We start from the raw sequence: 57,245 nt of genomic DNA, 5'->3' as shown, positions 1-57,245 counted from the left end.
CCGACTGGACGCTGGAAGGGGCGTTTTCCCCGACCCGCGACAAAGCACTGCCGGTGTGCGCGGCCTACCGGATGCCCTATGTGGATTCGCTGGCGAACCTTGCCGCGCGCTGCGATGCGGTATTTGTCCACAGCGCGACCAGTAGCCACTATGCGGTGGTGAGCGAGCTGCTTAACGCCGGGGTGCACGTCTGCGTCGATAAGCCGCTGGCCGAGAACCTGGCGGATGCTGAACGGCTGGTGGAGCTGGCAGCAAAGCGCCGGCTGACGCTGATGGTTGGCTTCAACCGTCGCTTCGCCCCGCGCTATCAGGCACTGAAAGCGGCGCTGGGCGATGCAGCATCCATTCGCATGGACAAACACCGCAGCGACAGCGTCGGGCCACACGACCTGCGTTTCACGCTGCTGGATGATTATCTGCACGTGGTGGACACCGCGCTGTGGCTGGCGGGCGGCGACGCAGCGCTGGCCAGCGGGACGCTGCTCACCAATGAGCAGGGGCAGATGCTCTACGCCGAGCACCATTTTGCCCGTGACGCGCTACAGATCACCACCAGTATGCACCGTCGCGCCGGCAGCCAGCGTGAATGGGTACAGGCGGTGACGGACGGCGGCCTGTTTGAGGTCACCGATATGCGTGAATGGCGCGAAGAGCGCGGTGCCGGGGTGGTGACACAGCCGGTGCCCGGCTGGCAAAGCACGCTGGAGCAGCGCGGTTTCGCCGGCTGCGCCCGGCACTTCATCGACTGCGTCACAAATCAGACGGTTCCGCAAACCGCAGGCGAACAGGCGCTGCTGGCGCAACGGGTAGTGGAAAAGCTCTGGCGCGAGGCGATGAGCGAATAAGGCAAGTAGTAATTCCGCCTTAACTGAGTAGACTAAGCGCTTCGCTGATACCGACGCCTGTAAACGCAGGCGTCTGCCCGCATTCTTCCGTCGATACGTCCCGCGCAGCGTGCCTGTGCGGTGATGGCTGGCCGGGAATGACGGGCGTTTGTGTTTATGGATCCCGACACTAATGAACCTGTTAAAATCGCTGGCCGCCGTCAGCTCGATGACCATGTTTTCCCGCGTGCTTGGCTTTGCTCGCGATGCTATTGTGGCGCGCGTGTTTGGCGCCGGGGTCGCGACCGACGCCTTCTTTGTGGCGTTCAAGCTGCCCAACCTGCTGCGGCGCATCTTTGCCGAGGGGGCGTTCTCTCAGGCGTTTGTCCCCATCCTTGCCGAGTACAAAAACAAGCAGGGCGAAGACGCCACCCGGGTGTTTGTGGCCTACGTGTCCGGGCTGCTGACGCTGGCGCTGGCGGTGGTCACGGTACTCGGTATGCTCGCGGCACCCTGGGTGATTCTGGTTACCGCGCCGGGCTTTGCCGATACGCCGGATAAATTCACGCTCACTTCCCAGCTGCTGCGCATCACCTTCCCCTATATTTTGCTGATCTCGCTGGCGTCGCTGGCCGGGGCGATCCTCAATACCTGGAACCGCTTCTCGGTCCCGGCGTTTGCCCCTACCTTCCTGAACGTCAGCATGATCGGCTTTGCGCTGTTCGCCGCACCTTACTTTGACCCGCCGGTGCTGGCGCTGGCCTGGGCGGTGACGGTTGGCGGGGTGCTGCAGCTGGTGTATCAGCTTCCGCACCTGAAGAAAATTGGCATGCTGGTGCTGCCGCGCATCAACCTGCGCGATGCCGGGGCGATGCGGGTGGTGAAGCAGATGGGGCCGGCGATCCTCGGCGTCTCCGTCGGGCAGATCTCGCTCATCATCAATACCATTTTTGCCTCCTTCCTCGCCTCCGGCTCGGTATCGTGGATGTACTATGCCGACCGCCTGATGGAGTTCCCCTCCGGCGTGCTGGGCGTGGCGCTGGGCACCATTCTGCTGCCGTCGCTGGCGAAAACCGTCTCCAGCGGCAATCAGGACGAGTACTGCCGCCTGATGGACTGGGGGCTGCGCCTGTGCTTTTTACTGGCGCTGCCGTGCGCCGTCGCGCTGGCAATCCTCGCGAAACCGCTCACGGTGTCGCTGTTCCAGTACGGCAAATTCACCGCGTTTGACGCTGCCATGACCCAGCGGGCGCTAATGGCCTATTGCGTGGGGCTTATCGGCATCATTCTGGTGAAGGTGCTGGCACCGGGCTTCTATGCGCGCCAGGACATTAAAACCCCGGTGCGCATCGCTATCGTCACGCTGATCATGACCCAACTGATGAACCTCGCGTTTATCGGTCCGCTGAAGCACGCGGGCCTGTCGCTGTCGATTGGTCTGGCGGCCTGTCTCAATGCCAGCCTGCTTTACTGGCAGCTGCGCAAGCGCAATATCTTTACCCCGCTGCCGGGCTGGCGCGCTTTCCTGCTGCGTCTGATTGCTGCGGTACTGGTGATGGCGGGCGTGCTGTTCGGCGTGCTGCACCTGATGCCGGCCTGGGAGGAGGGCACCATGCTCTGGCGTCTGCTGCGTCTGATGGGCGTGGTGGTTATCGGGGCAGGCAGCTACTTCGCAACGCTGGCGCTGCTCGGTTTCAGGCCGCGGGACTTTGCCCGCCGTACCGTCTAGCGCCGCAGAGCGCCCATAAAAAAAGCCCGGATTAACCGGGCTTTTTTGTATTCCTGCACCATGAGGATTAAATCGAAATCTTCTTGCCGCCGCGGCTCAGGGTCGAGGCGTGACCGTCTGCACCATAGAGACCTGGCTCCTGGTGCGGCTTGAGCACTTCAAGGGCGCGCTGATTAAGCGCAATCTGCCCTTCAAGCAGCCAGCCGTTGTGTTGGTTCAGCTCGCGCAGGTGCTGAGTTTTGCGCGTGATCATCTGCCAGCGCTGCGCGACGTCTTCATCCGCGTTACGCGTCGCTGTTTGCTCAGCGCGACGCTGTTGTTCCAGATAATCAAGGGTCGCCAGCAGCGAACTTTTTTCTTCGGTGATTCGTTGTAGCGTGCTGCTGTTGATCTGTCCGGCGGATAAATGTAGCTGCTCGGCATCCATCACCTCTTTCAGCGAGTTGAGGATGGTGGTCATTTGGTCCAACACTTCTGACAGACGGCTCATACCATTATTTATCCTGCAGGAAACTCTGGGCGTCGGAAATCAGGGCGTCTGCAATTTTACCGGTATCCATTTTCAGCTCGCCGTTACGGATAGCGGTTTTTAACGCCTCAACTTTTTCCATGTTGATATCGTTGGTGCCTGGCTGCATCAGTGTCGCCTGGGCATCGCTCAGGGTCACGTTGGCGCTGCTGGCAGTGAGCGCTTTTTCAAGACGCGTTTTCTGCGGCAGGGCTTCGTTCGGTTCACGGGACTGCACAGTGCTAACCGGTTTTAACGGCGAGGTACGATCAATGCTCATTCTTTAGTCCTCATTGAGGGGGCTCAGGGGGCAGCAGAGCCAGTCATCATCAGTAGTTGATTATCTCTATCGGCAGCATTCTGGAAATCTTTAAACCATTACAGATTTATAAGAATATTCCCATCAGGATTGACGGTTCCGCTCACGACCTGACCCGACGCCATGCGGACCCGGGCGTTTTGCGCCACCGCCGCATTGTTCAGCGCCTGGCCTTCGCTGTTCACGCTAAACCCGTCGCCGCTGGCGACCACCATCACCCGCTGGCCCGCTTTTACACGCCATGCCTGGCGCACCATCGACAGCATAACCGTTTGTCCCGGCGCGAGGTCGCGCAATGTTACCGCATCCTGCGCCTGGTTGATATCCAGCATGGCACGCGGTGGCAGCTGGTCAAGGCGACCGCGCTTAAGCGTCACGCTGCCGGCACTCAGGGACGTGCCGCGCGGGATAGCCTGAGTGGCGACAACGTAATTGCCCGTCGCCTGCACCGTGACCTGAATGTAGCGCTTCTCGCCGGGGCAGCGCGCCACGACGTTCAGGTTGCCCCACAGGCGCGCGTTACCCGGCATGCTCAGCTCCGGCTGCTCGCAGCCAGGCAATAAATTATCGGGAGTACGCACCGTGACATTAATTTCATCGCTGATACCGGAGAGGCGGGTGGCAAAAAACTGCGTAAGTTGCGGCTCAAGCGCGGACGAAAAGGCCACCTGACTTAACAGGATAAAGGTTGCGGCAGTAAGGCGGAGCAGGTTTTTCATGGTGGTCCTCCGGTAAAGGAATGGCCATGAGTGTACAAGGTTGGTCAAACCTTCAACGCAATAAATAGCGACGCATTTTGCGTTTATTCCGTCGATAACGCGCGCGAAAGGCGAATTAAGCTGTCGGCCATATCTTTGCAATCAGCGGAGGAACCATGATCGACAAACTCGACGCCACGCTGCGTTTTGAACAAGAAGCGCTCAACCTGCGTGCCCAGCGTCAGGAGATCCTGTCAGCCAATATCGCGAACGCGGATACCCCCGGGTATCAGGCGCGCGATATTGATTTTTCCAGCGAGCTCAAAAAAGTAATGGAGCGTGGACGGGCAGACGGCAGTGGTGTGGCGCTGTCGATGACCTCCGCGCGCCATATTCCTGCCCAGACCCATGCTGCCCCGGCGCTTGATCTGAAGTACCGCATTCCCGATCAGCCTTCGATGGATGGTAACACCGTCGATATGGACCGTGAGCGTACCCAGTTTGCCGATAACAGCCTGAAGTACCAGTCGGACCTCCAGTTCCTCGGTGGGCAGATCAAAAGCATGATGTCCGTACTTTCGAATGGTGGCTAACCGATGGCTTTACTGAACATTTTTGACATTGCCGGCTCTGCGATGACCGCACAGTCCAAGCGTATGAACGTGGCGGCGAGTAACCTCGCTAACGCCGACAGCGTCACCGGCCCGGACGGACAGCCGTACCGCGCCAAACAGGTGGTGTTTGAAGTTGATGCGCCGACCGGTGCGGCAACCGGCGGCGTAAAGGTTTCCGGGGTAGTAGAAAGCCAGGCGCCGGACAAGCTGGTGTATGAGCCGGGCAACCCGCTCGCTGATGCCAATGGTTATGTGCGCATGCCTAACGTTGATGTCGTTGGGGAGATGGTGAACTCCATGTCCGCGTCCCGCAGCTATCAGGCGAACGTGGAAGTGTTGAACACCGTAAAAAGCATGATGCTTAAAACGCTGACCATTGGTCAATAAAGGAGAGCGGTATGGCAATTGATCCAACCATGAGCAGCACGTCTGGCGTTTCCAGTACCAGTACGTCCTCAACCGGCGCGGCGGCCAGTAACAGTGCTGCTGACCTGCAGAACAGCTTCCTGACGCTGCTGGTGGCCCAGTTGAAAAACCAGGACCCCACCAACCCGATGGAAAACAACGAACTGACCACCCAGCTGGCGCAGATCAACACCGTGAGCGGGATTGAGAAGCTGAACACCACGCTCGGATCTATTTCCGGTCAGATCGATAACACCCAGTCGCTGGCGGCCAGCGCCCTCATCGGCCACGGCGTGATGATCCCGGGCTCGACCATTCTGGCTGGCAACAAAACCACGACGCCGTTTGGCGTGGAGCTGGTGCAGGCAGCCGATAAAGTCACCGCCACCGTTACCGATAAGAGCGGTGCCGTGGTACGTACCATTGATATCGGTGCCCTGAGCGCCGGGGTTCATACCTTTAGCTGGGACGGCACGCTGGCAGACGGCAGCGCCGCCCCGGATGGTTCTTACAATGTTTCGATCAGTGCCAGCAGCAGTGGTACTCAGCTGGTCGCGCAGCCGCTTCACTTTGCAATGGTGAACGGCATTACCCGCAGTAACGGTCAGAGCTTACTGGATCTGGGTACCTACGGGACGAAAACCTTAGACGACGTTCGTCAAATTATTTAAGCCTTTAATCTTATCGGGAGTAAGACATGGCCTTTTCACAAGCGGTCAGCGGCCTGAATGCTGCGAGCACCAACCTCGACGTAATTGGTAACAACATTGCCAACTCCGCCACCTATGGCTTTAAATCCGGTTCCGTTTCTTTTGCCGACATGTTTGCCGGTTCGAAAGCGGGTCTGGGCGTTAAGGTTGCCGGTATCACTCAGGACTTCGGCGACGGCGTGACCACCAACACCGGTCGTAAGCTGGACGTTGCGATTAGCCAGAACGGTTTCTTCCGTCTGGTTGATAGCAACGGCGGCGTGTTCTACAGCCGTAACGGTCAGTTTAAAGTTGACCAGAACAGCAACCTGGTGAACATGCAGGGCATGTCCGTGACCGGTTATCCGGCTGCCGGCACCCCGCCGACCATCCAGCAGGGTGCTGACCCGATTGCCCTGACTATCCCGACCGGTCAGATGCCTGCCAGCGCCACCAACAGCGCGCAGCTGGTAATGAACCTGAACTCGTCTGACGATCCTATCACGTTGACTGCCGCGTCGCCTTTCGATCCCGCTAACTCCGATACCTATAACAAAAGCGTGCCGTTGACCGTATACGACAGCCTGGGTAACGATCACAACGTGAAGCTGTACTACGTGAAAACCGGCGCCAACACCTGGGATGTCTACAACATGGACACCAGCGTGACCACCACGGCACCGACCGCGCCGCTGACTACCCTGACCTTCACACCGAGTGGAGCACTGGAATCCGTGGGCGGTGTTGCAGGCGCAACCCAGGCGACCATTAACATGGCCAGCCTGAACGGTTCCGCTGCCGGTAACTTCACCCTGAGCTTCGCCGGGTCTACCCAGCAGAACACCGGTGCCAACACCCTGTTGAGCTCCAACCAGAACGGCTACAAGCCGGGCGACCTGGTGGGCTATGACATCAACGACGACGGCACCATCGTGGGTAACTACTCCAACGATCAGAAACAGCTGCTGGGTCAGATCGTACTGGCTGGCTTCGCGAACCCGGAAGGCCTGACCTCTCAGGGCGACAACGTCTGGGCTGCTACCACTGCCTCCGGCGTTGAGCTGCTGGGTTCTGCCGGTACCGGCAACCTCGGTAAGCTGACCAGCGGTGCGCTGGAAGCCTCGAACGTGGATCTGAGTAAAGAACTGGTGAATATGATCGTCGCGCAGCGTAACTATCAGTCGAACGCGCAGACCATCAAAACCCAGGACTCGATCCTCAACACCCTGGTTAACCTGCGCTAAGCGACTAACGGGACGGCTTAATGGATCACGCAATATATACCGCCATGGGCGCGGCCAGTCAGACCCTGAATCAACAGGCGGTGACGGCCAGCAACCTGGCCAACGCCTCCACCCCGGGTTTCCGTGCGCAGCTCAATGCGCTGCGCGCGGTACCGGTCGAAGGGCTGTCGCTGCCAACCCGCACGCTGGTCACCGCCTCAACGCCTGGGGCGAACATGACTCCGGGCGATCTGGATTACACCACGCGTCCGCTGGACGTGGCGCTGCAACAGGACGGTTGGCTGGCCGTGCAGGGCGCAGACGGTGCGGAAGCTTACACCCGCAACGGTAACATCCAGGTGAGCGCCACCGGCCAGTTGACCATTCAGGGTCGTCCGGTAATGGGCGACGGCGGTCCGATCGTCGTGCCGGAAGGCGCGCAGGTCACTATCGCAGCCGACGGTACTATCTCGTCCCTCAACCCGGGCGATGCGCCAAACACGGTAGCACCGGTAGGGCGTCTGAAGCTGGTGAAGGCGGAAGCCAATGAGGTGGTGCGCGGTGACGACGGTCTGTTCCGTCTTAACGCGCAGGCCCAGCAGGCGCGTGGTGCGGTGCTCCAGCCGGACCCGACTATTCGCGTAATGGCCGGCGTGCTTGAGGGCAGCAACGTTAAGCCCGTCGAAGCGATGACCGACATGATTGCCAACGCGCGCCGCTTTGAGATGCAGATGAAAATCATCTCCAGCGTCGATGACAACGAACAGCGAGCGAATCAGCTCCTGTCGATGAGCTAATAAACAGGACTTTCTATGATCAGTTCATTATGGATCGCTAAAACCGGTCTGGACGCGCAGCAAACCAATATGGATGTCATCGCCAACAACCTGGCGAACGTGAGCACCAATGGTTTCAAGCGCCAGCGCGCGGTATTTGAAGATCTGCTGTACCAAACCATCCGTCAGCCGGGGGCGCAGTCCTCCGAGCAGACCACGCTGCCGTCCGGTCTGCAGATCGGTACCGGTGTGCGTCCGGTGGCGACTGAGCGTCTGCACAGCCAGGGCAACCTCGCGCAGACCAACAACAGTAAAGACGTGGCGATCAAAGGCCAGGGCTTCTTCCAGATCCTGCTGCCGGACGGCACTTCCGCGTATACCCGCGACGGTTCCTTCCAGGTTGATCAGAACGGTCAGCTGGTGACCGCCGGTGGTTTCCAGGTTCAGCCTGCGATCACCATCCCGGCGAACTCCCTCAGCATCACCGTCGGTCGTGACGGCGTGGTGAGCGTCACCCAACAGGGCGCCGCGGCACCGGTGCAGGTCGGCCAGATTAACCTGACCACCTTCATGAACGACAGCGGTCTGGAAAGTATTGGTGAAAACCTCTACACCGAGACCCTGGCCTCCGGCGCGCCGAACGAGAGCACGCCGGGCCTGAACGGTTCCGGTCTGCTGTATCAGGGGTATGTGGAAACCTCTAACGTCAACGTCGCTGAAGAGCTGGTGAACATGATCCAGGTTCAGCGCGCTTACGAAATCAACAGTAAAGCGGTCTCCACCACAGACCAGATGCTGCAAAAACTGACGCAACTCTAAGGCCGGGTTCGGCGTGATGGGTTTCGTCACGCCGACCGCCTAAACTGAAGATGAAAGCAATGCAAAAAACCGGTGCGCAATTCAGCCCTTTAGTGATGACTCTGACGCTCGCCCTGACAGGCTGCGCATGGGTGCCTTCTACACCACTGGTCCAGGGGGCGACGACCGCTCAGCCCGTACCCGCGCCCGCGCCGGTCGTTAACGGATCTATTTTCCAGTCGGTACAACCGATCAACTACGGCTACCAGCCGCTGTTTGAGGATCGTCGTCCGCGTAACGTCGGCGATACCCTGACCATTCAGCTGCAGGAAAACGTCAGCGCGAGCAAAAGCTCCTCCGCTAACGCCAGCCGCACCAGCTCCAGTAAATTCGGCTTCGACGCCGTGCCGCGCTATCTCGAAGGCCTGTTTGGCAACGCGCGCGCTGACATGAGCGCGTCCGGGGATAACGGCTTTAACGGCAAAGGCGGCGCTAACGCCAACAACACCTTCAGCGGCACGCTGACCGTGACCGTCGATCAGGTGCTGGCGAACGGCAACCTGCACGTGGTGGGTGAAAAGCAGATCGCCATCAATCAGGGCACAGAATTTATCCGCTTCTCGGGCGTGGTTAACCCGCGCACCATCAGCGGTACCAATACGGTTCCTTCCACCCAGGTGGCGGATGCCCGTATCGAATATGTCGGCAACGGCTATATCAACGAAGCGCAGAACATGGGTTGGCTGCAGCGCTTCTTCCTCAATTTATCGCCGATGTAAGCGGGGTGACACATGGTTAAATCACTGCTCGGAATGGTTCTGCTGCTGGTCGCTACGGTGTCCCAGGCAGAGCGCATTCGCGATCTCACCAGCGTACAGGGCGTGCGCCAGAACTCCCTTATCGGCTACGGCCTGGTGGTGGGTCTGGACGGCACGGGTGACCAGACCACCCAGACGCCATTTACCACCCAGACGCTGAACAACATGCTGTCCCAGCTCGGGATCACCGTCCCGACCGGCACTAACATGCAGCTGAAGAACGTGGCTGCGGTTATGGTCACGGCTAACTTCCCGGCGTTCGGTCGCCAGGGGCAGGCCATTGACGTCGTAGTCTCGTCGATGGGTAACGCCAAAAGCCTGCGCGGCGGTACGCTGCTGATGACCCCGCTGAAAGGCGTGGACAACCAGGTTTATGCCCTGGCCCAGGGTAACATCCTCGTTGGCGGTGCCGGCGCGGCGGCCGGTGGCAGCAGCGTACAGGTTAACCAGCTCAACGGTGGACGTATCACCGGCGGGGCGATGATTGAGCGCGAGCTGCCGAGCCAGTTTGGGTCGGGCAATACCATCAATCTTCAGCTGAATAACGAAGACTTCACCCTGGCGCAGCAGATCACTGACACCATCAACCGCGCGCGCGGCTACGGCAGCGCCACCGCGCTGGATGCCCGCACCGTGCAGATCCGCGTGCCGGGCGGCAACAGCTCCCAGGTGCGTATGCTGGCGGACATCCAGAACCTGCAGGTGAACGTGGCGGTGCAGGATGCGAAGATCATTATCAACTCCCGTACCGGCTCGGTGGTAATGAACCGCGAAGTCTCCCTGGACAGCTGTGCTGTGGCGCAGGGTAACCTGTCGGTGACGGTGAATCAGAACCTGAACGTCAACCAGCCGGATACGCCGTTTGGCGGCGGTCAGACCGTGGTGACCCCGCAGACCCAGATCGATCTGCGTCAGGAAGGCGGTTCGCTGCAGAGCGTACGCGCCAGCGCCAACCTCAACAGCGTCGTCCGCGCTCTGAATGCGCTGGGTGCCACGCCGATGGAGCTGATGTCGGTGATCCAGGCGATGGAAAGCGCAGGCTGCCTGCGTGCAAAAGTGGAAATCATCTGATGCTGACAGATAGCAAATTGCTGGCCAGCGCGGCGTTTGACGCCCGCTCGCTCAACGACCTGAAAGCCGAGGCCGGGAAAGACCCACAGGGCAACCTCAAGCAGGTTGCCCGCCAGGTGGAAGGGATGTTTGTCCAGATGATGCTGAAAAGCATGCGTGAAGCGCTGCCGAAAGACGGCATGTTCAGCAGCGAGCAGACGCGGCTTTATACCAGCATGTATGACCAGCAGATTGCGCAGCACATGACGGCGGGCAAGGGACTTGGTCTTGCGGAGCAGATGGTGAAGCAGATGAGCGGCCAGCCGCTGATGCCAGCCGACGAGGCGCCGCAGGTACCGATGAAGTTCCCGCTGGAAACGGTGACCAGTTATCAAAATCAGACCCTGACCCAGCTGGTGCGCAGCGCCGTGCCGAAGCCGCCGAGCAATGACGAACCGCTGAGCGGCGACAGCAAGGACTTCCTGGCGCAGCTCTCGCTGCCGGCGCGTCTCGCCAGCCAGCAGAGCGGCATTCCGCACCACCTGATTCTGGCCCAGGCGGCGCTGGAGTCGGGCTGGGGCCAGCGTCAGATCAAGACCGAAAGCGGCGAACCAAGCTTCAACCTGTTCGGCGTGAAGGCGAGCGGCAGCTGGAAGGGGCCGGTCACCGAGATCACCACCACCGAATTCGAGAACGGCGAAGCGAAGAAAGTGAAGGCGAAGTTCCGCGTTTACGGCTCCTATCTGGAAGCGCTCTCCGATTACGTCGGACTGCTGACCCGCAATCCGCGCTACGCGGCGGTGACCACCGCGGCTACGCCGGAGCAGGGGGCGCAGGCGCTGCAGAGCGCCGGTTACGCGACCGATCCGAACTACGCGCGCAAGCTCAACACCATGATTCAGCAGCTGAAAGCGATGAGCGACAAGGTCAGCAAAACCTACAGCAACGATCTGTCGAATCTGTTCTGAAATTTCTCAAGTTTGCGCTGGTCCTGCCGATAAATTTCATCAGGACTACTGTCTTGATTGTTCATAAGGAACCTCCATGTCTAGCTTGATTAATAGTGCGATGAGTGGGCTGGGTGCGGCTCAAAACGCACTGAATACGGTGAGTAATAACATCTCTAACTATAACGTTGCCGGTTATACCCGTCAGACCACGGTTCTGGGGCAAACAAACAGCACCCTGAGTTCCGGCGGCTGGATCGGTAACGGTGTATACGTGTCCGGCGTGCAGCGCGAATACGATACCTTCGTCACCAACCAGCTGCGTGCAGCGGAAAACCAGAGCAGCGGCCTGACGTCGCGCTATCAGCAGATGTCAAAAATCAACGACATGCTCTCTGGCACCACCAATAACCTCTCCACCACCATGCAGGATTTCTTCAAATCCATGCAGACCCTGGTGAGCAACGCCGAAGATCCGGCCGCGCGTCAGACCCTGCTCGGCAAAGCCGACGGCGTGGTCAGCCAGTTCAAGGTGGTGGATAACTACCTGCGCGAGCAGGAGAAACAGGTGAATACCGCGATTTCTTCAAGCGTTGAGCAGATCAACAACTACTCCACGCAGATCGCCAACCTGAACAACCAGATCACCCGCATGACCGCGATGGGCAGCGGCCAGACGCCGAACGACCTGCTGGATCAGCGCGATCAGCTGATTACCGAGCTGAACCGCGTCGTGGGCGTGGACGTTTCTGTCCAGGACGGCGGCACCGTCAACCTGACGATGGCGAACGGCTATACCCTGGTGCAGGGCACCACCGCGAACCAGCTGGCGGCCGTGCCGTCCAACGCCGATCCTTCACGTATGGCGGTGGCCTACGTGGATAAAATCGCCGGCAACATCGAAATTCCTGAGAAGCTGATCACCACCGGTTCACTCGGCGGCCTGATGACCTTCCGTTCCCAGGACCTGGACCAGGCGCGTAACAGCCTCGGCCAGCTGGCAGTCTCCTTTGCCGATTCGTTCAACAAGCAGCACGAACTGGGCTTTGATGCGGAAGGCAACCCGGGTAAAGCATTCTTCAACTTCGGCGGCTCGACCACGCTGGCCAATGCGCGCAACACCGGCTCGGCAGCGCTGACCACCAGCATGACCGACAGCGGCGCGATGAAAGCCACCGACTACAAGCTCTCTTTCAACGGCACTGACTGGACGGTAACCCGTCTGTCGGACAACACCACCGCGACCGCGACCGTTACTGATGACGGCGCAGGCAATATCACCGGTCTGGAGTTCGATGGCCTGAAGGTGGATATCACCGGTGCGGCGGCCAACAAAGACAGCTTTATCGTTAAGCCTTACGACGGGACGGTCATTGAAATGGACGTCAACGTTACCGAAGAGAGCGAAATCGCCATGGCCGCCGATCCGGCAGCGGGCGAAAGCGACAACCGTAACGGCCAGGCGCTGCTCGATCTGCAGAACAGCAAAAAAGTGGGTGGCAACAAAACCTTCAACGATGCGTATGCGGCAATGGTCAGCACCGTGGGTAACACCACCAACACCCTGAAAACCTCCAGCACCACGCAGGGCAATGTGGTTACCCAGCTGACGAACCAGCAGCAATCCGTCTCCGGGGTTAACCTAGATGAAGAGTACGGCAACCTGCAGCGCTATCAGCAGTACTACCTGGCGAACGCACAGGTTCTGCAAACCGCATCAGCTCTGTTTGATGCCATTCTCCAGATCCGTTAACAGGGAACAGCACGATGCGTATCAGTACCCAAATGATGTATCAGCAGAGCATGCGCGGTATCAGCGACGCGCAGACCACCTGGCTGAACTACGGTGAGCAAATGTCCACCGGTAAACGCGTTAACCGTCCGTCTGACGATCCGATTGCCGCGGCGCAGGCCGTGGTGCTCTCTCAGGCCCAGGCGCAGAACAGCCAGTACGCGGTAGCGCGTGACTTCGCCAACCAGAAAGTCTCCCTGGAGACCAACGTGCTGAGTCAGGCGACCACCGTAATTACGTCCGCGTCGGAAAAAATCGTCTATGCGGCGAACGGCACCCTGAGCGATGACGACCGTGCCTCGCTGGGCACCGAGCTGCAGGGGCTGCGCGATCAGCTGCTGAACCTCGCGAACAGCACTGACGGTAACGGCCGCTACATCTTCGCCGGTTACCAGACCCAGAGCGCGCCGTTTACCGGTGCGGCGGGCAGCGTAACCTACGGCGGCGGCACCGAGAACATTACCCAGAACGTGGACAGCTCGCGCACCATGGTTATCGGCCATATCGGCAGCGACGTGTTCGACCGTATCACCAGCAACGCCATTCCTGAGCCGGACGGTACGCCGAGCGAAACCAACGTGTTCAACATGCTGGATACCGCGATTGCCGCCCTGAACACCCCGCGTGAAGGGCTGAGTGATGCCGATCAGCAGGCTCTGATGGACGCGGTAGCGAAAACCTCGCGCGGCCTGAAGAACTCCCTGAACAACGTCTCTACCGTTCAGGCTGAGCTGGGTACGCAGCTTAATGAGCTTGATAACCTCGACTCGCTGGGTGAAGACCGCAAACTGATCCAGACCGCGCAGATGAGCGCGCTGGTAGACGTTGACTGGAACGAAACCATCTCGAACTACACCATGCAGCAGGCTGCGCTTCAGGCTTCCTATAAGTCTTTCAGCGATATGCAAGGGATGTCTCTTTTCCAGTTAAACCGATAATTACAACGAATTTAAACATGTCTTGAAACTGGGCATGTTTTTTACGCCCGCTCCCTTCACCCCGGAGCGGGCTTTTTTTTAGCGTTGACTGGCGCAGAGGCGGGCAGTGCGTGACACGCGCGCCGCGTCCATCAGGCGAATCGCCAGCGCTATTGCCGCCATCAGCGCGGCAAGTCCCACCACCGCGTTCCAGCCCGCCATCTCCCAGGCCCGGGCACCCAGCACCGAACCCAGCGCCATACCGACAAACACCACGGTAAACAGGAGGGCGTTCAGACGGCCACGTGCAGCCGGCTCCAGGCTGTAGACCAGCGTCTGGTGTGACACCAGCGACGCCTGCAGGCCGAAGTCAAAACCAACGGCGCTGACGGCAATAATCACCAGCTGCCAGTGCGGTGAGAGCAGGGGCAGGGTGAACATCAGTGCAAAGGAGACGATAACCAGCGCCGAGCCTAACTGGGTTACGCGTGCCGGGCCGGTACGGTCAGCCAGTGCACCCGCCAGCGGTGCGGCCAGGGCGCCTGCCGCACCGGCGATACCGAAGCCACCGGCAACGGCACTTCCGAGGTGATAGTTTTCCAGCAGCATCAGCGCCAGCGTGGACCAGAACGCGCTGAAGGCAACAGAGAGAAACCCCTGGGCCAGCGCGGCGCTGCGCAGTTCCGGATAGCGCAGCCACAGGTGCGCCATTGATTTCATCAGCGCCGGGTAGCTCAGCGTCGAATGGGCGTGGAAGCGCGGCAGTACCGCCCACAGCAGCACGCCGACAAAGGCAATGCTCGCGGCGGCAAGCTGATACATTACGCGCCAGCCGAATCCTTCACCGATCAAACCGCTCACGGTGCGCGACAGCAGGATACCCAGCAGCAGCCCTGTCATCACGGTGCCGACGGTTTTCCCCTGTTTCCCTTCCGGGGCCAGCATGGCGGCGGCGGGAACAATGTCCTGCGCCATGGTCGCCATCATGCCGATGAGCAGGCTGATCACCAGCAGCGCATTCAGGCCGCCGGCGAAACTGCACAGGGCCAGCATGCCAGCCAGCGCGCCGCTTTTTATCAGGATCAGCGTGCGGCGGTCGTGGCGGTCACCGAGCGGCAGCAGAAACAGAATGCCGAGGGCGTAACCGACCTGGGTCAGGGTCGGGATCAGCCCCATGCCGTTGACGCTCAGATGCAGGGCGTTACCCATCAGCGGCAGGATCGGCTGCGCGTAATAGATGGAGGCAACGCTCAGCCCTGCCGCCAGGGCAAGGATAAAAATAACCAGCGAAGCGCCGGGGGCAGTGCGGGTTGTACTCATGGTCTTATTCCTCATCAGGTCTGTGGCGGCATTTTTACCTGTTAACGGATAGCCTGGTAGCCGGGGCGGTGGTAAAACAGTTATACGTCTGGCGTATGAATGAAGGTTTTATGAAACGACAAGAGCGTATAGACCGGCTGGAGCTGATGATGACCTTTGCGCGCATCGTCGAGAGTGGTTCGCTCTCTGCTGCCGCTGGGCTGCTGGGGACCACTCAGGCTACGGTCAGTCGGCGATTGCAGACTCTGGAGACGCTGCTCGGTGCGAAGCTGCTGCTGCGTTCCACCCATGCCATGAAGCTTACCGACGACGGCGAGCGCTGCTACCACCACGGTCAGATCCTGCTGGCCGGGTGGCAGGCGATGGAGGATGAGCTGAAACATGCTGACGAAGAGCCGGTGGGGGTATTGCGGGTGCGCGCGCCCCATGCGTTTGGCCAGGAGCAACTGCTGGTGCCGCTGACGCAGTTTTTGCTGGAGCACAGCAAGCTGTCGGTGGAGTGGATGCTCAATGATAAGAGCGTGGATTTTCTGGCGGAAAACATCGACTGCGCGATTCAGGTTGGCGTCGAGAGCGATCCCGCTAACGTGGCGGTGCTGCTGGCCGAAGTGCCGCGCATTGTGATTGCTTCCCCGGAACTGCTGGCCCGCTCGCCAGCGGTTGAGGAGATAAACGATCTGGCGCGGCTACCCTGGGTGGCCCTCAACACCTTTTACCGCCATGAAGTGACGCTGACCCATGCCGATACAGGCGAGGCAGTTCAGGTGCCAATGAGTCCGCGCCTTAGCTCAGACAGCCTGTATGCGATAAAAGGGGCGGCGCTGGCCGGGCTGGGGGCCGCGGTGGTCTCTGCCTGGGTGGTCCAGGAGGAGCTGGCGCAGGGCAGACTGGTGAATCTGCTGCCGGCGTGGCAGGCCGCGATGCTGCCGGTACGGCTGGTCTATCCCCATGCCCGCTACCAGCCCGCGCGGCTGTGCCGGTTTCTGGCGCTGATGCGCGAGGTGATGCCGGGGTTATCCGGGATGCAGGCACCAAAAAAAAGCCGACCCTGAGGTCGGCTTTTTAAGCGGCTGAGGATTACTCCACTGCCGGTGGGCGTGTCGCCGGGGCGGTAGCCTGGTGAGTCGCGCTATGACCACCCGCAGAGCCTTTACCCTCGAAGTCAAACGCCGGACGAACCCAGTCGCTGTGACGCGGCGCTTCCGGAACATATTCCGGTGCCGGCGCGCGGGTCATTGGGGCCGTGGCGTGACGCGTGACCGCTGGCGCATTTTTCGGCAGTACCGGAGAGGTGGCTACCGGCGCAACCGGCGCTTGCTCAGCAACAACCGGTGCTGCAGCGGCAGGCGCGTCGGCCTTAACCTCTTCCTGCGGTGCTGCCGCTTCCTGAGGCGCTACTGCTTCCTGAGTTGCTTCGGCGTCCTGCGGTGCTTCTACGGTCGCGTCTTCGATAGCAGGTGCAATCTGCGCGATTTCAGCAGCGATCTCGTCGCGACGGTCGGTTTCGCTTTCCGCCGGTTTCGCCTCTTCTGCTACCGTGCGGGCAACCGCCTGGTCTTCGTCAGCCACAATCTGCGGCTGCTCGTCTACCGGTGCGGCAATCACTTCCGGATGCGTGGTTTCAACGACCGGCGCTTCAGGCTGTGCAACCGGTGCTTCTGGCTCCACGGTCAGTGCCTGTGCGGCCACGGCAATGGTGTTTTCTACCGGCTCGGCCACGATGGTTTCCATCTCGCCGAAACCTTCAGAGGCTTGCTCTGGCAGGCTGGCAACCGGATAGCGGATCCACACTTTACCCGAGGCCATTTCCGGCGAGGCGCAGGCGACGGTCAGCGGCATCGGCGACTGGGTCGGGTAACGCTCGTCACGGTAACGACGACGACGCTGACCACTGACGCGCAGGTGACGCGGAGAGCGACGTGAGCGACGCGGCATGCCAGCGGCATCGGTACGCGCTTCACCGTTTTCATCCTGCTCGACGGCGCTGTCGACAGCCACCGGCAGCGGACGCGTTGCCACTTCGGTGCTGGTCTCGGCAACCGGCTCCTGCTGGGTTTCAACAGCGGCGTTATCGGCTTCAGAGGTGATACGCACTTTCTGGCTCAGCTGACGCGGCTTGCGGCGCGGCAGCGTCTGAACGCGATCGTCCTGCTCGGTTTCCACCTCTGGCTGCGGCTGCTCGTCGCGCTGCAGGGCTTTAACTTCCTGCTGGGCCTGACGCTTATCATCGGAGCGACGACGGTTGCGTTCACGACGCGGCTGCTCGTCACGCCCTTTCGGCTTGTCACCTTCTTCAGCGACCGGCTGCTGGCGGGCATCACGCGTCTCGGCGTTCTGCTGCTGCGCCTGACGACGGTTGCGGCGGTTCTCGTCGCGAGACTCGCGGCCTTCGGCGCTGTCGTTGCGGTTATCACGATTATCGCGGTTGTCACGACCTTCACGGTTGTCGCGGTCACGGTCGCGGTTATCACGGCTGTTGCGATCGCGGCGATTGTTCTGGCGCGGTTTACGACGTTCGTTCTGCTTGCCTTCGGGGTTGGCTTTCTTCTCTTCAGCAGCCGGTTTAGCTTCAACGGCAGGCTCAGAGGCAAACAGCGATTTCAGCGAGCGAACGAGTCGGCCAAACAGGCCCGGCGCCTCGCTGGCTGGCTGCGGCTTCGCGTCGGCTTTCTTCTCTGGCGCCGCGGCAGCTTTCGGCTCAGCCTGCGGGGCAGGCGGTACGTCAGGCATCACGAAGGTGGCCAGCGCAGGCTGCTCCGGACGTTTACGCTCGGCATACTCATCGTCAGAAGGCAGCGCCATGGCTTCTTCATGCAGCTTCGGCAGCATGTAGCTCAGGGTATGCGTCTCTTCGCCTTTGCGCACGCGCAGGACGGAGTAGTGCGGGGTCTGCATCTGATCGTTTGGCACGATGACGCAGCGCACGCCGCCCTGGCGTTTTTCGATGGCGCTGATGGCTTCGCGCTTTTCGTTCAGCAGGTAAGAGGCAACCTGCACCGGAACGATAGCGTGCACTTCCTGGGTGTTCTCTTTCAGCGCTTCTTCTTCAATGAGACGCAGAATAGAGAGCGCCAGCGATTCGTTATCACGGATGGTGCCGGTGCCGCTACAGCGCGGGCAGACGTGATGGCTGGACTCGCCCAGTGACGGGCTGAGGCGCTGACGGGACATTTCCAGCAGGCCGAAACGGGAGATATGGCTAATCTGGATACGCGCACGATCCTGACGTACCGCTTCACGCAGACGGTTTTCAACCGCGCGCTGGTGGCGTACCGGCGTCATGTCGATGAAGTCGATAACGATCAGGCCGCCGAGGTCGCGCAGACGCAGCTGGCGGGCGATTTCGTCTGCCGCTTCCAGGTTGGTATTGAACGCGGTCTCTTCGATATCGCCGCCGCGGGTAGCGCGAGCGGAGTTGATATCGATAGCGGTCAGCGCTTCGGTGGAGTCAATAACGATCGAGCCGCCGGACGGCAGGCGCACTTCGCGCTGGAAGGCAGACTCAATCTGAGATTCGATCTGGTAGTGGCTGAACAGCGGAATTTCACCGGTGTAGAGCTTAATTTTGCTGCTGAAATCCGGACGACCCAGCGCGGCGATGTGCTGGCGCGCAAGCTCGAGCACTTTCGGGTTATCGATAAGTATTTCGCCGATGTCCTGACGCAGGTAGTCGCGGAAGGCACGCACAATGACGTTGCTTTCCTGATGGATCAGGAACGGGGCAGGGCGGCTTTCCGCGGCTTTCTGAATAGCTTCCCAGTGCTTAAGGCGGAAGCTCAGATCCCACTGCAGCGCTTCGGCAGATTTGCCCACGCCAGCGGTACGCACGATAAGACCCATGCCATCCGGCAGTTCCAGGCTGGACAGCGCTTCTTTCAGCTCGGTGCGGTCATCGCCTTCGATGCGGCGGGAAATACCCCCGGCACGCGGGTTGTTCGGCATCAGAACCAGATAGCTACCCGCCAGGCTGATAAAGGTCGTGAGCGCGGCACCTTTGTTACCACGTTCTTCTTTATCGATCTGAACAATGACTTCCTGACCTTCACGCAGCACGTCTTTAATGTTTGGACGACCGTGTGACGAGTAGTTAGAAGGGAAGTATTCGCGGGCGATTTCTTTAAGAGGGAGGAAACCGTGTCTTTCAGCGCCGTAGTCAACAAACGCGGCTTCAAGACTGGGTTCGATACGGGTAATTTTACCTTTGTAAATGTTCGCTTTTTTCTGCTCGTGCCCTGGGCTTTCGATATCCAGGTCGTACAGGCGCTGCCCATCCACAAGGGCGACACGCAACTCTTCTTGCTGAGTTGCGTTGATCAACATTCTTTTCATCGTAACTTACTCATTATTCTTGCATTGACGACTAAGCTGCGGGCATGGTGACGCCTTTCCGGGTGTGAACCGATGGCCTCGTGACTATTTGCGTCGTCAACCTCACGGTTATCGCTCGCTTAAGAGGCGCAGAGTGTCGGTAGCCTGTTTTTCATAAGGAAAAACAGCGCAATTATCAGGGGAATAGCCTGGGAAAATATCGCCAGAGATGATTCCATTTACCGGTAAGGACTGCAACCCGCAGCCCGCTAACTGCCTGAAAGTTCACAACGTCTTACGCCATTGCTGCGTGAGTGAACGGCCGGGCAAAATGGGTAATTCCGCAAAACATCTTGTTTTAACAAGTTTTAACACGGAAAACGAGAACATTATTCACTGCTAACCTTGTTATAGCAAGATGACTTTTGCCATTTATCATCTGCTTACTCACAGTTTTTCAACCTGCTAACAACGAGTGTTCTAATAACAACCAGTCGTGGCAAATCGCCAACCTGCGCGGGCAGATTGTAAATATAAGCACAGAAAAATGAGTGGCGCTATGCCAGTTGGCTCAATTAGAATCGCCGACCATGAAAACAGAGAGTCCATCCGTAAAAATCGTTGCCATTTCTGATGAAGAAGCCGGGCAGCGTATCGACAACTTTTTGCGCACCCAGCTCAAGGGCGTGCCGAAAAGCATGATCTATCGCATCATCCGTAAGGGTGAGGTGCGGGTTAACAAGAAGCGCATTAAGCCGGAGTACAAACTCGAGGCGGGCGATGAAGTGCGCGTGCCGCCGGTGCGCGTGGCCGAGCGTGAAGAAGAGGCGGTGTCGCCGCACCTTAATAAGGTTGCGCAGCTTAGCGACGTCATCCTCTATGAAGATGACCACATTCTTGTGCTCAATAAACCTTCCGGTACGGCGGTACACGGCGGCAGCGGCCTGAGCTTCGGCGTCATCGAAGGGCTGCGCGCTCTGCGCCCGGAAGCGCGTTTCCTTGAGCTGGTGCACCGTCTCGACCGCGATACCTCTGGCGTATTGCTGGTCGCCAAGAAACGTTCCGCGCTGCGTTCGCTGCACGAGCAGCTGCGTAATAAAGGTATGCAGAAGGATTATCTCGCGCTGGTGCGCGGGCAGTGGCAATCACATGTGAAGGTCGTGCAGGCGCCGCTACTGAAAAATATTCTGCAGAGCGGAGAGCGTATTGTGCGCGTGAGCAGCGAAGGCAAACCGTCCGAAACGCGTTTCAAAGTGGAAGAGCGCTATACCCATGCCACGCTGGTGCGCTGTAGCCCGGTTACCGGTCGTACCCACCAGATACGCGTTCACACGTTGCATGCCGGTCATCCGATTGCGTTTGACGATCGCTATGGCGACCGGGAGTTTGACAGGCAGCTCGACGGCACGGGGCTGAATCGTCTGTTCCTTCATGCCGCCGCGCTGAAGTTTGAACATCCCGCCAGCGGGGAAACGATACGCATTGAAGCGCCGCTCGACGATAAGCTCAAGCGCTGCCTCAACGTGCTGCGCAACCAGAAGTAACGTGAAGCTCCGCCGTGCGGAGCTTTTTTATGCCTGAAGCGGAGTGACGCCTTCGTTGCGCAGCATCTCGCAGAGCGCAATAAGCGGCAGGCCGACCAGCGTATTCGGATCGCGCCCTTCAAGCCGCTCAAACAGCGTGATGCCGAGCCCCTCGCTCTTGAAACTCCCGGCGCAGTTGAGCGGCTGCTCTTTATCGACGTAAGCCTCAATCTCTTCTGCGCTGAGCGTGCGGAAATGCACGTGAAATGGCTCGCAGAGAATTTGCGCTTTCCCGCTGGCACTGTTTAACAACGCAAGCCCGGTATAGAAGGTGATGATATTGCCACTGGCCTGGGCCAGTTGCGCAATGGCATTTTCCCGCGTGTGGGGTTTGCCGGTAATAACGCCGTTCAATACGCAAACCTGATCCGAGCCTATAATCAGATGAGATGGATAACGCATTGCCAGCGCCTCAGCCTTAGCGTGCGCCAGACGCTGCACCAGCTGAATAGCGGTTTCGCCGGCCAGCGGCGCTTCGTCAGTTTCAGGCGCGTCGGTAATAAAAGGCAGCGTGAGCTTTTCAAGTAACGCGCGGCGAAACGGGGATGTAGATGCGAGCACAATCGCGGTCATTTTTTTATTGCCAGATATAGCGAATCGGTGAAAGGCATTTTAAACTGTGCGCCGCAATTGTGTGCGAATAAATGGCAAAAGGCGGTCATGACTGCCTTTTCCTTTGACTCTATGACATTACAAAGTTAATATGCGCGCCCTATGCAAAAGGTAAAATTACCCCTGACTCTTGATCCGGTTCGTACCGCTCAAAAACGCCTCGATTACCAGGGTATCTATACCCAGGACCAGGCGGAGCGTGTCGCCGAATCTGTGGTCAGTGTGGACAGTGATGTGGAATGCTCCATGTCGTTTGCTATCGACAACCAGCGCCTCGCGGTATTAACCGGCGATGCAACGGTATCGGTAACGCTCGAATGCCAGCGTTGCGGTAAAACGTTCCCGCATCATGTTCACACAACGTATTGTTTTAGCCCGATCGCGAACAGCGAGCAGGCTGAAGCACTCCCGGAAGCGTATGAACCGATTGAGGTTAACGAATTCGGTGAAATCGATCTGCTTGCTATGGTTGAGGATGAAATCATTCTCTCCTTACCAGTAGTTCCGGTGCATGATTCTGAACACTGTGAAGTGTCCGACGCGGACATGGTCTTTGGTGAACTGCCTGAAGAAGCGCAAAAGCCAAACCCATTTGCCGTATTAGCCAGTTTAAAGCGTAAGTAATTGAGGAGTAAGGTCCATGGCCGTACAACAGAATAAACCAACCCGTTCCAAACGCGGTATGCGTCGTTCTCATGACGCTCTGACCGCTGTTACCAGCCTGTCTGTAGACAAGACTTCTGGTGAGACCCACCTGCGTCACCACGTAACCGCTGACGGTTACTATCGCGGTCGTAAGGTTATCACCAAGTAATCACGCGCAAGCGTGGTGCTTTGGTGCTTTTCCCGCGCAAGCGGGGATAACCGGACATCGACGATACCTTGACACGTCTAACCCTTGCGTTAGATGCCATGGGGGGCGATTTTGGCCCATCCGTGACAGTGCCTGCATCCTTGCAGGCACTGAATTCTAATTCGCAGCTCCATCTTCTTTTAGTCGGCGATCCCGACGCTATAACACCATTACTTGCTAAAGCTGACTTTGAACAACGTTCACGTTTGCAGATTATCCCTGCGCAGTCGGTTATCGCCAGTGATGCTCGCCCGTCCCAGGCGGTTCGCAACAGTCGCGGAACGTCAATGCGGGTTGCGTTGGAGTTAGTAAAAGAAGGACGCGCGCAGGCCTGCGTCAGTGCCGGTAATACCGGCGCATTGATGGGACTTGCCAAACTTTTGCTCAAGCCGATCGACGGCATTGAGCGACCGGCGCTGGTGACGGTGTTGCCGCATCAGCAGAAGGGTAAAACGGTAGTGCTGGATTTAGGTGCTAACGTTGACTGCGACAGCAATATGCTGGTGCAGTTCGCCGTAATGGGCTCGGTCATGGCCGAAGAGGTGCTGACAATTAGTCATCCCCGCGTAGCGCTTCTCAATATTGGAGAAGAAGAGACGAAAGGTCTTGATAGCATCCGCGACGCCTCGGCATTATTAAAAGCATCACCTTCGATTAACTATATTGGTTATCTCGAAGCGAACGAATTATTGACCGGCAAGACCGATGTGCTGGTGTGTGACGGGTTTGTCGGAAACGTCACGTTGAAAACGATGGAAGGCGTGGTCAGGATGTTCCTTTCGCTACTGAAATCTCAAAGCGAAGGGAAGAAAAAGTCGTGGTGGCTGCTGTTATTAAAGCGTTGGTTACAAAAAAGCCTCTCAAGGCGATTCAGTCACCTCAACCCCGACCAGTATAATGGCGCCTGTCTGTTAGGATTGCGCGGCACCGTGATTAAGAGTCATGGTGCCGCCAATCAGCGAGCATTTGCGGTCGCTATCGAACAGGCGGTGCAGGCGGTAGAGCGGCAACTTCCCGAGCGGATTGCCACTCGCCTGGAATGTTTATACCCGGCTGGCTTAGCAACAGAAAGCAGCGAGTATATTACCCAAGAGTGACAGAGCGTACATGTATACGAAGATTATTGGCACCGGCAGCTATCTGCCTGAGCACGTGCGGACGAACGCCGATCTGGAAAAAATGGTGGATACCTCTGACGAGTGGATTGTCACCCGTACAGGTATTCGCGAGCGCCGTATTGCCGCACCAGGCGAGACCGTATCCACGATGGGATATGAAGCATCGCTGCGTGCGCTTGAGATGGCTGGCGTCGACAAAAATGAGATTGGCCTGATCATTGTTGCAACGACCTCTGCCAGCAATGCTTTCCCAAGCTCCGCATGCGAAATCCAGAACATGCTCAGCATTAAAGGCTGCCCGGCATTTGACGTAGCTGCAGCCTGCGCGGGCTTTACCTACGCGCTCAGCATCGCCGATCAGTACATCAAAAGCGGTGCGGTGAAGTACGCGCTGGTGGTGGGCTCTGACGCGCTGTCCCGTACTCTCGATCCTGAAGATCGCGGTACCATTATTCTGTTTGGCGATGCGGCGGGCGCAGTCGTGCTGGGCGCATCCGAAGAGCCGGGCATTATGTCCACGCATCTGCACGCTGACGGCAGCTACGGTGCGCTGCTGGCGTTGCCGAATAAAGATCGTGCGGATGCAGAAAGCCAGGCGTACCTGACCATGACCGGCAACGAAGTCTTCAAGGTGGCGGTGACAGAGCTGGCGCACATCGTTGATGAAACGCTGGAAGCCAATAATCTCGACCGCGCAGCGCTTGACTGGCTGGTGCCGCATCAGGCGAACCTGCGTATTATCAGCGCGACGGCGAAAAAGCTGAGTATGTCCATGGACAACGTGGTGGTCACGCTTGACCGTCATGGCAACACCTCTGCGGCCTCCGTGCCGGCAGCGCTTGATGAAGCGGTGCGTGACGGACGCATTCAGCGCGGCCATCTGGTGCTGCTCGAAGCCTTCGGCGGCGGTTTCACCTGGGGTTCGGCGCTGGTCCGTTTTTGATTAATAAGGATTAAAAACATGACGCAATTTGCATTTGTTTTCCCGGGGCAGGGCTCTCAGGCTGTGGGCATGCTGTCTGATATGGCGGCAACCTATCCGGTGATTGAAGAGACCTTCCGTGAGGCTTCTGCGGTTTTAGGGTACGACCTCTGGGCGCTGGCGCAGCAAGGCCCGGCTGAAGAACTAAATAAAACCTGGCAGACCCAGCCTGCGCTGCTGACGGCATCTGTTGCCCTGTGGCGTGTATGGCAGCAGCAGGGCGGGAAAACCCCAGCCCTGATGGCCGGTCACAGCCTGGGTGAATACTCCGCGCTGGTTTGTGCGGGCGTAATTGATTTCGCCGATGCGGTGCGTCTGGTTGAGCTGCGCGGTAAGCTGATGCAGGATGCGGTGCCGGAAGGTACTGGCGCAATGTCCGCTATTATAGGGCTTGACGATGCATCTATTGCGAAAGCCTGTGAAGAGTCTGCCCAGGGCCAGGTTGTCTCTCCGGTGAACTTTAACTCTCCGGGGCAGGTGGTAATCGCGGGTAACAAAGAAGCGGTCGAGCGTGCCGGTGCCGCCTGTAAGGCTGCTGGCGCAAAACGTGCGCTGCCGCTGCCGGTTAGCGTTCCGTCTCACTGCGCACTGATGAAGCCTGCCGCCGATAAAATGGCTGTTGAGCTGCAAAACATCACTTTCAATGCGCCTCAGGTGCCAGTCGTCAACAACGTTGACGTGAAGTGTGAAACTGCGCCTGATGCTATTCGTGATGCGCTGGTCCGTCAGCTCTATAGTCCGGTTCAGTGGACGAAGAGCGTAGAATTTATGGCGTCCCAGGGCGTAACTCAGCTTTATGAAGTTGGTCCGGGCAAGGTGCTGACTGGCCTGACCAAACGTATTGTTGACACCCTGAGCGCGGCGGCAATCAATGAGCCGGACGCGATGTCAGCGGCGCTTGAACAATAAAAAGAGGAAAACCATGAGCTTTGAAGGAAAAGTTGCGCTGGTAACCGGTGCAAGTCGTGGCATTGGCCGCGCTATTGCCGAGACCCTGGTCGCGCGCGGTGCGAAAGTGGTGGGTACTGCAACCAGCGAAAGCGGCGCACAGGCTATCAGCGATTATCTGGGTGCTAACGGTAAAGGTCTGATGCTGAACGTGACTGATGCAGCATCTATCGAATCTGTTATGGAAAATATTCGTGCAGAGTTTGGTGAAGTGGATATTCTGGTTAATAACGCCGGTATCACTCGCGACAATCTTCTGATGCGAATGAAAGATGATGAGTGGAACGATATCCTCGAAACCAACCTGTCATCTGTATTCCGTCTGTCAAAAGCGGTAATGCGGGCTATGATGAAGAAGCGTCATGGTCGTATTATCACTATCGGTTCTGTGGTGGGTACCATGGGAAATGCCGGTCAGGCCAACTACGCTGCGGCGAAAGCGGGTCTTATCGGTTTCAGTAAATCGCTGGCGCGTGAAGTCGCGTCGCGCGGTATTACTGTAAACGTTGTTGCTCCGGGCTTTATTGAAACGGACATGACGCGTGCGCTGTCTGAAGATCAGCGTGCGGGTATTCTGGCGCAGGTTCCTGCGGGTCGCTTAGGCGACGCAAAAGAAATCGCCAGCGCGGTAGCATTTTTAGCCTCTGACGAAGCAGGTTACATCTCTGGTGAGACTCTGCACGTCAACGGCGGAATGTATATGGTCTGACCGCACGCTCCTGGACAAATAATTTTGCGGCGTGGTTACAATTGAGACAAACCTCAGGCGTGGTAATTAAAAAACGCCTGAAATATGACTTAACAACCACTTAAGCTAAAGTTTTTGACGTTACCGGGAGCAAAATGATTTGCGTTATCGGGGGTCTTACCCGCAAAATAGCGTAAAATCGTGGTTCGACCAGCCGGGATTTAGTTGCATCTTTTTCAACATTTTATACACTACGAAAACCATCGCGAAAGCGAGTTTTGATAGGAAATTTAAGAGTATGAGCACTATCGAAGAACGCGTTAAGAAAATCATCGGCGAACAGCTGGGCGTTAAGCAGGAAGAAGTTACTAACGGTGCTTCTTTTGTTGAAGACCTGGGCGCTGATTCTCTTGACACCGTTGAGCTGGTAATGGCTCTGGAAGAAGAGTTTGATACTGAGATTCCGGACGAAGAAGCTGAGAAAATCACCACCGTTCAGGCTGCCATTGATTACATCAACGGTCACCAGGCGTAAGTGAACATCTCCAGGCGGTCATTCGACCGCCTGAGTTTTATCTTTTTGTCCCACAAGTATCTTTTTTCCCTCCCTGGAGGACAAACGTGTCTAAGCGTCGTGTAGTTGTGACCGGACTGGGCATGTTGTCTCCTGTCGGCAATACCGTAGAGTCTACCTGGAAAGCTCTCCTTGCCGGTCAGAGCGGCATCAGCCTAATCGACCATTTCGATACTAGCGCCTATGCAACGAAATTTGCTGGCTTAGTAAAGGATTTTAACTGTGATGACTTCATCTCGCGCAAAGATCAGCGCAAGATGGACGCCTTCATTCAATATGGAATTGTCGCCGGCATCCAGGCCATGCAGGATTCTGGCCTTGAAATTACCGAAGAGAATGCAACCCGTATCGGTGCTGCAATCGGCTCCGGTATCGGCGGACTGGGCCTTATCGAAGAGAACCACACCGCGCTTGCGCAGGGTGGCCCTCGTAAAATCAGCCCGTTCTTTGTTCCGTCCACAATCGTAAACATGGTCGCAGGTCACCTGACTATCATGTACGGTCTGCGTGGGCCGAGCATCTCTATTGCGACGGCTTGTACGTCTGGTGTGCATAACATTGGCCAGGCTGCACGTATGATTGCCTATGGCGATGCCGACGCAATGGTTGCTGGCGGTGCAGAGAAAGCCAGTACGCCGCTTGGCGTTGGTGGTTTCGGCGCGGCGCGTGCGCTCTCCACTCGCAATGATAATCCGCAGGCGGCAAGCCGTCCGTGGGATAAAGATCGCGATGGTTTCGTCCTTGGTGACGGTGCCGGTATGATCGTGCTTGAAGAGTACGAGCATGCGAAAAAACGCGGCGCGAAAATCTATTGTGAAATTGTTGGCTTTGGTATGAGCAGCGATGCTTACCATATGACTTCACCGCCGGAAAACGGTGCTGGCGCTGCGCTGGCAATGTCCAACGCGCTGAAAGATGCGGGTATCGCGGCCGGTGAAATTGGCTACGTTAACGCACACGGTACCTCCACGCCGGCAGGTGACGTTGCTGAAGCGCAGGCTGTGAAATCGGTATTTGGCGCGGATGCGAAACGCATTCTGGTCAGCTCCACCAAATCCATGACGGGCCACCTGCTGGGTGCAGCCGGTGCGGTAGAGTCAATCTACTCCATCCTGGCGCTGCGCGATCAGGCGGTACCGCCAACCATCAACCTGGACAACCCTGATGAAGGTTGTGACCTGGACTTCGTTCCGCACGAAGCCCGCCAGGTAAGCGGTCTGGAGTACACCCTGTGTAACTCTTTCGGCTTCGGTGGTACTAACGGCTCGCTGATCTTCAAAAAGATCTGATTCCTGCCCTGAAGGCCCGCGCTGCGGGCCTTTTTCATAAGACATCTCCGCTTGCTCGCCCTTAGTCATCCTGCGACACTATTTCGCTTACCGAAAGGAGCGACAATGTTCTTGATAAACGGTGCATGGCAGGACTCCCTCCCGGCGAATGACAGAGCGATACAGTTTGGTGACGGCTGCTTCACCACCGCCCGTATTCGTGAAGGTCGCGTACAGCTGCTGGACGCGCATCTGGCACGCCTGCGTCTTGCCTGTGAACGGTTATTCATCCCTTTTGATGCCTGGTCAACACTGGAAACCGAAATGGTCGAGTTGGCTAACCGGCAGGTCAATGGGGTGCTGAAGGTAATTATCAGCCGCGGCGGTGGCGGGCGAGGTTATAGCCCTGCTGGCTGCCTTGCCCCGACGCGTCTGCTGAGCATATCCCCGCCGCCGGCCCACTATTCCGCCTGGCGTGAGCAGGGCATCACGCTTACCCTCAGCCCGGTGCGTCTGGGCCGTAACCCTCAGCTCGCCGGCATCAAGCATCTCAACCGCCTGGAGCAGGTGCTGATCCGTTCTCATCTTGAACAGTCTGACGCCGACGAGGCGCTGGTGCTTGACAGCGAAGGGTGGGTTACGGAATGCTGTGCGGCTAATTTATTCTGGCGCCAGAGGAATCAGGTATTTACGCCGCGTCTCGATCAGGCTGGCGTCAATGGTCTGATGCGCCAGCATATTTTGTCCTGCCTGCAGCAAAGTGAATGGCAGGTTCACGAGGTAAACGCAACCGCAGCGGCGCTTGAGGAGGCGGAAGAAGTGCTGATCTGCAATGCCCTTATGCCCCTCGTGCCGGTTAACGCGCTTGACGGCAAACGCTGGACCGCGCGTGAGCTTTACCACTTTTTAGCCCCACACTGTGAGTGACCGATATCGTCATGAAAAAGATGTTACGTTTCGCTGTGCTGGTACTGGTTGTCCTTGGGGTAGCCGCAGGCGCTGGCTTATGGAAAGTCCGCCAGCTTGCCGACAGCAAAATTACGGTAAAAGAAGAAACCATTTTTACCCTCAAACAGGGCACCGGGCGTATTGCCCTCGGCAAGCAGCTCTACGATGAAAAAATCATCACCCGTCCGCGCGTGTTTCAGTGGCTGCTGCGGGCAGAGCCCGAACTGGCTAACTTCAAAGCCGGAACCTACCGCCTGACGCCGGAGATGACGGTGCGTGACGCACTCCGGTTGCTGGCCAGCGGTAAAGAAGCGCAGTTCCCGCTACGCCTTGTTGAAGGGATGCGTCTGAGCGACTGGCTGAAACAGTTGCACGATGCCCCCCACATCAAACATACCCTGCCGGACGCGAACTATGAGACGGTCGCCAAAGCGGTCGGCATTGATAATCCGCAGTGGGTCGAGGGCTGGTTCTGGCCAGACACCTGGTCTTATACCGCGCATACCACCGATGTCACCATCCTGAAGCGCGCTCATGCCAGAATGGTGAAGGCCGTTGATGAAGCCTGGGAAGGGCGAGCGCCGGGTCTGCCTTATAAAGACAAAAACCAGCTGGTGACAATGGCCTCTATTATTGAGAAAGAGACGGCAGTAGCCAGCGAACGCGATCGGGTCGCCTCGGTATTTATTAACCGTCTGCGCATCGGCATGCGTCTGCAGACCGACCCGACGGTGATCTATGGTATGGGGGAGACCTATAACGGGAATATCACCCGCAAGGATCTCGAAACACCCACGCCGTACAATACTTACGTGATTTCCGGACTGCCGCCCGGGCCGATCGCGATGCCGGGTCAGGCGTCATTGACCGCCGCCGCGCATCCGGCGAAGACCTCTTACCTTTATTTCGTTGCGGATGGTAAAGGCGGACACGCATTCACTACCAATCTCAGCAGCCATAATCAGGCCGTGCAGGCTTATCTGAAGTCGCTTAAGGGCAAGAATGAGAAGTAAATTTATCGTTATCGAAGGGCTGGAAGGTGCAGGTAAAACCACCGCCCGCAACGTGGTCATTGATACCCTCAAAGCACAGGGTGTTACCGACCTCGTTTTCACCCGCGAGCCGGGAGGCACCGTGCTGGCGGAGAAACTGCGCAGTCTGGTGCTGGATATCAAGTCGGTAGGGGAAGAGACCATTACCGACCACGCGGAAGTGCTGCTGTTTTATGCTGCGCGCGTTCAGCTGGTTGAGACGGTGATCAAACCCGCGCTGGCGCGCGGTGCCTGCGTGATCGGCGATCGTCACGATCTCTCCACCCAGGCCTATCAGGGCGGCGGACGCGGCATCGATCCGACTATGCTGGCGACCCTGCGCCAGACCGTGCTCGGCGACTTTGCGCCCGATCTGACGCTCTATCTCGACGTCACCCCTGAGGTCGGACTGAAGCGCGCCCGCGCGCGTGGAGAGCTGGATCGCATTGAGCAGGAGTCGCTCGACTTCTTCAACCGCACCCGCGCACGTTACCTGGAACTGGCGGCGGCTACGCCATCCATCAAAACCATCGATGCCACGCGCTCGCTGGATGAGGTGACGCACGACATTCGCGAAACCGTGTGTCGCTGGATGGAGGCGCAGGCCTGATGAAATGGTATCCGTGGCTGCGTCCGTCGTTTGAGCATCTGGTGTCCCAGCATCAGGCCGGGCGCGGGCACCATGCGTTACTGATTCACGCACTGCCCGGCATGGGCGATGAGGCGCTGATTTACGCCCTTGGCCGCTGGCTGATGTGTCAGCAACCGGATGGTCAGAAAAGCTGCGGCCAGTGCCGGAGCTGTCAGCTGATGCAGGCCAGTACCCATCCTGACTATTACCTGGTCGAGCCGGAAAAGGGCAAAGCCAGCCTCGGGATTGACGCCATCCGTGCGGTCAGCGAAAAGCTCTACGAACATGCGCGACTGGGTGGGGCAAAAGTGGTGTGGATTGCCGATGCGGCGCAGCTGACCGAGGCGGCGGCCAATGCCTTGCTGAAAACCCTGGAAGAGCCGCCGGAAAATACCTGGTTTTTGCTGGGCTGCCGCACGCCGGAAAATCTGCTGGCAACCCTGCGCAGCCGCTGTTTTTACTGGCATATCCCGGTGCCGGAAGAGCGTTACGCGCTGGCGTGGCTGGCGCGTGAAAAACCCGCCACTCCGGATGAGCTGAGTGCAGCGCTGCGCCTGAGCGGCGGTGCGCCCGCGGCAGCGCTGACGCTATTGGACGATCAGGCCCGCGAGGCGCGTCATCAGCTGTGCGTGGCGACAGACGGCGCGCTCAGCCAGCAGGATTTTCTGTCGCTGCTGACCGTGCTCAATCACGACAGCGCCCCGATGCGGCTGTACTGGCTCTCTGCGCTGCTGCTTGATGCAGTGAAATGGCAGCAGGGTGCCGCGCGCTGGCTGACGAATCCCGACAGACAGCCGCTGGTGGAGCGTCTCGCCGCGCAGCTCACCGTTTCGCAACTGCAGCACTGCCTGCATTCGCTGTTTCGCACCCGCGAGCAGCTGCTGCGGGTCGCGGGCGTCAACCGCGAACTGCTGCTGACCGATTTGCTGTTATCCTGGGAGCAGATGCTCACGTCAGGCGTACAGCGTCCCCTTTTTCATCTGTAGAGAATGATTATGTTTTTAGTTGATTCCCACTGCCACCTCGACGGTCTGGATTACCAGACGCTGCATAAAAATGTCGGTGACGTGCTGGAAAAAGCCGCTGCGCGCGACGTGAAGTTTTTCCTCGCCGTTGCCACTACGCTGCCGGGCTACAGCGCTATGCGCGAGCTGGTGGGGCAGCGCGACAACGTGGTGTTCTCCTGTGGCGTTCATCCGCTCAATCAGGATGAGCCTTATGAGGTCGACACCCTGCGTCGGCTGGCGGCGGAAGAGGGCGTCGTGGCGATGGGCGAAACCGGGCTCGACTACTTCTATACCCCTGAAACCAAAGCGACCCAGCAGGCGTCGTTCCGCAACCATATCCGCATTGGACGCGAGCTTAACAAGCCGGTAATTGTACACACGCGCGATGCCCGGGAAGACACGCTGGCGATTTTACGCGAGGAAAAGGTGACGGATTGCGGTGGCGTACTACACTGTTTCACTGAAGATCGGGAAACCGCAGGCAAGCTGCTGGATATGGGATTCTATATTTCGTTCTCAGGCATTGTCACTTTCCGCAATGCTGAGCAGCTGCGTGACGCAGCGCGTTACGTGCCGCTGGACCGGCTGCTGGTTGAAACCGATTCTCCATACCTTGCGCCGGTTCCGCATCGTGGCAAAGAGAATCAGCCGGCCCTGGTGCGCGACGTGGCAGAATACATGGCGGTACTGAAAGGCGTTTCGCTGGAAGAGCTGGCATCGGCAACCACGCACAACTTTGCCACGCTGTTTCATATCGACCCGTCCCGCCTGCAAAATAGCCAATAGCCTAATTATTTTATTGCTCGTAATTAAGTAGTGAAGCGCGTAGAGTTCACCGCCAAAATCCAGGCGGTGAAGCTGTTTTCGCGGCCTGCTTAAGCGTCAGATTGTAAAGAAATTTAACTTTTTCTGAGGGTGGTTGCTGAAACGTGACTACCGTCAAACAAAAAAAACGCGATTTATTTTACTCTGCGTAATAAATAAAGGGCGCTCAGATGCCCTGTTTTATGGCCTGTTTCTCCCCACAGGCAATGCGTGATAAGCGTAAAAAAAGCACAAATACTCAGGAGCACTCTCAATTATGTTCAAGAATGCATTTGCTAACCTGCAGAAGGTGGGTAAATCGCTGATGCTGCCGGTCTCCGTACTGCCTATCGCAGGTATCCTGCTGGGCGTCGGTTCCGCTAACTTCAGCTGGCTGCCAGCAGTGGTTTCCCATGTGATGGCGGAAGCGGGCGGTTCCGTGTTCGCCAACATGCCGCTGATCTTCGCCATCGGCGTGGCGCTGGGCTTCACCAATAACGACGGCGTATCCGGCCTGGCCGCGGTCGTTGCGTATGGCATCATGGTGAAAACCATGGCGGTGGTTGCGCCGCTGGTGCTGCACTTACCGGCTGAAGAGATCGCCTCACAACACCTGGCGGATACCGGTGTGCTGGGCGGTATCATCGCGGGTGCTATCGCAGCCTACATGTTCAACCGTTTCTACCGTATTAAGCTCCCTGAGTATCTGGGCTTCTTCGCGGGCAAACGCTTTGTGCCGATTATTTCCGGCCTGACCGCTATCATCATGGGCGTGCTGCTGTCCTTCATCTGGCCGCCGGTGGGTAGCGCTATCCAGACCTTCTCCCAGTGGGCTGCTTATCAGAACCCGGTAGTCGCGTTTGGTATCTACGGCTTCATCGAGCGTAGCCTGGTGCCGTTCGGCCTGCACCATATCTGGAACGTACCTTTCCAGATGCAGATTGGTGAATTCACCAACGCTGCCGGTCAGGTGTTCCACGGTGATATCCCGCGTTACATGGCAGGCGACCCGACCGCAGGTAAACTCTCTGGTGGCTTCCTGTTCAAAATGTACGGTCTGCCGGCTGCCGCTATCGCCATCTGGCACTCTGCTAAACCAGAGAACCGCGCGAAAGTGGGCGGGATCATGATCTCCGCGGCGCTGACCTCGTTCCTGACCGGTATCACCGAGCCGATCGAGTTCTCCTTCATGTTCGTTGCGCCGATCCTGTACGTGATCCACGCGGTACTGGCTGGCCTGGCGTTCCCGATCTGTATCCTGCTGGGTATGCGTGACGGTACCAGCTTCTCCCACGGCCTGATCGACTTCGTGGTGCTGAGCGGTAACGGCAGCAACCTGTGGCTGTTCCCGGTTGTGGGTCTGTGCTACGCGGCCATCTACTACACCGTGTTCCGCGTGCTGATTAAAGCGCTGGATCTGAAAACGCCAGGTCGTGAAGACGCGACGGAAGATGCCAAAGCAGGCGCGACCAGTGAAATGGCTCCGGCTCTGGTTGCTGCCTTCGGTGGCAAAGAGAACATCACTAACCTTGATGCCTGTATCACTCGTCTGCGCGTCAGCGTGGCCGACGTGGCTAAAGTTGACCAGTCCGGCCTGAAAAAGCTGGGTGCGGCAGGTGTGGTGGTTGCTGGTTCCGGTGTTCAGGCTATCTTCGGTACTAAATCCGATAACCTGAAAACGGAAATGGATGAGTACATCCGTAACAGCTAAGCCATAAAGGTTGGGGAGACTAAGGGAGGCCGATGGCCTCCCTTTTTTATGGGCGGCGTTGTATTAAGCGCTGTTCCGGCCACAGGGCAGGTTTACGTGCCATCACTGCCACAGAACCGTGCTGAGAGCAGGGCGCTGATGTCCAGACAAAAAGAAAGGGAACCATCAGGCTCCCTTAATTCGTTACGCGGTACTATCAGAAACTGTAGTTCGCGGTCAGCGAGAAGTTACGCGGCGCGCCGTAGATATAAGACTGGCCCACGTTAGTGTCGTACTCTTTATCCAGCAGGTTGTTCAGATTCGCCTGGACAGAAAGCTCTTTGGTGACCTGATAACGACCGAACAGATTTACCAGTGCATAGCTACCCTGATCGGCGCGGAACGTGCCGAAGCCAGTGCTGACATAAGAATAGGTATGGTTCTGCCAGTTCACGCCACCACCCAGCGTCAGATCCTGCAGCATCGGCAGGCGATAGCTGGTAAACAACTTCACGCTGGTACGCGGCAGGTCGGCATTAACCGCCTTACCTTCGCTGTCTGTAGCAACGTAGCGGGTGGCACCAAAGGTCATCTGCCAGTTATCGGTCAGTGCGCCGTTAACTTCCAGCTCAACGCCTTTGCTCACTGTGCCATCTTCGCCGCGATAAGCTGTTTCGTTAGAAGAGCCCGGGATCGGCTGACCAGTGCTGACGCCAAGGTTATCCTGCTCAATGCGGAACACTGCCAGGGAGGTCGTGAGACGGCTGTTCATCCAGTCAGATTTCACACCCAGTTCATAGTTTTTACCGGTAATAGGTGCCAGATATTTTCCGCTGATGTCGCGCACGGTCTGCGGCTGGAAAATAGAGGTATAGCTGGCGTAGGTTGACCAGTTATCGTTGATGTCCAGCACCAGCCCGGCATACGGCGTGGTGTTATTTTTTTCCATGTGCTGCGTCAGCGTGTCCGTACTCCATTTGGTGTAACGGGCACCCACAATAAGATGCAGCGGATCGGCCAGTGAGATACGCGTTGCGGTATAGGCAGATTTGATGTGGATCTTATCTTCCTGCGCCAGGGCGAGGTCGCCCCAGTTGGTTTCCGGGATGTTACCGTTGTAATTGCCGAAATTGCCAACTTCATCAGCGTAAATGTTTGCCCAGGAGTTCAGGTAACGGTTGTGCTGTTTACTGTAATTCGCACCCACCATCAGCTGATGTTCACGACCGAGAAGCTCGTAAGGTCCGCTGGCGTACAGGTCTAACGCATCCACTTTACGCTTGCCGGTGTTGTAGCCGGTTCCGCCCACCATATAACCTGGCCCGTAAATGCTGTCCAGATTGCCGGTCGACTCATCCAGTACGGCGTCAATATACGAGGTACGGCCGTCAAGTTTGGTTTCGGTATGCGTGCCGTTCAGGGTCGCTTCCCAGTTGTTATCGAAACGCTGCTTCAGCATCACAAAGACCTTATTCATGTCTTTGTCATTGTAAGCCCAGTCAGGTGCGGTGCTGCGGCTGCGATCGTAGCGAATAGCGCCGCCATTCGTATTCCAGCGCGGCAGACCGCCCCAGGTCGGGCTGTTAACGTTGATCTGCTGGTATTCATAGCCTACAGACAGGCTGGTTGCATCGGTCAGATCGGTATCCAGTACTCCGTAGAAGAATTTTTTCTGCTGGTTATAGCGGTCGAGCCAGCTGTCATTATCCTGGTAACCGGTCACAACACGACCACGAATACGTCCGTCTTCTGTCAGCGGTGACTGTACGTCCACTACGTAGCGCTGCTTATTCCAGCTGCCATACTCTGCAGAGACATTGCCTTTGAATTCACGGCTGTCAGCGTGCTTACGTACCATATTGATGGATGCAGACGGATTACCCGCTCCGCTCATCAGGCCGGTAGCGCCACGTACCACTTCGATGCGCTCAAGCAATGCGGTATCCGACTGCGCATCGCCCAGATTCCAGCGCGACTCGAAGTAGGTAGGAATACCATCAACCATATAGTTATCGATCTCAAACCCGCGCGAATAATATGAAACGCGGTCAGAGTCGGCCTGATTTGCGGTAATACCCGTGGTGTTAGACAGTACATCGCCCAGCGTATTCAACTGCTGGTCCTTCATACGCTGCTCGCTGATGATGCTCACCGACTGCGGGATGTCGCGCTGAATCAATGACATTTTGGTACCGGCGCTGGTCACCTTGACGCTGTAATCCTGAGAGTTATCAGCTGGAGCGCTGGCAGACGTCGCATCCACCACAATCGTATCGTTAGGTGCCGCGAATACCGCCGGGCTGGTCAGCGCGGCGGCAATGCTTAATGCGAGCAGGGAAGGAAGGTGCGACGCCGGCGACGAGCCACGAACGCGGGTTGCTTCAAAAGCCATGTTTTACCCTTAAGAAGAAGGATGCTGTGCATCTGGTTATTAAATTGCGATTCTCTTCTGAGGTGTCCGCTGCTGATGAATAGATATCGCGAATAACTGAATGAACTTTCCGGTGTCAATAAAAATGAGAACTATAATCATTAGTCTTACCGCTGTAAACAAATGTAAGAGCTGTAACAGCAACAACGGCGGAGATTAACGTCAGAGTGAATTAGCCAGAGCGGTAATCAGAACACCCGCAAACAGTAAGCGCAGGCCATATAAAGAAAAACCGGTCAAAGGTTGAAAGGACTGGATTATCTCGCTCATACTCTATGGATTACAAAAGAGGGATTACACATGGCCGAAGAAACGATTTTCAGTAAAATTATCCGCCGCGAAATTCCCGCGGACGTGGTTTATCAGGACGAGCTGGTCACCGCTTTTCGCGATATCTCCCCGCAGGCACCCACGCACATTCTTATCGTTCCAAACGTACTCATTCCCACAGTGAATGATGTCACCGCCGATCACGAGCAGGCGCTGGGCCGGCTGTTCACCGTGGCAGCAAAAATTGCCCGCGACGAAGGGATTGATGAAGACGGCTATCGTCTGATCATGAACTGCAACCGTCACGGCGGACAGGAGGTTTACCACATCCATATGCATCTGGTGGGTGGCCGCGCGCTGGGTCCAATGCTGTCTCACAAAGGGCTGTGATATGACGCCTGCACGCCTCGTCGCGCTGTTGTTTGCTCTAACGCTGGCCGGTTGCGGCTCGTCGCCGCAGATCCCGGTGAATGAGGATCAGACGCTGGTGCTGGAGTCAGCCGTGCTGGCAGCAGGCATTACGGCGGAAAAACCGGAGTATTCCAGCGAAAATATTACCCCCTCTGCGTCATCCAGAATTTACAATGAAAGAGATAAACCGGTAACGGTGAGCTATCGTTTTTACTGGTATGACGCTAAAGGGCTGGAAATGCACCCGCTTGAAGCCCCCCGCACCGTGACCATTCCGGCGCATTCAGGGGTATCCGTCTTTGCCAGCTCCCACTATCTGGGCGCGCGGAAAGTCCGGCTTTATCTTTATCTCTAAGAGGTGAAACTTGATCAGGGAATTACGTCGTTATGCGCTACTGACTACGGTAGCGATGTTTTTATCGGGATGTATTATGCAGGGCGAACAGCAGCCTGCGCCGGTCGATCAGGCGGGCCCCGGCACTGCCCAACCTCAGCCGCCGCAGCAGACGCTGCCTGGCGTGCCTGAGATCCCGCCGGTGCCGTCTCAACCGGGTCCGATCACCGAACAGCCGCAGCCGACCACCCCGGAACCGAAGGTGCGTCACTACGACTGGAACGGGGCGATGCAGCCGATGGTTGGCAAAATGCTCCAGGCCGACGGCGTGAACGCGGGCAGCGTACTGCTGGTGGATAGCGTCAACAACCGTACCAACGGCTCGCTGCAGAGCGGTCCGGCGACCGAAGCGCTGCACGGCGCGCTCGGGAACAACGGCAAGTTCACCCTGGTCTCCGCGCAGCAGCTGGCGCAGGCCAAACAGCAGCTCGGCCTCTCCGCTCAGGACAGCCTCGGCTCGCGCAGTAAAGCCATTGGTATTGCCCGCAACGTGGGCGCGCAGTACGTGCTGTACAGCAGCGCGACTGGCAACGTCAACGCCCCGACGCTGCAGATGCAGCTGATGCTGGTACAAACCGGCGAAATCATCTGGTCAGGTAAAGGTGCAGTACAACAAACCCAGTGATGCATCGCTGGATGCGTTTTTGACACGACACTTTCCGGCGGCGCAAGCCGCCGGTTCGCTATCTGCGCTCCGGGGATTAAGCGGCAGCAGCGTGCTGGTGGACACCCCGCAGGGCCAGCGTCTGGTGCGGCAGCGCAATGCCAGTCTCGTCACCCGTGCCGCATTCGCGCGCCAGTACCGGGCGCTGCGCCAGCTGCCTGCCGACATCGCGCCGCACGTCTGGTGCCGCGAGGGGGACTGGCTGATGCTCGATTATCTGCCGGGCGAGGTGAAAACCTCGCTCCCCCCCGTGCCGCAACTCGCCGCGTTACTGTATCATCTGCACCGGCAACCCCGCTTCGGCTGGCGTATCACGCTGCTGCCGCTGCTGCAAAACTACTGGCAGACCAGTGCTCCGCAGCGGCGAACGCTGTTCTGGCTACGCCGCCTGCGCGCGCTGGCGCGGCAGGGGGAACCCAGGCCGCTACGCCTCAGGCCGCTGCATATGGATGTTCATCCCGGCAATCTGGTGTGGCAGGGCGATACGCCGCGCCTGATTGACTGGGAATACGCCGGCGACGGCGATGTCGCGCTGGAGCTGGCGGCGGTGTGGGCCGACGCGTCAGTGCGTGATGCGCTGACGCAACACTATGCGCAGCTAAGCGGTATCGATGCCTCTGCGCTGCGCAGCCAGGTGCGCCGCTGGCAGCCGTGGGTAGAGATGCTGATAGCTGGCTGGTACGAACAGCGCTTTCAGCAGACGCAGGAACAACAATTTATCGCCCTCGCGGATGAGGCCTGGAGCCAGGCGCGGGCGAGGTAACAGAGAGAGGTGGATGTGGGTCCGGTAATGTTGGATGTGGCAGGCTTTGAGCTGGATGCCGAAGAGCGTGAAATTTTACATCATCCGCTGGTGGGCGGGCTGATCCTGTTTACCCGTAACTATCACGATCCGGCGCAGCTGCGTGAGCTGGTACGTCAGATCCGTGCCGCGTCGCGCCATCGTCTGGTGATCGCCGTGGATCAGGAGGGCGGGCGCGTCCAGCGTTTCCGCGAGGGGTTTACGCGTCTGCCTGCCGCGCAGTCATTCGCGGCGCTGCTGGGCGCGGAAGAGGGAGGGCGGCTGGCGCACGAAGCCGGCTGGCTGATGGCCTGCGAAATGATTGCCCAGGACATCGACATCAGCTTCGCCCCGGTGCTTGACGTGGGCCATATCAGCGCCGCTATCGGCGAGCGCGCCTGGCACGATGAACCCGCTCAGGCGCTGGCGATGGCAACGCGTTTTATCGACGGCATGCATGAAGCCGGTATGAAAACCACCGGCAAGCATTTCCCTGGCCACGGCGCGGTGACGGCGGATTCACACAAAGAGACGCCTGTCGATCCGCGCCCGCTGGATACCATTCGCCGCCACGATATGTCGATATTTACGCGTCTGATCAGCGACAACAAGCTCGATGCGATTATGCCAGCCCACGTTATTTATCCGGAAGCCGATGCGCGCCCGGCCAGCGGTTCGCCGTACTGGCTGCAAACCATTCTACGCAGCGAACTGGGGTTCAACGGCGTGATCTTCTCCGACGACCTGTCGATGGAAGGGGCGGCGGTGATGGGCAGCTATGCCGAGCGTGGTCAGGCGTCGCTGGACGCGGGTTGCGATATGATCCTCGTCTGCAATAATCGTAAGGGTGCGGTAAGCGTGCTGGATAACCTGTCGGCGATCAACGCTGAGCGTGTTACAAATTTGTATCATACCGGCTCATTTACCCGTCAGGAACTCATGTCGTCCCCGCGCTGGAAGGCGGCAAACGCAGCGCTGACGCAGCTGCATGAGCGCTGGGAAACGGCGAAGTCCACCCGGTGAAACCTGCCTGACGGCCCGGTTGATATGGTGAGGAAGCGATGATTATCTACTTACACGGTTTCGACTCGAACAGCCCCGGTAACCACGAGAAAGTGCTGCAGCTGCAGTTCATTGATCCTGACGTGCGGCTTATCAGCTACAGCACCCGGCACCCGAAGCACGATATGCAGCACCTGTTGCGTGAAGTGGACAAAATGCTTCAGCTCAATGTCGACGATCGCCCGCTGATCTGCGGCGTCGGGCTGGGCGGTTTCTGGGCCGAACGCATCGGCTTTCTGTGCGACATGCGCCAGGTGATCTTCAACCCGAACCTGTTTCCTGAGGAAAATATGGAGGGCAAGATCGACCGTCCGGAGGAGTATCTCGATATCGCGACCAAGTGCGTGGAAAACTTCCGCGAAAAGAACCGCGATCGCTGCCTGACCATCCTTTCGCGTCAGGATGAGGCGCTCGACAGTCAGCGCACCGCCTCGCTGCTGCACCACTACTATGAAATTGTCTGGGATGAGGAGCAGGGCCACAAGTTCAAGAATATCTCACCCCATCTGCAGCGTATTAAGGCGTTCAAAACCCTGGGCTAAGGCCTGGCGTGATCAACAGCGGGTCAGACCTGCGCTGGCCCGTTTCTTTTTTTGCCTCTCAGAAACTCCTTTTTAGTCTACTGTCTATCTTTTAAGCGATAATTATTGATGCACGTCAAATTTGGTATGACCAATGCACCTGACGTGCTATTCTCAACGGTGTTAACAAATTTAAGGTATCTAAACCATTGTTAATTCAGGGTTATTTTTATAACTTTAACTTAACAATTGGTTAATATTTTAGGGGGTCATGTTGACTACGCCATTAAAAAAGATCGTCATTGTTGGCGGCGGTGCCGGCGGGCTGGAGCTGGCAACCCAGCTCGGGCATAAGCTCGGTCGCGGTAAAAAAGCCAAAGTCACGCTGGTGGATCGCAACCACAGCCACCTGTGGAAACCGCTGCTGCACGAAGTGGCGACCGGTTCGCTGGATGAAGGCGTGGACGCGCTGAGCTATCTGGCGCATGCCCGCAATCACCACTTCCAGTTCCAGCTCGGTTCCGTCGTGGACATCAATCGCGAAAGCAAAACCCTCACCATCGCCGAACTGCGCGATGAGAAGGGTGAACTGCTGGTCGCCGAACGCAAAATCCCATACGACACGCTGGTTATGGCGCTGGGAAGTACCTCCAACGACTTCAACACGCCGGGCGTGAAAGAGCACTGCATTTTCCTCGATAACCCACACCAGGCGCGCCGCTTCCATCAGGAGATGCTCAACCTGTTCCTGAAGTACTCGGCTAACCTCGGCGCGAGCGGCAAAGTCAACATTGCTATCGTCGGCGGTGGGGCCACCGGGGTGGAGCTGTCGGCAGAGCTGCACAACGCGGTAAAACAGCTGCACAGCTACGGCTACAAAGGGCTGACCAACGAGGCGCTAAACGTGACGCTGGTGGAAGCGGGCGAGCGTATCCTGCCGGCGTTGCCGCCGCGTATCTCCAGCGCCGCGCATAACGAGCTGACCAAGCTGGGCGTGCGCGTACTGACCAATACCATGGTGACCAGCGCGGATGAAGGTGGCCTTAACACCAAAGAGGGCGAGTACATTAAAGCCGATCTGATGGTGTGGGCGGCGGGTATCAAAGCCCCGGACTTTATGAAAGAGATTGGCGGCCTGGAAACCAACCGTATCAATCAGCTGGTGGTGGAGCCGACGCTGCAGACGACCCGCGATGCGGATATCTTCGCGATTGGTGACTGCGCCTCCTGCGCCCGTCCGGAAGGTGGCTTCGTGCCGCCGCGTGCGCAGGCTGCACACCAGATGGCGTCCTGCGCTCAGGCCAATATCCTGGCGCAGCTCAAAGGCAAGCCGCTGAAGTCTTACGTCTATAAAGACCACGGCTCGCTGGTGTCGCTCTCGAAGTTCTCTACCGTTGGCAGCCTGATGGGTAACCTGATGCGCGGTTCAATGATGGTGGAAGGGCGGATGGCGCGTATCGTCTACATCTCGCTCTACCGTATGCATCAGATCGCGCTGCACGGTTACATGAAAACCGGTCTGATGATGCTGGTTGGCAGCATCAACCGCGTGATCCGTCCGCGACTCAAGCTGCACTGACCGATAAGCCCTGTCCTGCAAAGGGCAGGGCTTAAAGCACAAAATCCCGCCTGGACAGCTGTAACGCATAGGAGTTCTCCTAAACGCGTCTTTTTCCACATATTCTCGCATTTTTACGCCTGTTTCTTATTTGCCACTACACCCTGTCGGTTGCAGAATGATGACCATTAGCGCAAGCAGGAGGTTCTGTTGTGAATAAATCAATGTTAGCCGGTATCGGCATCGGCGTAGCCGCCGCACTGGGGGTGGCTGCGGTCGCCAGCCTGAATGTGTTTGACCGTTCGCCGCAGTATGCGCAGGTGGTTTCCGCCACGCCAATCAAAGAGACCGTGAAGACGCCGCGTCAGGAGTGCCGCAACGTCACCGTCACCCATCGCCGCCCGGTGCAGGATGAGCACCGTATTGCGGGTTCCGTGCTGGGCGCCGTCGCGGGCGGGGTGATTGGTCATCAGTTCGGTGGTGGCCGCGGCAAAGATGTGGCAACCGTGGTCGGTGCGCTGGGGGGCGGCTATGCCGGTAACCAGGTGCAGGGCGCGCTGCAGGAAGGCGACACCTACACCAGCACCCAGCAGCGCTGCAAAACCGTCTATGACAAGTCAGAAAAAATGCTGGGTTACGATGTGACCTACCGCATTGGCGAACAGCAGGGCAAAATCCGCATGGATAACGATCCCGGTTCGCAGATCCCGCTCGACAGCAATGGTCAGTTGATCCTGAATAAAAAAGCGTAAAAAAAAGACGTTCTCTGCATTCGCCCCTCTGTCGCTCAGGCTGCGGGGCGTTTTTTATGCATAAAGAAAAACCCTTACGCCTGGATGCCGGTGCGGCAGACGTAAGGGTTTTTGCACTCTGCGGCCAAAGTGCGCCGTTTAAATCAGACTGTGCTGGCGGAAAAGCAGGCATCCGGTGATCAGAACAGAAATAAAGGCAAAAATCACTGAACCACCACATAACAACCAGAGTCCAAATAACAATGTTATTACTATTAACACCTTAAATAATGGTAATAGCATAATCATTTCCATAATCCTTCTGCATGTGAATAGTCAAACTGCAAACCTTGTTGTCCGTAATGAAAGGCTTAAGCACCGCCAGACCCGGAACTTCAGGTGCCCTTGCTGCGGTTAATCTCGTCTTCCCGACGATATTCTTCCTGTCTCATCCTGAATAATGATTCGTTAGCAGTGAAATAATCATCAGCTGCTTAAAAGCATAGTTAACCATCAAAATATATTTAATAGGTTTTAGCGATTATTGAGATAGCCTTAGACTATCAATAGACTGGAGCCAGTCCAGAGGCGGGTTTGCGGGCAAAAGCAGAAAGGGCACAAAAAATTCGTGCTCCGGTAGCGGAGCACGAAAGATAACTTCAGATTATCAATTCCCTGATGACTACAGGGTTAACGCGGGCGGTAAGCCTGGATCAGCTCGGGCAGAATATGCAGTGTCGTGTCAGCGACCTTATGCAGGGTATCGAAACAGGCGCCTTCGCGGGCGCTGACCGACATGCCCTGCAGCAGGCAGGCTAAATAGCGTGCCAGCCCCTGGGTGTCGCAGTCGCCGGGTAGCTCACCTCGCTGCTGGCGCTCATCGAGGAAACGCACCAGCGTCTGCTCCTGCATCGCGTGACGTGCCTTAATGGTACAGGCGACCTGCTCAGACGAGGCGGCCAGCCCTGCTGAAGTGGTGATGATAAAGCAGCCCGCCGGCGTATCGTTGCTGGTAAAGCAGCTCGCGACCGCCGAGAAATAATCAGCCAGCGCCTGCGCCAGCGTTTTATCACTGCCGAACAGCTCGGCTTCCTGCCTTGCGGCAAAGCGGGCGATGTAGCGGTCGAGTACCGCGCGGAACAGCCCCTCTTTATTGGTGAACTCGGCATACAGCGTCGGCGCTTTCGCCCCGGTCGCTTCCACGAGGTCTGAGAGCGACGTCGCTTCGTAGCCGTGCTGCCAGAAGAGTGTCATGGCCTTATCAAGCGCGGCTTCCCTGTCGAACACTTTTGGTCGGCCACGGCTTTTTTTTGCGCATTGTGGTGCGTCTGTATTCATAGTGCCGTTAACCCCTGTTGATGATGTGTCATTCATTATTGCAAGTTTATCCGTCCGGTTCCAGCCTCAATTCCGGAAAATAATTGAGCGCTATCTATATGAATAAATTATCTTTTTAAATTTAATTAATGTTCGTTATAAAATTAGGTTGACGTGTGACCACGATCACATCTATCATTTGTTTATCGATCGTTAAGTTAATTAATTAACGACATTCTTTCATCTGCAAAAAGGGTCACACACATGAAAACCATTACTGCTTTGTTTACTGCCGCGCTGTTAAGTTCACTTTCTTTCGCAAGCTTCGCTGCGGTAGAAGTTCAGTCCACCCCGGCGAATCAGCAGGCGGTTGGCACCATTTCCGCAACCGCAGGGACTAACCTGGGTTCACTGGAAGATCAGCTGGCGCAGAAAGCTGAAGAGATGGGCGCAAGCTCCTTCCGCATCACCTCTGTGACCGGTCCGAACACCCTGCATGGCACCGCGGTTATCTATAAATAAGTAATCCACCCGCTGGTTATGCGTGAAAAAAAGCCCTGCGATCGCAGGGCTTTTTTGTTGTCAGGCTCAAATCGTCTGGTCAGGGCTTTCCGGGTGGTGGGCAGCAACGTCGGCCGGCATCCCTGAGCGCACCTCCATGGCATGTTCCATGGTCGCAGCGTCGGTGGCCGCATCGTCTTTAAAGGCTGTCATCGCCGCATTAAGCACGATCGGCAGCGTCTTCGGATCGTCTTCCAGCGTTTTCGACAGCGGCTGATGCACTTCCACCAGGCGACGTCCATCCGGCTCTACGGACGCTTTAATCGGCGTATTAATGATGTTGACCTTCGTGCCCGGTTTCACCGCGCTGAACAGGGCGGCAATATCGCCGTCGCGCAGACGAATGCAGCCCGAGCTGACGCGCATCCCGATACCGAAGTCGGCATTGGTGCCGTGGATCAGGTAGACGCCGCCGTAAGCCGCCAGACGGATAGCGTGGTGCCCCATCGGGTTATCCGGCCCGGCGGGAACCACGGCGGGCAGATCGATGCCTTTCGCTTTATAGCGGGCGCGAATGTTCGCGGTCGGCGTCCAGGTCGGGTTAGCGCGCTTGTCCGAGATGGTGGTGACCATGGTTGGCGTCAGCGTGTCGCTGTCGAGCTGGCCGATGCCGATAGGGTAGACGGTCACCTGATTACTGCCCGGCGGATAGTAATAGAGGCGCAGCTCGGAGAGGTTAATCACAATCCCTTCGCGCGGCACGTCCGGCAGCAGCGTCTGTAACGGAATGGTCAGCACGCTACCGGCACGCGGCACATAGGGGTCAACGCCGGGGTTGGCCTGCAGCAGCGCCAGAAAACCGACGTTATATTTTTTGGCAATCGCTTCCAGCGAGCCGCCATCGTTTTCCACCACGTGATAAGCATTTTCTCCCACCAGACGGCTTCCGGTTGGCGGCAGCGGCCAGGTATTGGCCCGGGCGGGCAGGGCGCTTAAGGCTACTACCGCGGCCAGGGTTAATGTCGCCAGCCAGTGTGACGATCGCACAGTTTTCATCATGACCCTTATCTCCCAGAAAGATTGGGCTTAATTATTGTTTATAGAAGATAAATTATGGCGGGTGCCCGTGTAGGGAAATCCAGGCGCTTTGAAAGGGTTTGTAAAGGTGAAGCAGCGCACCCGCAGAACGGGTGCACATCAGGTTACGCGGCGCGGTTTTCCGCCAGCTGGTTCATAAAGTTACGTACCCACTCCATGCGGGTTTTACGCTCGCTCAGATCCTGCATAAAGCGCAGACGGGTCGGGCCGTCGAGGCGGAAATGCTGCGGCTGCTTCTGCAACAGACCGATCAGCCACACCGGATCGACATGGTTTTTCTCCGCGAACTCAATGATGCCGCCTTTCTCATTGCCCTCGATCTTCCGTACGCCAAGCTGCTGGGCCTGCAACCGCAAATGGGCGATATCCAGCAGGTTGCGCGCCGCGTCCGGCAACAGCCCGAAGCGGTCGATCAGCTCCACCTTCAGCTCCTCCAGCTCCGCAGGCTGCTTCGCACTGGCGATGCGCTTGTAGAACGACAGGCGCGTATTGACGTCGGGAATGAAGTCCTCCGGCAGCAGGGCCGGCATCCGCAGCTCCACTTCAGTCTGGCTGCTGGTGAGATCCTCAAGCGACGGCTCGCGGCCCTCTTTCAGCGCGTCGACCGCATTTTCCAGCAGCTCCATATAGAGCGAGAAGCCGATGGTTTCCATCTGACCGCTCTGATCCTCACCCAACAGCTCACCGGCACCGCGAATTTCGAGGTCATGGGTCGCCAGCGCAAAGCCCGCACCGAGATCTTCCAGCGAGGCGATGGCCTCAAGGCGTTTTTTGGCATCGCTGGTCATCGCTTTCGGATGCGGCGTCAGCAGCCAGGCGTACGCCTGGTGGTGTGAGCGTCCGACGCGCCCGCGCAGCTGGTGGAGCTGCGCCAGCCCGAAGTGGTCGGCGCGCTCAATGATAATGGTGTTAGCGGTCGGGATATCGATTCCGGTTTCGATGATGGTGGTACACACCAGCACGTTAAAGCGCTGGTGGTGGAAATCATTCATCACCCGCTCCAGCTCGCGCTCGCGCATCTGGCCGTGACCGATAGCGATACGCGCTTCCGGCACCAGCGTCGCCAGCCGCTCGGCGGCTTTCTGGATGTTTTCCACGTCGTTAAACAGGTAGTAGACCTGACCGCCACGCAGCACCTCACGCAGGATCGCTTCGCGCACCACCAGGTTATCGTACTCGCGCACGAAGGTTTTTACCGCCAGACGGCGAGCCGGCGGGGTAGCGATAATCGACAGATCGCGCATGCCGCTCATCGCCATGTTAAGGGTACGCGGGATCGGCGTGGCGGTGAGGGTGAGGATATCCACATCGGCGCGCATCGCCTTGATCCGCTCCTTGTGGCGCACACCGAAGCGGTGCTCCTCATCGACGATCAGCAGCCCCAGATCCTTCATCTTCACATCGCTCTGCAGCAGCTTGTGGGTGCCGATAAGAATATCGACCTTGCCGTCAGCAGCCTGCTCCAGCACCTGCGCCTGCTCTTTGGCGCTGCGAAAACGCGACAGCAGCTCAATGCGCACCGGCCAGTTGGCGAAGCGGTCACGGAAGTTATCGAAGTGCTGCTGCGCCAGCAGCGTGGTCGGCACCAGCACCGCCACCTGCTTGTTGTTCTCGATGGCGAGAAAAGTGGCGCGCATCGCCACTTCGGTTTTCCCGAAACCAACGTCGCCGCATACCAGCCGGTCCATTGCCAGCGGCTGGCACATGTCGCTCAGCACCGCATTGATGGCCTGGGCCTGGTCCGGTGTGGTTTCGAACGGGAAACCCTCGCAGAACAGGCGATACTGCTCTTTGTCATGCTTAAAGGCGAAGCCCGCTTTAGCCGCGCGCTGGGCGTAAATATCCAGCAGCTCGGCGGCCACGTCGCGCACTTTTTCCGCGGCTTTCTGCCGTGCGCGCGTCCAGGCATCGCTGCCGAGCTTATGCAGCGGCGCATTATCTTCCGCGCCACCGGCATAGCGGCTGATGAGATGCAGGGACGACACCGGCACGTAGAGCTTTGCGTCGTTGGCATAGGTGAGCATCAGATACTCAGCGGTAATACCGCCCGCTTCGAGGGTGGTCAGCCCGGCATAGCGCCCGACGCCGTGCTCCAGGTGCACCACCGGCTGGCCGGGATGCAGCTCTGCGAGGTTGCGGATCAACGTATCCGGGTTGATGGTGCGGCGGCTCTCCTGACGACGGCGCGTCACGCGCTCGCCCAGCAGATCGCTTTCGCAGATCAGCGCCAGGTTACGCAGGGTATCAATGTAGCCGCGCTCCGCCGCCCCGATCATCAGGAAACGGCCATTGCCCGTGGCTTCATCGAGGCGGTGAATGCGCTTCGGGGCCACCTTAATACGCGCCAGCAGTTCTCCCAGCGCCTCGCGGCGCCCCTCGCTTTCTACCGAGAACACCACCGGCCCGGTAAAGGACTCCAGGAACTGACGCAGGGCGTCCAGCGGTGATTTCTGCTGCGCCTGTACCGCCAGGTCCGGCAGCGTCTGATAGCCAAGATTGGTATGGGCGACTTTCTCCGCCAGCGCCTCGTGCGCGAGGTGCATGCGCGGCCAGTGCTTCAGCTCGGCGAACAGCTCATCGGTACGCAGCCACAGCAGTTCCGGCGGCAGCAGCGGACGCATCGGGTCCACGCCACGGTTTTCGTAGCGTGCCCGGGCATCGCTCTGGAAACGCTCGGCGCTGCCTTCCAGCGCACCAGTGCTGACGAGCAGGGTATTTTTCGGCAGATAGCTGAACAGCGGCGGCAGCGGCTCGCTGAAGAACAGCGGCTGCCAGTACTCGATCCCGGCGGGCAGGGTGCCTTTGCTCACCTGCTGATAGATGTGCTCCGCGTCGCGCTTGACCTCAAAGCGGTCGCGCCACTGGCTGCGGAACAGTTCGATAGCCGCTTTGTCGGTAGGAAACTCGTGGGCGGGCAGCAGATTAATGGCTTCCACCTCTTCCAGTGTGCGCTGGCTGTCGACGTCGAACAGGCGCAGGCTGTCGATCTCGTCATCAAAGAAGTCGATGCGGTAGGGCTGCTCGCTGCCCATGGGATAGAGATCGAGCAGCGCGCCGCGGGTGGCGTATTCGCCGTGCGCCATCACCTGATCAACGTGGCGGTAACCGGCCTGGTCGAGCTGGGCGCGCAGGCCGTCGCGCGACAGGCGCTGGCCCTTTTTCATCACCAGCGCGTGGCCGTGCAGATAGCTGTGCGGGCAGACGCGCTGCATCAGGGTGTTGACCGGCATGATCAGCACGCCGCGCTGCATCGTCGGCAGCTGATAGAGCGTCGACAGACGCGAGGAGATGATCTCCTGGTGCGGCGAGAAGCTGTCATAGGGCAGCGTTTCCCAGTCCGCCAGGTTCATCACCATGCTGTCGGTGAACTGCTGGATTTCGTCGTGCAGGCGCAGGGCGTTTTGCATGTCCGGGGCGATGAGGACCACCGGGCCGGTATGACGTTCGGCAATTTCCGCCACTTCAGTTGCGCAGGCTGCGCCGGTTAGCTGACCCAGCTGGCGAAGATCGCCGGCTTTCACTGGCAGGGAATAACGATATTGTTCAGGCATAGACGGTGTCAGGTTCTCGCTTGTTTTAGTTCGCGTGACGGAGAAGGCGGCGCGCGATGGCGTGCTCATTATTATCCGTCATCGCTTTACATTAGCAAATCAGAAAGCAGTAACGGTCAACAGTGTAGCGGGAAGCGACAAAGTCAGCCCCGCAAATGCGGGGCTGTGGAGTTAACGCGCGTCGGAACTGAGCGTCAGCGGTTTAGGCGGAGAGAACAGGGCGTCCTTCACAAAGGTGGTGGAGAATTTGCGTACCGCGAGACCGACCAGGGTGCAGAGCGCGAGGCTGATAAACGGATAGGTCAGCAGCAGGGCCAGCAGCAGCGTATCGCTGAACGCCTTCTGGTTGATCTTCGCCACCAGCACCAGGCTCATCGCTTCAATCAGAATGCGGTGCGTGGTGTAAACCGCGATGGTATTCGAGCCAATGATGTTGAACAGGGAGTTTTCGTTCGCGCCACGCCACTGCTCATACAGGTAAAACACCTTCATGATCGCCACAATTGATATCATCGAGATAAACAGCGGCACGTTCAGGAAGTAGAACGGCACCGAAGCCACCGCCAGCAGTGCGAAGATCGGCAGGCGGCGCGGTCGCCACTGCTTGACGCTCTCAATGAGCGGCCCGCCAAAGAATGCCCCCAGACTGTAATAAGGCATGTTGCGGATCACGCTGTTCAGCCCCCACCACGGCGTCGGCAGGAAGTTGATCGCGATACTCAGCCCGACCAGCACCACGAACAGCGCCACCCGGAAGCGGTAAAACGCCTTAAAGATGATGAAGTAGACGATCAGGGCGTAGAGATACCACAGGCTGGTGCTGGCGGTGAGCATGCCCACCAGAAACTCGCCGGGGGATTCCGCGTAGGCGGCGTTGCTGATGTCGCTGATGTCACGCTGCGGCGCCAGCCACTCATTCAGATGAAGCAGGCCGAACCACTGCACCGCTCCCCAGAGGATCAGCACGTAAAGGATGCTCAGCACGCGCTTATCGAGGCACTGCTTCCACGGAACCTCGCTGATATAGCGGCGGATCAGGTAGCCGGAGATAAAGAAGAAGACCGGCATGCGGAACGGCGCGAGGTAGAGGTTAAAGTAGACCCAGGCCTTCGACACCATAATTGCCAGGTGATTCTCAAGCCCCATGAGGTTGGGGTAGAAAGTGATCACCGAGTGATACACCACCACCAGACAAATACACATCCCTTTGATCTGGTTAATCCATAACTGTTTTTGTTGCTTCTGTTTCATGCGAAAACGCGCACCCGTTTTTTGGCTAATTACAGCCTATAGCCTGGCGGCTAAGGATATATTGGTCATCGGAATCAATCTGGTTTTGCCCCGTTTGGGCGATTTCAGGAAAAACCGCAGGGTGGCAGAAAGGCGGATACGCCGCCGGGTTTGTCGCAATCACAAATGATATCAAATTGATTTTTCGGGTTTTTCTGTTAAGGAATGTGTCGACCTGGAAATGGCGTTTCATTTACTTAATCCGGTTACGCTTATATACTTGCCAGTCACTTTGCACACGGTTTAAGACGGATTTCATGTACCAACCTGTCGCTTTATTCATTGGCTTACGCTACATGCGGGGCCGCGCAGCTGACCGCTTCGGTCGTTTCGTCTCATGGCTGTCGACCATCGGCATCACGCTGGGCGTACTGGCGCTGGTCACGGTGCTTTCCGTGATGAACGGATTCGAACGCGAACTGCAAAACAACATTCTCGGCCTGATGCCGCAGGCCATCGTTACGTCGCCCTCCGGCTCCCTCAACCCCCAGCAGCGTCCGGCAGACAGCCTGAACCTTCAGGGCGTCAGCCGCAGCGCGCCGCTCACTACCGGGGATGTGGTGCTGCAGAGCGCGCGCAACGTGTCGGTGGGCGTGATGCTTGGCATCGACCCGGCGCAGCGCGACCCGCTTACCCCCTATCTCAGCAACGTCCAGCAAAGCGTGCTGGCACCGGGTAAATACAACGTCATCCTCGGCGAACAGCTGGCGGGCCAGCTTGGGGTGAACCGTGGCGATCAAATCCGCGTGATGGTGCCGTCTGCCAGCCAGTTTACGCCGATGGGACGTCTGCCAAGCCAGCGTCTGTTCACCGTAGCGGGTACGTTTGCCGCCAACAGCGAAGTGGACGGCTACCAGATGCTGGTCAACATTCAGGACGCCTCGCGCCTGATGCGCTATCCGGCCGGGAACATCACCGGCTGGCGTCTGTGGCTTAACGAACCGCTGAAGGTGGACGAGCTGAGCCAGCAGACCCTGCCCGAGGGCACGGTGTGGAAAGACTGGCGCGAGCGCAAGGGCGAGCTGTTCCAGGCGGTACGCATGGAGAAGAACATGATGGGCCTGCTGCTCAGCCTGATCATCGCCGTCGCCGCGTTTAATATCATCACCTCGCTGGGCCTCATGGTGATGGAGAAGCAGGGCGAAGTTGCCATTTTGCAAACCCAGGGGCTGAACCGCCGCCAGATTATGGCGGTGTTTATGATCCAGGGCGCCAGCGCCGGTATCGTCGGCGCGCTGCTCGGGGCGGTGCTCGGCGCACTGCTTGCCAGCCAGCTTAATAACCTGATGCCGGTTATCGGCGCGCTGCTGGATGGCGCGGCGTTGCCGGTGGCTATTGAACCTTTGCAGGTGGTGGGGATCGCGCTGGCCGCGATGGCCATCGCCCTGTTGTCCACGCTTTACCCGTCATGGCGCGCTGCCGCCACCCAACCCGCTGAGGCTTTACGTTATGAGTAATTCTGTGCTGTTACAGTGCGACAACCTGTGCAAACGCTACCAGGAAGGTAAGGTGCAGACCGACGTATTGCACAACGTGAGCTTCAGCATCGCCGCCGGGGAGACGATGGCTATCGTCGGCAGCTCCGGCTCGGGGAAAAGTACCCTGTTGCACCTGCTGGGCGGGCTGGACACGCCGACGTCCGGCGATGTGATCTTTAACGGCCAGGCGATGAGCTCGCTGTCAGCGGCAGCGAAAGCTGAGCTGCGCAACCGCGAGCTGGGCTTTATCTATCAGTTCCACCACCTGCTGCCGGACTTCACCGCGCTGGAAAACGTCGCGATGCCCTTGCTGATTGGCAAGCACAAGCAGCCGGAAACGCGCGCGCTGGAGATGCTGCGTGCGGTGGGTCTTGATCATCGCAGCAGCCATCGCCCTTCCGAGCTGTCCGGCGGTGAGCGGCAGCGCGTGGCTATCGCCCGTGCGCTGGTGAATAACCCGCGGCTGGTGCTGGCGGATGAACCGACCGGTAACCTCGACGCCCGCAATGCCGACAGCATCTTTGAACTGCTCGGCGAGCTGAACCGCACCCAGGGCACCGCCTTCCTGGTGGTGACGCATGACCTGCAGCTGGCAAAACGCATGCAGCGCCAGCTGGAGATGCGCGACGGCCACCTGAATGCTGAACTGACCCTGATGGGGGCGCAGTAATGGCGTCTCCGCTTTCGCTTTTAATCGGCCTGCGCTTTAGCCGCGGACGCCGCCGCAGCGGCATGGTGTCGCTTATCTCTGTCATCTCCACCATCGGCATTGCGCTGGGGGTGGCAGTTCTGATCGTCGGCCTGAGCGCCATGAACGGCTTTGAGCGCGAACTCAATAATCGCATTCTCGCCGTGGTGCCGCACGGGCAGATTGAGCCGGTGGAGCAGCCGTTCAATGCCTGGCAGGACGTGCTGGGCCGCGTCGAGCAGGTGAAGGGCATTGAGGCCGCCGCGCCGTACGTCAACTTTACCGGGCTGGTGGAGAGCGGCGTTAACCTGCGCGCCATCCAGGTAAAAGGTGTGGACCCGGCGCAGGAGACTCGTCTCAGCGCGCTGCCCTCCTTTGTGCAGAACAACGCCTGGGCCAGCTTTAAAGCCGGGGAACAGCAGATCATCATTGGTAAAGGCGTCGCCGACGCGCTGAAAGTGAAGCAGGGCGACTGGCTGACCATCATGATCCCGAACGCCAACAGCGCGCACAAGCTGCTGCAGCCCAAACGCGTGCGCCTGCACGTCGCCGGCATTCTACAGCTCAGCGGCCAGCTCGATCACAGCTTCGCGATGGTGCCGCTGGCGGATGCCCAGCAGTATCTCGATATGGGAAACAGCGTGACCGGCATCGCCATCAAGGTGCAGGACGTGTTTAACGCCAACAAGCTGGTGCGTGACGCCGGCCAGGTGACCGACGCCTACGTCTACATCAAGAGCTGGATCGGCACCTATGGCTACATGTATCGCGATATCCAGATGATCCGCGCCATTATGTATCTGGCGATGGTGCTGGTGATCGGCGTTGCCTGTTTTAACATCGTCTCGACGCTGGTGATGGCGGTGAAGGACAAGAGCAGCGACATCGCGGTGCTACGCACGTTGGGTGCCAAAGACGGGCTGATCCGCGCCATCTTCGTCTGGTACGGGCTGCTGGCAGGATTGCTGGGCAGCGTGATCGGCGTGATTATCGGTGTGCTGGCGGCCTTTAACCTGACCACCATTATCAATGCGATTCAGGGCGCTACCGGGCATCAGTTCCTGTCGGGCGACATCTATTTCATCGACTTCCTGCCGTCTGAACTGCACTGGCTGGATGTGGTCTACGTGTTACTCACCGCGCTGGTCCTGAGCCTAATCGCCAGCTGGTACCCGGCGCGACGCGCCAGCCGCATCGATCCGGCCCGCGTGCTGAGCGGCGGACAGTAATCACGGGAGGGACGATGTACTACGGCTTCGATATCGGCGGCAGCAAAATTGCCCTCGGCGTCTATGATGACGCCCGCCGTTTGCAATGGGAGCGCCGCATCGCCACGCCGCACGACGATTACCGTGCGTTCCTGGATGCCATTGCCGGGCTGGTGACCGAGGCCGATACGCGCTTTGGTGCCGCGGGCAGCGTCGGGGTCGGTATTCCCGGCATGCCGCAGACCGACGACGGCACGCTTTATGCCGCTAATCTGCCTGCCGCCAGCGGTCGTCCTTTCGCGGCCGATCTCAGCGACCGACTCGGACGCGAGGTGCGGGTCGATAACGACGCCAACTGTTTTACCCTCTCCGAAGCCTGGGATGATGAGTTCCGCCACCTGCCGGTGGTGATGGGCCTGATCCTCGGCACCGGCGTGGGCGGCGGGCTGGTCGTCAACGGCAAGCCGGTCTCGGGGCGCAGCTATATCACCGGCGAGTTCGGCCATACCCGCTTGCCGGTTGACGCCCTCGACGTGCTCGGCGCAGGCGTGCCGCTTCGCCCCTGCGGCTGCGGGCAGCGCGGCTGTATCGAAGGCTATCTCTCCGGGCCGGGCTTTGCCTGGCTGTGGCAGCACTACTACGCGCAGCCGCACAATGCGCAGCAGATCGTCGCCCTGTGGCAGGCTGGCGATACCCGCGCGCAGGCGTTTGTTGACCGTTGGCTCGATCTGCTGGCAGTCTGTCTGGGCAATATTCTGACCATTCTCGATCCCCATCTGGTGGTGATCGGCGGCGGGCTTTCTCATTTTGATGCGCTGTTTGAAGCCCTGCCGTCGCGTCTGCCACGCGCCTTACTGCCGGTGGCAAAGGTTCCGCGCATTGCGCGGGCGCGCCACGGCGATGCCGGAGGAATGCGCGGTGCGGCATTCCTTCATCTCACCGAGTAAACTGAGGTAGATATGCAATCGCGTCGTTCGCACCGTCTGATTCGTTTCAAGAAAAATAAACGTAGGCTGCGCGACCGGTTGCGTCAGCGTATTTTCTTCAGAGACACGGTGGTACCCGAAGTGATGGAAAAACCGAGAGTTGTCGTACTGACCGGCGCGGGCATCTCCGCGGAGTCCGGTATTCGCACCTTCCGCGCCGCAGACGGCCTGTGGGAAGAGCACCGCGTCGAAGACGTGGCGACCCCGGAAGGCTTTTCGCGCAACCCGCAGCTGGTTCAGGCGTTCTACAACGCGCGCCGCCGCCAGCTGCAGCAGGCTGAAATCGCGCCTAACGCCGCGCATCATGCTCTGGCGCAGTTAGAGGCGGAGCTGGGCGATCGTTTTCTGCTGGTGACGCAGAATATCGATAACCTGCACGAGCGCGCCGGGAATAAAAACGTCATTCACATGCACGGCGAGCTATTAAAAGTGCGCTGCGACTGGAGCGGCCAGGTGCTGGAGTGGACCGGGGACATCACCCCGGAAGACAAGTGCCACTGCTGCCAGTTCCCGCAGCCGCTGCGCCCGCACGTGGTGTGGTTCGGCGAGATGCCGCTCGGCATGGATGAGATCTACAGCGCCATCGCTATGGCAGACGTGTTTATCGCCATCGGCACCTCCGGCCACGTCTATCCGGCGGCCGGCTTCGTGCATGAAGCCAAACTACAGGGCGCGCACACCGTCGAGTTAAACCTCGAACCGAGCCAGGTGAACAGCGACTTCGACGAAAAGCATTACGGACTGGCCAGCAGCGTGGTGCCGGAGTATGTCGACAGGATGCTGAAAGGGTTGTGATACCGGCATAGTGCAACAGAAATAACAATGCGGGATGCAGAGGACTGCTGGTTTACGCCAGCGGTCCTTTTTTTATGGGGCGTAACAACGGGCAGGGCAGTGGCGCAGATGCTGAAATATGATCTGCTGTGAGCGATGAACGGAAGTTCACAGCTTTCTTACAGCTAAAGATTATCCCACCGGAATGCTTATTTACCCTTAAGGATTTCACACTTGCTCCAGAGAGGCTTTATAGCATGATGAGCACCACTGAAAGGGCTTTTTGAATTATTGTTTTGTTGGCTCAGCAGCAAATCATCTATGTCCTTATCGATGATTTTTTTTACTTGAGAATGATACCGCTGAAGTGAGACATCACTGATGGAGTTTTCAAAGCGAAGACTGGCGTCATTTTTTACCAGATCATAAATACCGTCTTTTATTTTCAATCTATTACCGTCAGGGACGCCCATTTTAAGGTCATAACATCTCAACCCAGCCAGCCGAACCTGGACATCAATACGCTCAATACGTTTTTTTTTGTGGCTAATCAGAAGCACTTTATTATTTTCATGCCATTTTTCGAAAGACTGCAAAATACCTATGATCTTCTGATAATTGCCTTGAAGAGTGTTGTTAAAATGGTAGCTGTTCGAATTGTAGACGTAACGTTCGGTATCGGAGATTGGCGGAGCAGTACCTTTCTCTCTGAACATCACTTCGGCAGGCTTACCATAAATACGCAAGAGGCAGTCAGCCAAAGAGTCGACCGCATCATGCAAGGCATTGGTCTGGATGAGTTTCAGGAGGGTTTCTCGCTTAATTGAAATCTGGCAATAGTCGCTCGCCCATTCCATGGTCGGTTTCTGCTCTTCCTCTTCTGCGAGAGCGCGGGCATCAGCCGCAACGGTTGTGAATTCCCAGGCAAATGGCGTTGATTGCTCATCTTTAAAATAAATCTGAAGCTCAGCAATCCACTGTGCGATCTCCGAGGCATAGATGCCTACAAACTGGCCGAACAAGTATTCGGCGTGCTGAGATTCGCACTGTTCAGCGATC

General features: G+C 58.0%; 55 protein-coding genes (2 of these 55 cut by a window edge). 43 read left to right on the top strand and 12 right to left on the bottom strand.

Features of this window, described 5'->3' with window-relative positions; translation table 11 throughout:
- Both ET34_RS0105155 and murJ read left to right on the top strand, forming a co-directional pair.
- Positions 1–845 carry the 3' portion of a Gfo/Idh/MocA family protein gene (locus tag ET34_RS0105155; protein ID WP_031520041.1) on the top strand. 79 nt of this gene lie to the left of the window's left edge, so only the last 845 of its 924 coding nucleotides appear in the window; its start codon lies off the left edge, out of view; it ends in the stop codon at positions 843–845.
- Between the two features lie 172 nt (positions 846–1,017).
- Positions 1,018–2,553, top strand: a complete 1,536-nt coding sequence (gene murJ, locus ET34_RS0105150) for a murein biosynthesis integral membrane protein MurJ (RefSeq protein WP_031520039.1) — start codon at positions 1,018–1,020, stop codon at positions 2,551–2,553.
- A 67-nt stretch (positions 2,554–2,620) separates the two neighbouring features.
- Here the strand turns inward: murJ and flgN are convergent, their stop codons facing one another.
- The 3 genes from flgN to flgA form a co-directional block, all read right to left on the bottom strand.
- Entirely contained in the window at positions 2,621–3,043 is a 423-nt protein-coding gene (flgN, locus tag ET34_RS0105145; RefSeq protein WP_031520038.1) for a flagella biosynthesis chaperone FlgN, read from the bottom strand.
- 4 nt (positions 3,044–3,047) lie between these two features.
- A complete protein-coding gene (flgM, locus tag ET34_RS0105140; RefSeq protein WP_031520036.1) occupies positions 3,048–3,341 on the bottom strand; it encodes a flagellar biosynthesis anti-sigma factor FlgM in 294 nt (97 codons plus the stop codon).
- Between the two features lie 98 nt (positions 3,342–3,439).
- Positions 3,440–4,099 carry a flagellar basal body P-ring formation chaperone FlgA gene (gene flgA, locus ET34_RS0105135; RefSeq protein WP_031520034.1) on the bottom strand — a complete coding sequence of 220 codons (660 nt, stop codon included), beginning with the start codon at positions 4,097–4,099 and terminating at the stop codon, positions 3,440–3,442.
- A gap of 155 nt (positions 4,100–4,254) precedes the next feature.
- Here flgA and flgB point away from each other — a divergent pair, with 155 nt between their 5' ends.
- The 11 genes from flgB (at position 4,255) to flgL (ending at position 14,128) form a co-directional block, all read left to right on the top strand.
- Positions 4,255–4,671 carry a flagellar basal body rod protein FlgB gene (gene flgB, locus ET34_RS0105130; RefSeq protein WP_031520032.1) on the top strand — a complete coding sequence of 139 codons (417 nt, stop codon included), beginning with the start codon at positions 4,255–4,257 and terminating at the stop codon, positions 4,669–4,671.
- Between the two features lie 3 nt (positions 4,672–4,674).
- Positions 4,675–5,079, top strand: a complete 405-nt coding sequence (gene flgC / locus ET34_RS0105125; RefSeq protein ID WP_031520030.1) for a flagellar basal body rod protein FlgC — start codon at positions 4,675–4,677, stop codon at positions 5,077–5,079.
- Between the two features lie 11 nt (positions 5,080–5,090).
- Positions 5,091–5,768, top strand: a complete 678-nt coding sequence (gene flgD, locus ET34_RS0105120; protein ID WP_031520029.1) for a flagellar hook assembly protein FlgD — start codon at positions 5,091–5,093, stop codon at positions 5,766–5,768.
- 26 nt (positions 5,769–5,794) lie between these two features.
- Positions 5,795–7,030: a flagellar hook protein FlgE gene (gene flgE / locus ET34_RS0105115; protein WP_031520027.1), complete on the top strand. Its 1,236-nt coding sequence runs from the start codon at positions 5,795–5,797 to the stop codon at positions 7,028–7,030.
- Between the two features lie 20 nt (positions 7,031–7,050).
- Positions 7,051–7,806, top strand: coding sequence for a flagellar basal body rod protein FlgF (locus tag ET34_RS0105110; protein WP_031520026.1), 756 nt, complete (start codon positions 7,051–7,053; stop codon positions 7,804–7,806).
- A gap of 15 nt (positions 7,807–7,821) precedes the next feature.
- Positions 7,822–8,604, top strand: coding sequence for a flagellar basal-body rod protein FlgG (gene flgG / locus ET34_RS0105105; RefSeq protein WP_031520025.1), 783 nt, complete (start codon positions 7,822–7,824; stop codon positions 8,602–8,604).
- Positions 8,605–8,663: 59 nt separating this feature from the next.
- Positions 8,664–9,362 (top strand): flagellar basal body L-ring protein FlgH, encoded by a 699-nt coding sequence (gene flgH / locus ET34_RS0105100; RefSeq protein WP_201770421.1) that lies wholly within the window; start codon positions 8,664–8,666, stop codon positions 9,360–9,362.
- A gap of 12 nt (positions 9,363–9,374) precedes the next feature.
- A complete protein-coding gene (locus ET34_RS0105095) occupies positions 9,375–10,472 on the top strand; it encodes a flagellar basal body P-ring protein FlgI (protein WP_031520021.1) in 1,098 nt (365 codons plus the stop codon).
- Complete coding sequence (gene flgJ, locus ET34_RS0105090; RefSeq protein ID WP_031520019.1) at positions 10,472–11,419, top strand: flagellar assembly peptidoglycan hydrolase FlgJ; 948 nt, start codon at positions 10,472–10,474, stop codon at positions 11,417–11,419. The genes ET34_RS0105095 and flgJ overlap by 1 nt, the downstream gene beginning before the upstream one ends.
- A gap of 76 nt (positions 11,420–11,495) precedes the next feature.
- On the top strand, positions 11,496–13,151 hold the full coding sequence (gene flgK, locus ET34_RS0105085) for a flagellar hook-associated protein FlgK (RefSeq protein ID WP_031520017.1): 1,656 nt from the start codon (positions 11,496–11,498) through the stop codon (positions 13,149–13,151).
- A gap of 14 nt (positions 13,152–13,165) precedes the next feature.
- The gene (flgL, locus tag ET34_RS0105080) at positions 13,166–14,128 is read left to right on the top strand and encodes a flagellar hook-associated protein FlgL (protein WP_031520015.1); all 963 of its coding nucleotides are present in this window, start codon (positions 13,166–13,168) and stop codon (positions 14,126–14,128) included.
- A gap of 78 nt (positions 14,129–14,206) precedes the next feature.
- Here flgL and ET34_RS0105075 read toward each other — a convergent pair whose 3' ends face one another.
- On the bottom strand, positions 14,207–15,427 hold the full coding sequence (locus ET34_RS0105075; protein WP_031520014.1) for an MFS transporter: 1,221 nt from the start codon (positions 15,425–15,427) through the stop codon (positions 14,207–14,209).
- Between the two features lie 110 nt (positions 15,428–15,537).
- Between ET34_RS0105075 and ET34_RS0105070 the strand changes: the two genes are divergently transcribed.
- Positions 15,538–16,479, top strand: coding sequence for a LysR family transcriptional regulator (locus ET34_RS0105070; protein WP_031520012.1), 942 nt, complete (start codon positions 15,538–15,540; stop codon positions 16,477–16,479).
- A gap of 25 nt (positions 16,480–16,504) precedes the next feature.
- On the opposite strand, the gene rne is transcribed toward ET34_RS0105070, so the two are convergent.
- A complete protein-coding gene (rne, locus tag ET34_RS0105065; RefSeq protein ID WP_031520010.1) occupies positions 16,505–19,756 on the bottom strand; it encodes a ribonuclease E in 3,252 nt (1,083 codons plus the stop codon).
- A gap of 569 nt (positions 19,757–20,325) precedes the next feature.
- Here rne and rluC point away from each other — a divergent pair.
- The gene (gene rluC, locus ET34_RS0105060; protein ID WP_031520009.1) at positions 20,326–21,279 is read left to right on the top strand and encodes a 23S rRNA pseudouridine(955/2504/2580) synthase RluC; all 954 of its coding nucleotides are present in this window, start codon (positions 20,326–20,328) and stop codon (positions 21,277–21,279) included.
- A gap of 27 nt (positions 21,280–21,306) precedes the next feature.
- Here the strand turns inward: rluC and ET34_RS0105055 are convergent, their stop codons facing one another.
- Entirely contained in the window at positions 21,307–21,891 is a 585-nt protein-coding gene (locus ET34_RS0105055; RefSeq protein WP_031520007.1) for a Maf family protein, read from the bottom strand.
- A 141-nt stretch (positions 21,892–22,032) separates the two neighbouring features.
- Here ET34_RS0105055 and yceD point away from each other — a divergent pair, with 141 nt between their 5' ends.
- The 14 genes from yceD (at position 22,033) to ptsG (ending at position 34,493) form a co-directional block, all read left to right on the top strand.
- Entirely contained in the window at positions 22,033–22,554 is a 522-nt protein-coding gene (gene yceD / locus ET34_RS0105050) for a 23S rRNA accumulation protein YceD (RefSeq protein WP_031520005.1), read from the top strand.
- Positions 22,555–22,570: 16 nt separating this feature from the next.
- Positions 22,571–22,744 carry a 50S ribosomal protein L32 gene (gene rpmF, locus ET34_RS0105045; RefSeq protein WP_024549480.1) on the top strand — a complete coding sequence of 58 codons (174 nt, stop codon included), beginning with the start codon at positions 22,571–22,573 and terminating at the stop codon, positions 22,742–22,744.
- Between the two features lie 68 nt (positions 22,745–22,812).
- On the top strand, positions 22,813–23,880 hold the full coding sequence (gene plsX, locus ET34_RS0105040; RefSeq protein ID WP_201770420.1) for a phosphate acyltransferase PlsX: 1,068 nt from the start codon (positions 22,813–22,815) through the stop codon (positions 23,878–23,880).
- 10 nt (positions 23,881–23,890) lie between these two features.
- Positions 23,891–24,844 carry a beta-ketoacyl-ACP synthase III gene (locus ET34_RS0105035; RefSeq protein WP_031520001.1) on the top strand — a complete coding sequence of 318 codons (954 nt, stop codon included), beginning with the start codon at positions 23,891–23,893 and terminating at the stop codon, positions 24,842–24,844.
- 18 nt (positions 24,845–24,862) lie between these two features.
- Positions 24,863–25,792, top strand: a complete 930-nt coding sequence (fabD, locus tag ET34_RS0105030; RefSeq protein ID WP_031520000.1) for an ACP S-malonyltransferase — start codon at positions 24,863–24,865, stop codon at positions 25,790–25,792.
- Between the two features lie 13 nt (positions 25,793–25,805).
- Positions 25,806–26,540, top strand: a complete 735-nt coding sequence (fabG, locus tag ET34_RS0105025; protein WP_031519998.1) for a 3-oxoacyl-ACP reductase FabG — start codon at positions 25,806–25,808, stop codon at positions 26,538–26,540.
- Between the two features lie 277 nt (positions 26,541–26,817).
- Positions 26,818–27,054: an acyl carrier protein gene (acpP, locus tag ET34_RS0105020; protein WP_024549485.1), complete on the top strand. Its 237-nt coding sequence runs from the start codon at positions 26,818–26,820 to the stop codon at positions 27,052–27,054.
- A gap of 86 nt (positions 27,055–27,140) precedes the next feature.
- Positions 27,141–28,382 carry a beta-ketoacyl-ACP synthase II gene (gene fabF / locus ET34_RS0105015; RefSeq protein WP_031519996.1) on the top strand — a complete coding sequence of 414 codons (1,242 nt, stop codon included), beginning with the start codon at positions 27,141–27,143 and terminating at the stop codon, positions 28,380–28,382.
- Between the two features lie 105 nt (positions 28,383–28,487).
- Positions 28,488–29,288, top strand: a complete 801-nt coding sequence (gene pabC / locus ET34_RS0105010) for an aminodeoxychorismate lyase (protein WP_031519994.1) — start codon at positions 28,488–28,490, stop codon at positions 29,286–29,288.
- Positions 29,289–29,299: 11 nt separating this feature from the next.
- Positions 29,300–30,322 carry a cell division protein YceG gene (gene yceG / locus ET34_RS0105005; protein ID WP_031519992.1) on the top strand — a complete coding sequence of 341 codons (1,023 nt, stop codon included), beginning with the start codon at positions 29,300–29,302 and terminating at the stop codon, positions 30,320–30,322.
- Positions 30,312–30,950: a dTMP kinase gene (gene tmk / locus ET34_RS0105000; RefSeq protein ID WP_031519990.1), complete on the top strand. Its 639-nt coding sequence runs from the start codon at positions 30,312–30,314 to the stop codon at positions 30,948–30,950. The genes yceG and tmk overlap by 11 nt, the downstream gene beginning before the upstream one ends.
- Positions 30,950–31,957, top strand: coding sequence for a DNA polymerase III subunit delta' (holB, locus tag ET34_RS0104995; protein ID WP_031519987.1), 1,008 nt, complete (start codon positions 30,950–30,952; stop codon positions 31,955–31,957). Before tmk ends, holB begins: the two co-directional genes overlap by 1 nt.
- Before the next feature lie 9 nt (positions 31,958–31,966).
- On the top strand, positions 31,967–32,764 hold the full coding sequence (locus ET34_RS0104990; RefSeq protein ID WP_031519985.1) for a metal-dependent hydrolase: 798 nt from the start codon (positions 31,967–31,969) through the stop codon (positions 32,762–32,764).
- A gap of 295 nt (positions 32,765–33,059) precedes the next feature.
- Positions 33,060–34,493 (top strand): PTS glucose transporter subunit IIBC, encoded by a 1,434-nt coding sequence (gene ptsG / locus ET34_RS0104985; RefSeq protein ID WP_031519983.1) that lies wholly within the window; start codon positions 33,060–33,062, stop codon positions 34,491–34,493.
- A 196-nt stretch (positions 34,494–34,689) separates the two neighbouring features.
- Here the strand turns inward: ptsG and fhuE are convergent, their stop codons facing one another.
- Positions 34,690–36,864, bottom strand: a complete 2,175-nt coding sequence (gene fhuE / locus ET34_RS0104980; protein WP_031519981.1) for a ferric-rhodotorulic acid/ferric-coprogen receptor FhuE — start codon at positions 36,862–36,864, stop codon at positions 34,690–34,692.
- 339 nt (positions 36,865–37,203) lie between these two features.
- Here fhuE and hinT point away from each other — a divergent pair, with 339 nt between their 5' ends.
- The 8 genes from hinT to ET34_RS0104935 all read left to right on the top strand — a co-directional run bounded on the left by hinT (position 37,204) and on the right by ET34_RS0104935 (position 43,316).
- Entirely contained in the window at positions 37,204–37,563 is a 360-nt protein-coding gene (hinT, locus tag ET34_RS0104970; protein ID WP_031519979.1) for a purine nucleoside phosphoramidase, read from the top strand.
- Position 37,564: 1 nt separating this feature from the next.
- On the top strand, positions 37,565–37,939 hold the full coding sequence (locus tag ET34_RS0104965) for a YcfL family protein (protein WP_035890898.1): 375 nt from the start codon (positions 37,565–37,567) through the stop codon (positions 37,937–37,939).
- Between the two features lie 55 nt (positions 37,940–37,994).
- A complete protein-coding gene (gene lpoB, locus ET34_RS0104960; protein ID WP_390901335.1) occupies positions 37,995–38,603 on the top strand; it encodes a penicillin-binding protein activator LpoB in 609 nt (202 codons plus the stop codon).
- On the top strand, positions 38,581–39,405 hold the full coding sequence (gene thiK, locus ET34_RS0104955) for a thiamine kinase (protein WP_031519974.1): 825 nt from the start codon (positions 38,581–38,583) through the stop codon (positions 39,403–39,405). Before lpoB ends, thiK begins: the two co-directional genes overlap by 23 nt.
- A 15-nt stretch (positions 39,406–39,420) precedes the next feature.
- Positions 39,421–40,446: a beta-N-acetylhexosaminidase gene (nagZ, locus tag ET34_RS0104950; RefSeq protein WP_031519973.1), complete on the top strand. Its 1,026-nt coding sequence runs from the start codon at positions 39,421–39,423 to the stop codon at positions 40,444–40,446.
- 38 nt (positions 40,447–40,484) lie between these two features.
- Positions 40,485–41,027 carry an alpha/beta hydrolase YcfP gene (gene ycfP / locus ET34_RS0104945; protein ID WP_031519971.1) on the top strand — a complete coding sequence of 181 codons (543 nt, stop codon included), beginning with the start codon at positions 40,485–40,487 and terminating at the stop codon, positions 41,025–41,027.
- 253 nt (positions 41,028–41,280) lie between these two features.
- Positions 41,281–42,585, top strand: a complete 1,305-nt coding sequence (locus tag ET34_RS0104940; RefSeq protein WP_031519969.1) for an NAD(P)/FAD-dependent oxidoreductase — start codon at positions 41,281–41,283, stop codon at positions 42,583–42,585.
- A 191-nt stretch (positions 42,586–42,776) separates the two neighbouring features.
- Entirely contained in the window at positions 42,777–43,316 is a 540-nt protein-coding gene (locus ET34_RS0104935) for a glycine zipper 2TM domain-containing protein (RefSeq protein WP_031519967.1), read from the top strand.
- A gap of 669 nt (positions 43,317–43,985) precedes the next feature.
- Here ET34_RS0104935 and ET34_RS0104925 read toward each other — a convergent pair.
- A complete protein-coding gene (locus tag ET34_RS0104925) occupies positions 43,986–44,633 on the bottom strand; it encodes a TetR/AcrR family transcriptional regulator (RefSeq protein WP_031519965.1) in 648 nt (215 codons plus the stop codon).
- Positions 44,634–44,876: 243 nt separating this feature from the next.
- Here ET34_RS0104925 and bhsA point away from each other — a divergent pair, with 243 nt between their 5' ends.
- Positions 44,877–45,134, top strand: coding sequence for a multiple stress resistance protein BhsA (gene bhsA, locus ET34_RS0104920; protein WP_031519963.1), 258 nt, complete (start codon positions 44,877–44,879; stop codon positions 45,132–45,134).
- A gap of 66 nt (positions 45,135–45,200) precedes the next feature.
- Here the strand turns inward: bhsA and ldtC are convergent, their stop codons facing one another.
- The 3 genes from ldtC to ET34_RS0104905 all read right to left on the bottom strand — a co-directional run bounded on the left by ldtC (position 45,201) and on the right by ET34_RS0104905 (position 51,013).
- The gene (ldtC, locus tag ET34_RS0104915) at positions 45,201–46,172 is read right to left on the bottom strand and encodes a L,D-transpeptidase LdtC (protein ID WP_031519962.1); all 972 of its coding nucleotides are present in this window, start codon (positions 46,170–46,172) and stop codon (positions 45,201–45,203) included.
- Positions 46,173–46,315: 143 nt separating this feature from the next.
- Positions 46,316–49,762, bottom strand: coding sequence for a transcription-repair coupling factor (gene mfd / locus ET34_RS0104910; RefSeq protein WP_031519960.1), 3,447 nt, complete (start codon positions 49,760–49,762; stop codon positions 46,316–46,318).
- A gap of 171 nt (positions 49,763–49,933) precedes the next feature.
- A complete protein-coding gene (locus ET34_RS0104905) occupies positions 49,934–51,013 on the bottom strand; it encodes an acyltransferase family protein (RefSeq protein ID WP_031519959.1) in 1,080 nt (359 codons plus the stop codon).
- Positions 51,014–51,309: 296 nt separating this feature from the next.
- Here ET34_RS0104905 and lolC point away from each other — a divergent pair, with 296 nt between their 5' ends.
- From lolC to cobB, 5 genes are read left to right on the top strand one after another with little or no spacing between them, the layout of a single operon-like run.
- Positions 51,310–52,509: a lipoprotein-releasing ABC transporter permease subunit LolC gene (gene lolC / locus ET34_RS0104900; RefSeq protein WP_152548354.1), complete on the top strand. Its 1,200-nt coding sequence runs from the start codon at positions 51,310–51,312 to the stop codon at positions 52,507–52,509.
- The gene (gene lolD, locus ET34_RS0104895; RefSeq protein ID WP_031519956.1) at positions 52,502–53,200 is read left to right on the top strand and encodes a lipoprotein-releasing ABC transporter ATP-binding protein LolD; all 699 of its coding nucleotides are present in this window, start codon (positions 52,502–52,504) and stop codon (positions 53,198–53,200) included. Before lolC ends, lolD begins: the two co-directional genes overlap by 8 nt.
- Entirely contained in the window at positions 53,200–54,447 is a 1,248-nt protein-coding gene (lolE, locus tag ET34_RS0104890) for a lipoprotein-releasing ABC transporter permease subunit LolE (protein WP_031519954.1), read from the top strand. Before lolD ends, lolE begins: the two co-directional genes overlap by 1 nt.
- A gap of 14 nt (positions 54,448–54,461) precedes the next feature.
- A complete protein-coding gene (nagK, locus tag ET34_RS0104885) occupies positions 54,462–55,373 on the top strand; it encodes an N-acetylglucosamine kinase (RefSeq protein WP_031519953.1) in 912 nt (303 codons plus the stop codon).
- A 12-nt stretch (positions 55,374–55,385) separates the two neighbouring features.
- The gene (cobB, locus tag ET34_RS0104880; RefSeq protein ID WP_031519951.1) at positions 55,386–56,207 is read left to right on the top strand and encodes a Sir2 family NAD+-dependent deacetylase; all 822 of its coding nucleotides are present in this window, start codon (positions 55,386–55,388) and stop codon (positions 56,205–56,207) included.
- Between the two features lie 188 nt (positions 56,208–56,395).
- Here cobB and ET34_RS0104875 read toward each other — a convergent pair whose 3' ends face one another.
- Positions 56,396–57,245: the 3' portion of a hypothetical protein gene (locus ET34_RS0104875; protein WP_051640479.1), read on the bottom strand. 773 nt of this gene lie beyond the right edge of the window; only the last 850 of its 1,623 coding nucleotides appear in the window; its start codon lies off the right edge, out of view — the gene reads right to left on this strand; its stop codon occupies positions 56,396–56,398.

Origin of the sequence: Siccibacter colletis (assembly GCF_000696575.1) — a bacterium.
GTDB lineage: Bacteria > Pseudomonadota > Gammaproteobacteria > Enterobacterales > Enterobacteriaceae > Siccibacter > Siccibacter colletis.
The sequence above is the reverse complement of the archived record's forward strand: the minus strand, read 5'-3'. Positions and strand labels throughout refer to the sequence as shown.

Excerpts from the sequence above, each read along its gene's own strand:
- pabC (WP_031519994.1), top strand. The coding sequence starts at position 28,488 with ATGTTCTTGATAAACGGTGCATGGCAGGACTCCCTCCCGGCGAATGAC.
- yceD (WP_031520005.1), top strand. The coding sequence starts at position 22,033 with ATGCAAAAGGTAAAATTACCCCTGACTCTTGATCCGGTTCGTACCGCT.
- ET34_RS0104925 (WP_031519965.1), bottom strand. The coding sequence starts at position 44,633 with ATGAATACAGACGCACCACAATGCGCAAAAAAAAGCCGTGGCCGACCA.
- mfd (WP_031519960.1), bottom strand. The coding sequence starts at position 49,762 with ATGCCTGAACAATATCGTTATTCCCTGCCAGTGAAAGCCGGCGATCTT.
- flgM (WP_031520036.1), bottom strand. The coding sequence starts at position 3,341 with ATGAGCATTGATCGTACCTCGCCGTTAAAACCGGTTAGCACTGTGCAG.
- rpmF (WP_024549480.1), top strand. The coding sequence starts at position 22,571 with ATGGCCGTACAACAGAATAAACCAACCCGTTCCAAACGCGGTATGCGT.
- ET34_RS0105110 (WP_031520026.1), top strand. The coding sequence starts at position 7,051 with ATGGATCACGCAATATATACCGCCATGGGCGCGGCCAGTCAGACCCTG.
- flgG (WP_031520025.1), top strand. The coding sequence starts at position 7,822 with ATGATCAGTTCATTATGGATCGCTAAAACCGGTCTGGACGCGCAGCAA.
- lpoB (WP_390901335.1), top strand. The coding sequence starts at position 37,995 with ATGTTTTTATCGGGATGTATTATGCAGGGCGAACAGCAGCCTGCGCCG.
- holB (WP_031519987.1), top strand. The coding sequence starts at position 30,950 with ATGAAATGGTATCCGTGGCTGCGTCCGTCGTTTGAGCATCTGGTGTCC.
- ET34_RS0105055 (WP_031520007.1), bottom strand. The coding sequence starts at position 21,891 with ATGACCGCGATTGTGCTCGCATCTACATCCCCGTTTCGCCGCGCGTTA.
- rne (WP_031520010.1), bottom strand. The coding sequence starts at position 19,756 with ATGAAAAGAATGTTGATCAACGCAACTCAGCAAGAAGAGTTGCGTGTC.
- ptsG (WP_031519983.1), top strand. The coding sequence starts at position 33,060 with ATGTTCAAGAATGCATTTGCTAACCTGCAGAAGGTGGGTAAATCGCTG.
- flgL (WP_031520015.1), top strand. The coding sequence starts at position 13,166 with ATGCGTATCAGTACCCAAATGATGTATCAGCAGAGCATGCGCGGTATC.
- cobB (WP_031519951.1), top strand. The coding sequence starts at position 55,386 with ATGCAATCGCGTCGTTCGCACCGTCTGATTCGTTTCAAGAAAAATAAA.
- flgD (WP_031520029.1), top strand. The coding sequence starts at position 5,091 with ATGGCAATTGATCCAACCATGAGCAGCACGTCTGGCGTTTCCAGTACC.
- ycfP (WP_031519971.1), top strand. The coding sequence starts at position 40,485 with ATGATTATCTACTTACACGGTTTCGACTCGAACAGCCCCGGTAACCAC.
- ET34_RS0105035 (WP_031520001.1), top strand. The coding sequence starts at position 23,891 with ATGTATACGAAGATTATTGGCACCGGCAGCTATCTGCCTGAGCACGTG.
- ET34_RS0104965 (WP_035890898.1), top strand. The coding sequence starts at position 37,565 with ATGACGCCTGCACGCCTCGTCGCGCTGTTGTTTGCTCTAACGCTGGCC.
- acpP (WP_024549485.1), top strand. The coding sequence starts at position 26,818 with ATGAGCACTATCGAAGAACGCGTTAAGAAAATCATCGGCGAACAGCTG.
- ET34_RS0105095 (WP_031520021.1), top strand. The coding sequence starts at position 9,375 with ATGGTTAAATCACTGCTCGGAATGGTTCTGCTGCTGGTCGCTACGGTG.
- flgJ (WP_031520019.1), top strand. The coding sequence starts at position 10,472 with ATGCTGACAGATAGCAAATTGCTGGCCAGCGCGGCGTTTGACGCCCGC.
- tmk (WP_031519990.1), top strand. The coding sequence starts at position 30,312 with ATGAGAAGTAAATTTATCGTTATCGAAGGGCTGGAAGGTGCAGGTAAA.
- lolC (WP_152548354.1), top strand. The coding sequence starts at position 51,310 with ATGTACCAACCTGTCGCTTTATTCATTGGCTTACGCTACATGCGGGGC.
- flgN (WP_031520038.1), bottom strand. The coding sequence starts at position 3,043 with ATGAGCCGTCTGTCAGAAGTGTTGGACCAAATGACCACCATCCTCAAC.
- murJ (WP_031520039.1), top strand. The coding sequence starts at position 1,018 with ATGAACCTGTTAAAATCGCTGGCCGCCGTCAGCTCGATGACCATGTTT.
- flgC (WP_031520030.1), top strand. The coding sequence starts at position 4,675 with ATGGCTTTACTGAACATTTTTGACATTGCCGGCTCTGCGATGACCGCA.
- ldtC (WP_031519962.1), bottom strand. The coding sequence starts at position 46,172 with ATGATGAAAACTGTGCGATCGTCACACTGGCTGGCGACATTAACCCTG.
- ET34_RS0104905 (WP_031519959.1), bottom strand. The coding sequence starts at position 51,013 with ATGAAACAGAAGCAACAAAAACAGTTATGGATTAACCAGATCAAAGGG.
- ET34_RS0105070 (WP_031520012.1), top strand. The coding sequence starts at position 15,538 with ATGAAACGACAAGAGCGTATAGACCGGCTGGAGCTGATGATGACCTTT.
- yceG (WP_031519992.1), top strand. The coding sequence starts at position 29,300 with ATGAAAAAGATGTTACGTTTCGCTGTGCTGGTACTGGTTGTCCTTGGG.
- flgB (WP_031520032.1), top strand. The coding sequence starts at position 4,255 with ATGATCGACAAACTCGACGCCACGCTGCGTTTTGAACAAGAAGCGCTC.
- hinT (WP_031519979.1), top strand. The coding sequence starts at position 37,204 with ATGGCCGAAGAAACGATTTTCAGTAAAATTATCCGCCGCGAAATTCCC.
- nagK (WP_031519953.1), top strand. The coding sequence starts at position 54,462 with ATGTACTACGGCTTCGATATCGGCGGCAGCAAAATTGCCCTCGGCGTC.
- flgH (WP_201770421.1), top strand. The coding sequence starts at position 8,664 with ATGCAAAAAACCGGTGCGCAATTCAGCCCTTTAGTGATGACTCTGACG.
- ET34_RS0104990 (WP_031519985.1), top strand. The coding sequence starts at position 31,967 with ATGTTTTTAGTTGATTCCCACTGCCACCTCGACGGTCTGGATTACCAG.
- lolD (WP_031519956.1), top strand. The coding sequence starts at position 52,502 with ATGAGTAATTCTGTGCTGTTACAGTGCGACAACCTGTGCAAACGCTAC.
- fabG (WP_031519998.1), top strand. The coding sequence starts at position 25,806 with ATGAGCTTTGAAGGAAAAGTTGCGCTGGTAACCGGTGCAAGTCGTGGC.
- ET34_RS0105075 (WP_031520014.1), bottom strand. The coding sequence starts at position 15,427 with ATGAGTACAACCCGCACTGCCCCCGGCGCTTCGCTGGTTATTTTTATC.
- rluC (WP_031520009.1), top strand. The coding sequence starts at position 20,326 with ATGAAAACAGAGAGTCCATCCGTAAAAATCGTTGCCATTTCTGATGAA.
- lolE (WP_031519954.1), top strand. The coding sequence starts at position 53,200 with ATGGCGTCTCCGCTTTCGCTTTTAATCGGCCTGCGCTTTAGCCGCGGA.
- fabD (WP_031520000.1), top strand. The coding sequence starts at position 24,863 with ATGACGCAATTTGCATTTGTTTTCCCGGGGCAGGGCTCTCAGGCTGTG.
- fhuE (WP_031519981.1), bottom strand. The coding sequence starts at position 36,864 with ATGGCTTTTGAAGCAACCCGCGTTCGTGGCTCGTCGCCGGCGTCGCAC.
- flgK (WP_031520017.1), top strand. The coding sequence starts at position 11,496 with ATGTCTAGCTTGATTAATAGTGCGATGAGTGGGCTGGGTGCGGCTCAA.
- flgE (WP_031520027.1), top strand. The coding sequence starts at position 5,795 with ATGGCCTTTTCACAAGCGGTCAGCGGCCTGAATGCTGCGAGCACCAAC.
- bhsA (WP_031519963.1), top strand. The coding sequence starts at position 44,877 with ATGAAAACCATTACTGCTTTGTTTACTGCCGCGCTGTTAAGTTCACTT.
- flgA (WP_031520034.1), bottom strand. The coding sequence starts at position 4,099 with ATGAAAAACCTGCTCCGCCTTACTGCCGCAACCTTTATCCTGTTAAGT.